Consider the following 43,230-nt stretch of genomic DNA (forward strand, 5'->3'; position numbering starts at 1 on the left):
CGCGGGCCAGCAACAGCCGCGCGGTGCCCGCGAGGGAACCGCCCGCACGGTACTGGGCGCGGGACGGGCGGGGGCGGGGGCGTCCGGGGCGGTGGCGTCACGGGCGTGCGCCGGGGGCGGGGCGTGCGCCGGGTCCGGGGCCTGAGGCGGGGGCGGGGCCTGAGGCGGGGGCGGGGTCGCCGCCGCGGCGCAGGCGTCCAGTGCGACATGGGCGGTGATGTCGCACGTGCCGTCCGGGACGGGCAGCACCTCGCGGCCGTCGCGGAACCCGGTGAGGGTGCCGAACGGAGGGCGCGCCTCCGCCGTGTGCGCGTAGTCCACGGCGACCGCCAGGCCGCCCGCGAGGGTGCCGGTGGCCGCCGCCCAGGCCTCGTCGCGGGCGCGGCCGATCTCGGCGCGGCCGCCCGGTTCGCGCAGCGGCCACCAGCGGGCCAGCCACGCGGCGTCCGCCCCGGTCACGGGCGCGCCGAGCCGCTCGGTGCCGTCCCGCCGTACCTCCACGTACCGGGGGGTGCCTGCGTCGTCGGCCTCGGCGACGTCCACAGGGACGTTGTCCAGCCACTCGTTCGCGAACAGCAGGCCGCGTACGCCGGCCGGCGGCCGGGCGGTCCACTCGACGCGCGGGTCGAGGCCATCGGGGCGGGCGGCGCGCTCGACGGCGTACGCCCGGACCCGCAGCCCGGGCGGCGCGGCGGCGAGCACGGCCGTCACGAGCTCGCCGCGGCCGGCGCCCATGTCCACGAACGCGACCTCGTCCGTTCCCAGGTCCCGCGCCACCTGCTCCAGGAGGCGGGCGACGGCGGCGGCGAAGAGCGGCGAGGCGTGGACGGAGGTGCGGAAGTGGCCCGCGGGGCCCTCGGGGCGCAGGTAGAAGCCGCCGGGGCCGTACAGGGCATCCTCGGCGGCGTCCCGCCAGCGCCGCCATGGGGACGGGGCGGCGCCCGGTTCTTTCGCTGCGCTTGCTTCTTCTGGTGCGCTTGGTGTGCCTGCTGCACTTGTTTCGTGGGCCTCGTACGGGTTGTTCGCCTCGTCCGGCCCGTCGGTCTCATCCGTCACGGGCACAGTGTCCACCTTGGGGAGTAGGGCCCCTGCCGCCGTATCGCACTCCTGGTTGACCCGTGCACCTATTCCGCTTCCCTACGCTGGGTTACGTGCAGCGCCTCTACGACTTCCTCCGCAGACACCCGACGGGCGTCGACGCCTTCTGGGCTCTGACGCTCCTCGGGTTCTCCGCGCTGTGGGTGGCCGGCACCGCGACCCACCTTCTGGTCGCCGCGGTCGTCGTGCTGCTGCTGTGCCTGGTCGTGGCGCTGCGCCGGCGGGCACCGCGGGAGATGCTTGTCCTCGCGGTCGCCGTCGGGCTGGCCCAGCTGGTGCTGGACGTGGAGATCAATCCGGCCGACTTCGCGATGCTGGTCATCATCTACACGGTCGCCGCGCACGACGGACCCCGCTGGGCGTCGCGGCTGGCGCTGACCGCCGGGGTGGCGGCGGCCCCACTGGCACAGGTGCGCTGGCCGATGCGCGAGACGTCGACCGCGGCCGCCGTGTTCGGCACCGTCGTGATGACGGTGCCGTTCGTGCTGGCCTGGGTGCTCGGCGACTCCATGCGGACGCGGCGGGCCTACCTCGCCCAGTTGGAGGAGCGCGCGGCCCGGCTGGAGCGGGAGCGGGAGGCGCAGGCGAAGGTGGCCGTCGCGGCGGAGCGGGCCAGGATCGCCCGGGAGCTCCACGACGTCGTCGCGCACAACGTGTCGGTCATGGTCGTCCAGGCCGACGGCGCCGCGTACGTCCTCGACGCCGCGCCCGACCAGGCGCGGCAGGCGCTGGAGACCATCTCGTCCACCGGCCGTCAGGCGCTCGCCGAGATGCGCCGGCTGCTGGGCATCCTGCGGACGGGCGAGCACCAGGAGGCCGGCGAGTACGTGCCGCAGCCGGACGTGCAGCAGATCGAGGACCTCGTCGAGCAGGTCCGCACCGCGGGGCTGCCCGTGGACTTCAAGGTCGTCGGCACGCCACGCCGCCTGCCGCGCGGAGTCGAACTCACGGCGTACCGCATCGTGCAGGAGGCGCTCACGAACACCCGCAAGCACGGCGGCCCCGACGTCGGGGCGAGCGTCCGGCTGACGTACTTCGACGACGGGCTCGGCCTGCTGGTCGAGGACGACGGGCGCGGCGCCGCGCACGAGATGTACGAGGACGGCGGCGCCGACGGCAGGGGCCACGGCCTGATCGGCATGCGCGAACGGGTGGGCATGGTCGGCGGCACCCTGGACGCGGGGCCGCGCCCGGGCGGAGGCTTCCGCATCAGCGCCCTGCTCCCCCTGAAACAGGCCTGAGCCCCCTCGGGCCCCGCACAAGGCCCGTAGGCCCCGCTAGTCCCGTGCAACTGCCGTAGTCGTATGAGACCTGTATGAGACCCGTATGAGACCCGCTCACCAGTCCAGAAGAGGACACTGACACATGACCATCCGTCTGATGCTCGTCGACGACCAGGTGCTGCTGCGCACCGGGTTCCGCATGGTGCTCGCCGCCCAGCCGGACATGGAGGTCGTCGCGGAGGCGGGCGACGGGGCCGAGGCCCTCCAGGTGCTGCGGTCGACGGCCGTGGACGTCGTCCTCATGGACGTCCGCATGCCGAAGCTCGACGGGGTGGAGGCGACCCGCCGTATCTGCTCCGAGCCCGGCGCCCCTCGGGTCCTCATCCTCACGACCTTCGACCTGGACGAGTACGCCTTCTCCGGGCTGAAGGCCGGCGCCAGCGGCTTCATGCTCAAGGACGTGCCGCCCGGCGAACTCCTCGCCGCCATCCGCGCCGTGCACAGCGGCGACGCGGTCGTCGCCCCGTCCACGACCCGGCGGCTCCTGGACCGCTTCTCGCCCATGCTGCCGTCCAGCGGCGGTACACAGCCGCAGCACAAGGCCCTGGAACGGCTCACGGACCGCGAACGCGAGGTCATGCTCCTGGTCGCCCAGGGCCTGTCGAACGGCGAGATCGCCGCCCGCCTCGTCCTGTCCGAAGCCACCGTCAAGACCCACGTCGGCCGCATCCTCACCAAGCTGGAACTCCGCGACCGCGTCCAGGTCGTCGTCCTGGCCTACGAGTCCGGCCTGGTCAGAGCGGGTGGCGGCGCCCCCTCCTGACCCGCCCGGCACATCAGCGCAGCACGGTCTCCAGGAAGTCGCTGCCGATCCGGGCGACCGCCGCCACGTCCAGCTGGTGCAGGACATAGCGGCCGCGCCGCCGGACCGTCACCAGCTCGGCCTTCTTCAGCACCGACAGATGGCGGGACACCTCGGGCGGCGTGATCCCGTACGTGTCCGCCAGCTCCGTCGTCGTGTACGGGCCGCGCGCCAGCTGCCGGCACATCCGCATCCGCATGGGGTGGGCGAGCGCGTCCATACGCCGTTGCAGCAGCTCCACCGACGCGGGATCCGGCACGACCGCCGGACCCACCGGGTAGTTCACGACCGGCCGCCAGCCCGGCGCGTACAGCACCATCAGGTGCGGCCAGCCGAAACTGGACGGCACGAACGTCACCCCGGCGCCGACCTCCGGGTCCACCGCGCTCGTCCGGCCGTGGGCCATCTTGTCCACGTGGATCCGGCGCCGGCCGTCCTCCTCGTCGAGCGTCACCGCGGGCGACACCGCACGCAGCGCCTCCGCCAGCCCCTTGCGGCGCAGCAGCGCGCCCTTCTCCCGGGCGTCGGCCGCCAGACCCGTCCGGACCCGCCGCCAGGTGTCCGCGAAGAACGCCTCGTCACAGTCCTCGAACAGCCGCCGCAGCCACGCCCGCACCCCACCGGGGTCGGCCAGCAGCCGCCGCGTGAAGTCCAGTTGCCGCGGCCCCCGGTTCGCCGCCAGCTCCAGGGCCCGCGCCGGCCGTACCGGCTCCCCGGACGTGTGCGACGCCGAGCAGCTGAACTCCAGCGCCGCCTGCATGAACCGCTCCTCGTCCAGCCGGTCAAGCATGTCCAGCTCGTCCGCGAGGGTCGCCCCGGGGCGCCCGCTCCCGCCCGGCAGCCCCGCGTACGGCTGGAACACGTCCGACATGGTGGCCGTCCACAGGAAGTTCGCCTCGTGGAGCCGCTCGGCCAGGTCGGGCTTCAGTCCCGCGGCGGTCGCCGTCGCCCATCCGTGCAGCCCCGGATGGTGCGCCGGCTCCGCCAGGGCGTGGAGGGCGGCGCCCAGCTCGGCGAGGGGCGACAGGTCGAAGACGACCCGCTCTGACGGCAGGCCCGTGATGTCAATGGTCACGCTCACGCCCCCATGGTGCGCCGTGCACCACCGGCATGGGCGATCACTTGACGACCCTCGTCAATCCACCCGCCTCACCCCCGCCCCCCTCGCAGCACGAATTCCATGAACGTCACCACCGCCCCCTTCACATCGTCAGCCGTCCACTCCAGCCCCGGCGCCGTCACCCCCACCTCGGTGAAGGCGACACCGGGTGCTCCTCCCGGACTCCCGGCGCTCCACCGCCGGAACAGCACCACCCCCGTCTCCTCCGCCTGCCGGACCGCGGCCTCCGTCAGCACCTCCGGCGCGTACGGCAGCCACACCTGGAACTCGTGCGTGTGCGGCACCTCCGGATGGACGCGGAACCACGGCACCGCAGCCGCCTCGAACCCCTCCCGCAGCGCCTCCGCCACGACCGCCGCGTGCGCCACGTACGCCGGCAGCCTCGGCAGCTCCCGCTCCAGGCCCAGCAGGGCGGACAGGGCCGCCGGGTACTGCTGGAACACGTTGCCCCCGTAGCGGTGGCGCCACGCCCGCGCCTCCTCCACGAACGACTCCGGTCCCACCAGCGCCGCCCCCGACAGTCCGCCCAGCGACTTGTAGAACGACACGTACACACTGTCCGCGAGGCCCGCGATCTCCTTCAGGTCCCGCCCGAAGTGCGACGTGCACTCCCACAGCCGCGCCCCGTCGAAATGCACCAGCGCGTCCCGCTCCCGCGCTGCCTCCACCACCTCCTCCAGCTCGTCCCACGTCGGCAGCAGACAACCGGCGTCCCGCAGCGGCAACTCCAGCATCAGCGTGCCGAAGGGCTCCTCCAGGCCCCGCACCTCGTCGGCCGTCGGCAGCCGCGCCGCGTCCGTCGGATGGACCGTCCGCAGCCCGCTCACCGTCCCGAGCGCGCCCCGCTCGTGCACCTCGGGGTGGGCGAGCGGGTGCAGCGCCACCACCGGGTTGCCGGTCCGCCCCGCCCAGCACCGCAGCGCCACCTGCTGCGCCATGGTCCCGGTCGGGAAGAACACCGCCGCGGGGAAGCCGAGCAGCGTGGCCACGCGCCGCTCCAGCTCTCCTACGACACCGTCCTCGTTCCCGTAGATGTCCACGGTCTCGTCCAGGTCGTGGACCGTGCCGGCGTCGGCCGCCAGCTCCGCCAGCCGCTGCCCGAGGGTCGCCTCGGCCGACGTCCACGACAGCCTCCGGTCGGCCCCGCGCCACGCGGCGAGCCGACGCCGCCACTGCCTGGCCTCCTCCGTCTCCTCCCTCTCCTCTGTCTCCTGCCGCTCCTCCTCCTGCCGCTCCTCCTCCTGCCGCTCCTCCGTCCTCTTCATCTCTTCTGGCTCGTCTGTCCTTCGCTTTGCGCGCTCCTCGGCCACCTCCCCTTTCCGCTCGTCCGCCTGCCGGCCTCGCCCGTGCTCCGCGTCCTCGTTCATCACAGCACTCATGCGCCGATCATCCACGCGCCCTGTCCACAGGGCGCCCCATTAATCCGACCGGGCACTGCGGCCTGTGGACAGCGGAGAAGCCGCGCGAAACGCTGGCGTAGCATGACGAGAAATCGTCCGGTACCCCCTGAGGACTGGAACGGAAGGCCCGCGCCACGTGAACCCATCGCCAGAACCCCGCCCCGCCCGGCTCACCGTCGGCGTCGTAGGCGCCGGTCGGGTCGGCCCGGCACTGGCCGCGTCCCTGCAGCTCGCCGGGCACCGCCCGGTCGCCGTCTCGGGCGTGTCCGACGCGTCCCTGCGCCGCGCCGCCGAGCTGCTGCCCGGCGTCCCCGTCGTGCCGCCCGCCCAGGTACTGGAACGGGCCGAGCTGGTGCTGCTCACCGTCCCCGACGACGCCCTGCCCGGCCTGGTCGAGGGGCTGGCCGAGACCGGAGCCGTACGGCCCGGCCAGATCCTCGTCCACACGTCCGGCCGGTACGGCGTCGGCGTCCTCGACCCGGCGAGGCGCGTCGGCGCGCTGCCGCTCGCCCTGCATCCCGCCATGACGTTCACCGGCACGAGCGTCGACGTGCAGCGGCTGGCCGGCTGCTCGTTCGGCGTCACCGCGCCCGAGGAACTGCGCCTGGCCGCCGAGGCGCTGGTCATCGAGATGGGCGGCGAGCCCGAGTGGATCGCCGAGGACGCCCGCCCGCTGTACCACGCGGCTCTCGCACTCGGTGCGAACCACCTGGTCACCCTGGTGGCCCAGTCGATGGAGCTGCTGCGCGAGGCCGGGGTGGCCGCGCCCGACCGGATGCTCGGCCCGCTGCTGGGCGCCGCGCTCGACAACGCGCTGCGGTCCGGTGACGCGGCCCTGACCGGGCCCGTCGCCCGGGGCGACGCCGGGACGGTCGCCGCGCACGTGGCCGAGCTGCGCAAGCACGCCCCGGGCACGGTCGCCGGGTATCTGGCGATGGCCCGCTCGACAGCGGACCGGGCCCTCGCACACGGTCTGCTCAAGCCGGAGCTCGCGGAGGACCTGCTCGGTGTCCTCGCCGCGGGCCCGGCCGGTGAAGGACGCGACGCAGAAGGCCCGGAAGGAGACGGCAGCCGATGAGCCCCACGTCCAACCAGAGGACGGCGGCCACGGCGTCCCACGGGACCCGGACGCCCAACCCGTCGGCGAACTCCGCGACTGCGGCGACCTCCGCGACCTCCGCGCCGACGGCATCGGCACCCCCCGACCCCATCCGGACCCCGGCAGCCTCGGCGTCCCCCAGCACACCCGGCGACGCTCAGTCCGGCTCGCCCGGAGCCGCACCCGCCTCACCCGGCGTCGCGCCGACCAAGGGCACCCGCCGCGACCCCTCGGCACCCGCACCCGCCTCCGCACCTCCACCCGCGCCCGCCTCCGCACCTCCACCCGCGCCCGCCTCCACGCCCGCGCCCGCCTCCCCACCCGCACCCGCCTCCGCGCCCGCCTCGGCACCCGCACCCGCCTCAGCGCCCGCGCCCGGGGCCCCCTCCGCGCCCGTCCTCGTGCACACCCGGGACGCGCTGGACCGGCTCCTGGACCAGGCCGCGAGCCGGCGGCGGCGGATCGGGGTCGTCATGACCATGGGCGCCCTGCACGACGGGCACGCCACGCTCGTCCGTACCGCGCGGGGTCACGTCGGGCCGGACGGGTTCGTGGTCGTCACCGTCTTCGTCAACCCGCTCCAGTTCGGCGCGGGCGAGGACCTGGACCGGTACCCGCGCACGCTCGACGCGGACGTGGAGGTCGCCGGGGCCGCGGGCGCCGACGCCGTGTTCGCCCCGTCCGTCGACGAGGTGTACCCGGGCGGCGAACCGCAGGTCCGGATCACCGCGGGCCCCATGGGGGAGCGCCTGGAGGGCGCGTCCCGGCCCGGACACTTCGACGGCATGCTCACCGTCGTCGCCAAGCTCCTCCACCTCACCCGCCCCGACGTGGCGTTCTTCGGCCAGAAGGACGCCCAGCAGCTCGCCCTGATCCACCGCATGGTGCGCGACCTCGATTTCCGCGCCGAGATCGTCGGCGTACCCACGGTCCGCGAGCCCGACGGCCTCGCGCTGTCCAGCCGCAACAGGTACCTGTCGACCAGGGAGCGCCGTACCGCACTCGCCCTGTCCGCCGCGCTGTTCGCGGCGAGCGACCGGCTGGCCGCCCAGCAGGCCCTGCGCGCCAGGGCAGCGACCGCGCCCGCCTCGCAGAGCAGGGCAGAGGCCCTGTCCCGGCTCGGCGAGTCCCGCGCGGCCGCCGACGCGCACGCGGTTGCCCAGGCCGGCCACGCGCGCAGCGGCGGCGCCGACGCGGTGCGCGCGGCCGCCCGTGCGGTGCTGGACGAGGCGGCGAAGGCGGACCCGCCGCTGGTCCTGGACTACGTCGCCCTGGTCGATCCGGCCGACTTCACCGATGTGCGCGACGAGCACACCGGCGAGGCGATCCTCGCGGTCGCCGCGAAGGTCGGTACGACGCGGCTCATCGACAACCTGCCGCTCACCTTCGGCCCGCCCGGCCCCTTCCCGCCCGGCCCCTTCCCGCCCGGCCCCTTCCCGTCCGGACCCTTCCCGCCCGGTTCCTTCCCGTCCGCCGCCCACCCGGAGGCCGCGACACCGGACGCCCCGTCAGCCGACGGCCCCACAGACCAAACCCACGACTCCGGAGCCCCAACCCCCACGACCCCGGCCTCGGCCCCCACAACCCCGGCCCCCACAACCCCGGCCCCCACAACCCCCGCCCCGACGACCCCCGGAGCTTCCGCATGACCGGCATACGACTGCAGGCCCCGCCCCCGGGGTGGGCCATCGACGCCGACGTGGTCGTCGTCGGCTCCGGTGTCGCCGGCCTGACCGCCGCCCTGCGCTGCACGGCCGCCGGTCTCCGTACGGTCGTGGTCACCAAGGCCCGGCTCGATGACGGCTCGACGCGCTGGGCCCAGGGCGGCATCGCCGCCGCGCTCGGCGAGGGCGACACGCCCGGTCAGCACATGGACGACACCCTCGTCGCGGGCGCCGGCCTCTGCGACGAGGAGGCGGTACGGACCCTGGTCACCGAAGGTCCCGACGCCGTACGCCGCCTCATCGCCACCGGCGCCCGCTTCGACAAGGACGCGGCCGGCACCATCGAGCTCACGCGCGAGGGCGGTCACCACCGCCGCCGCATCGCCCACGCGGGCGGTGACGCGACCGGCGCCGAGATCTCCCGCGCCCTCGTCGACGCGGTCCGCGACCGCGCCGTCCGCACCATCGAGAACGCCCTCGTCCTCGATCTCCTCACCGACGCCGATGGCCGCACCGCCGGCGTCACCCTCCACGTCATGGGCGAGGGCCAGCACGACGGCGTCGGCGCCGTCCACGCCCCGGCGGTCGTCCTCGCCACCGGCGGAATGGGCCAGGTCTTCTCGGCCACCACCAACCCGGCCGTCTCCACCGGCGACGGCGTGGCGCTCGCGCTGCGCGCCGGGGCCGAGGTCAGCGACCTGGAGTTCGTCCAGTTCCACCCGACGGTCCTGTTCCTGGGCGCCGAGGCGGAGGGCCAGCAGCCGCTGGTCTCCGAGGCGGTACGGGGCGAGGGCGCCCACCTGGTCGACGCGGACGGCGTCCGCTTCATGGTCGGGCAGCACGAACTGGCCGAGCTGGCCCCGCGCGACATCGTCGCGAAGGGCATCATGCGCCGGATGCGCGAGCAGGGCACCCGGCACATGTACCTCGACGCCCGCCACTTCGGCGCGCGGATGTGGGAGACCCGCTTCCCCACGATCCTCGCCGCCTGCCGCTCCCACGGTTTCGACCCGGTGACGGAGCCGATACCGGTCGCCCCGGCCGCCCACTACGCGTCGGGCGGCGTCCGTACCGACCTCCACGGCCGTACGACGGTTCCGGGCCTCTACGCGTGCGGAGAGGTGGCCTGTACGGGCGTCCACGGCGCGAACCGCCTCGCCTCCAACAGCCTCCTGGAGGGCCTGGTCTTCGCCGAGCGCATCGCGGACGACATCGCGGGCGGCCGCATCCGGGCCGGCGCCCCCGTGCCGCACCCGGCGCCCCGGGTCCTCCCGCTCCTCGACCCGGCGGCCCGCCCCCGCCTCCAGCATGTGATGACCAACGGCGCCGGAGTGCTGCGCTCCGCCGCCAGCCTCGCCGAAGCGGCCGAGCGACTGGACGCCATCCACAACGAGGCAGCCACCGGAACCGCCACCGGAGCCGCCACCGGAGCCGGCGAGTACAAGCCCGCCGAGCCCGGCGTCGAGTCCTGGGAGACCACCAACCTCCTCTGCGTGGCCAGGGTCCTGGTCGCCGCCGCCCGCCGCCGCGAGGAGACCCGCGGCTGCCACTGGCGCGAGGACCACCCCGACCGCGACGACACCGCCTGGCGCCGCCACCTCGTCGTACGCCTCAACCCGGACCGGACCCTGGACGTCCGCGCCACCGACAGCCAGAACTTCCCCCCGACAGCAGCCGAAGCACCGACCGTCGTCGTTGACGCCCCCAGGGAGCCGTGACCATGAGTACGCCCGAAGAACGCCCCGAACCCGTGGACGTGCCCCTCATCAGCATCACCCAGGACACGGGCGGTGGCGGCTGCGGCGACGGCTGCGGCTGCGCGTCCGGCGCCGCGGGCGGGGAGGACGACGACCTGTACGAGTGCGGGCTCGACCCCGCGCTCGCCGCGCTGCTCGCGAACGCCGGCCTCGACCCCGTACTCGTCGAGGACATCGCGTACCGCGCCGTCGAGGAGGACCTGGACGGCGGCGTGGACGTGACGACGGTCGCGACCGTCCCGGAGGACGCCGTCGCCACCGCCGACTTCACCGCGCGCGAAGCGGGCACGGTCGCCGGCATCCACATCGCGGAAGCCGTCCTGTCCATCGTCTGCACCCACGAGTTCGCGGTCGAGCGGCACGTCTCCGACGGCGACCGGGTCGAGGCGGGCCAGAAGCTGCTCTCCGTCACCGCACGCACCCGCGACCTGCTCACCGGCGAGCGCAGCGCGCTCAACATCATGTGCCGCCTCTCCGGCATCGCCACCGCCACGCGCGCGTGGGCGGACGCGCTGGAGGGCTACAAGGCGAAGGTCCGCGACACCCGCAAGACCACGCCGGGCCTGCGCGCCCTGGAGAAGTACGCGGTACGCTGCGGCGGCGGCGTCAACCACCGTATGTCCCTCTCCGACGCCGCACTGGTCAAGGACAACCACGTGATCGCGGCGGGCGGCGTCGCCCAGGCGTTCAAGGCCGTACGGGAGCAGTTCCCCGACGTGCCGATCGAGGTCGAGGTGGACACGCTCCACCAGGTCCGCGAGGTCCTGGAGGCGGGCGCCGACCTGATCCTCCTGGACAACTTCACGCCCCTGGAGACCGAGGAGGCCGTGACGCTCGTCGCGGGCCGCGCCGTCCTGGAGTCCTCCGGCCGCCTCACCCTGGCGAACGCCGCCGCGTACGCCGCGACCGGCGTCGACTACCTCGCCGTCGGGGCCCTGACCCACTCCTCCCCGATCCTCGACATCGGTCTCGACCTGCGAGAGGCGGATCAGGACTGATGCTGCTCACCATCGACGTCGGCAACACCCACACCGTCCTCGGCCTGTTCGACGGCGAGGAGATCGTCGAACACTGGCGCATCTCCACGGACGCGCGCCGCACCGCGGACGAACTCGCCGTGCTGCTCCAGGGTCTGATGGGCATGCACCCGCTGCTCGGCGACGAGCTCGGCGACGGCATCGAGGGCATCGCCATCTGCTCCACGGTCCCGTCCGTCCTGCACGAGCTGCGCGAGGTGACCCGCCGTTACTACGGGGACGTACCGGCCGTCCTGGTGGAGCCCGGCGTCAAGACGGGCGTGCCGGTCCTGACGGACAATCCGAAGGAGGTCGGCGCCGACCGCATCATCAACTCGGCGGCGGCCGTGGACCTGTACGGAGGCCCCGCCATCGTCGTGGACTTCGGTACGGCGACGACGTTCGACGCGGTCAGCGCGCGCGGCGAGTACGTGGGCGGGGTCATCGCCCCGGGCATCGAGATCTCCGTCGAGGCGCTGGGGGTGCGGGGCGCCCAGCTCCGCAAGATCGAGGTCACCCGGCCCCGCAGCGTGATCGGCAAGAACACCGTCGAGTGCATGCAGTCGGGCATCATCTACGGCTTCGCGGGCCAGGTCGACGGGGTCGTGCGCCGTATGCGGCAGGAACTGGCCGGCCCGGACGGCGACCCGTCCGACGTCACCGTCATCGCCACCGGAGGCCTGGCGCCGATGGTGCTGGGCGAGGCCGAGTTCATCGACGAGCACGAGCCCTGGCTGACCCTCATCGGCCTGCGCCTGGTGTACGAACGGAACATGTCCCGCATGTAACCCCCGGCGAAGCGCCCCGCAACGCGCCCGCGAAGCGCCCCGCAACGCGCCCCGCGAAGCGTGCCGCAACGCGCCCGGGCGGCTCGCCCTACGCGAAGTTTGTCCGATAAGCACGTATTGTCGGGCCATGCCCACGCCATACGGATCACGAGGCGGCCTGGCGTTCAGCGCAGACGAGCTGCGTGTGCTGCGACGCGCCCTCGGCCACGCCCTGCACCCGACCCCGCTCGCCGACGAGGACGTCCGGGACTGCCTGCGCCTCGCCGACGCCGTGGACGAGGCGGCCCACGAGGGCGGGAGGTTCAGGGCCTTCGTCCTGGCCGACCTGGCCCGCTACCGCGCGTCCCTGCCCGGCGCCGCCACCGGCTACCTGGATCTGCTCCAGGACGCCCTGGCCGCCGGGTACGAGCCGGGGCCCGACGACCTCGCGGCGCTGCGCACCCTGCGCGGCACGCCCGCCGGCGCCGCCCTGCTGGCCCGCTGCCAGGTGCTGGCCGAGCGGTCCCTCCGCGCCCGCCTGGCCGGCCACCGCCGCACCGCCGTGCCCGCGCCTGCCGTGCCCGCGCCCGCCATCCCCGCTCCCACAGGCCCCCGCGCCCGCCTGCTCGTCCTGCAGGGCGGCCGCGGCGGCCGCGGCGACGGCGGCGGCAAGGAGGAGCCCAAGAAGCCGCAGCCGCCCAAGCCCGCCACCCCGGCCACGCCGAGCCCGTCGGAACGCCCCGTACCGAAGCCGTCCGAGGTCTTCCCGCCGCGCCGGCGCCCGGCTCCGCCCCCGGCGGAGAAGCGTGCGGCCGGGTAGCTAGTCTGGATGCCATGGACTACGTATCCGCGCTCCTGCCGCCCGTGGTGATGGCCGCCTTCTTCACCGCCGTCATCGTGACGATCGTCAAGAGCCAGGGCGGCCCGAACAAGGCCAAGGAGGACGCCGCCGTCGACGCCGCGTTCGCCCGCGCCGAGGCCGTGCGGCAGTCGGACAGCGGCTCCGCCGCGTGACCTGCGTGACCTGACGGAACCGAAGGCTCTTTGAGGGCGTACAGCGTCATTTGCGCTGTACGCCCTTTTTGTTACGTCAATAGCTGTTCATTCGGAGATCTCCCACTATGGTGGCTGTGTGCCCCGTCAATTGGGAGAGCTCGAAGACGCCGTCATGACGCGCGTCTGGCAATGGAACCGTCCTGTCACCGTCCGGGAAGTCCTGGAGGATCTCCAGAAGGAACGGTCCATCGCCTACACCACGGTCATGACCGTGCTCGACAATCTCCATCAGAAGGGCTGGGTGCGCAGGGAAGTCGTCGGCCGCGCCTATCGATATACGGCGGTCTCCACGCGGGCCGCCTACTCGGCCGCACTGATGAACGAGGCGTGGGCCCTGAGCGACAACCCCGCCGCCGCGCTCATCGCCTTCTTCGACATGATGTCGCCGGAGCAGCGGGAAGCGCTGGGCGACGCCATCCGCATCGCCCAGCGGGACACCCAGGAAGGCGTTCCCGCAGAACCGGAACAAGAGGAACCGGAACAGCGGGAAGAACCGCCCGCCCAAAAGCCGCCGCACGCTGACCGCGGACAGGGCCGCGACCAGGGCGCCGACGGCGGGCCGGCCGCCGGGCGATAGCGTTCCGAGCCATGTCGTCCACGCCTTCCGAGCCGCCTTCCGGGCCGTCTTTCGCGTCGCCTCCCGAGTCGTCCTCCGAGCTGTCTTCCGCGTCGTCCTCAGAGCCGTCTTCCGCGTCGCCTTCAACGTCGTCTTCCCGGCCGCCTTCCGTGTCACCGTCGTCGGCGTCCTCCACGTCCTCCACGCCGTCCGGATCCGCCGCGCCCCCGTCGAAAGCGGTCACCGTCCGCCGTGCCCGGACCAGCGACGTCCCGGCCGTACGGCGCCTGGTCGATCCCTACGTGACCCGCGGGATCCTGCTCGACAAAGCGACCGTGACGCTTTACGAGGACATCCAGGAGTTCTGGGTCGCGGAACGCGACGAGGACGCGACGGTCGTCGGTTGCGGCGCCCTCCATGTGATGTGGGAAGATCTCGCCGAAGTCCGCACCCTCGCGGTCGACCCCGACTTCAAGGGCGCCGGTGTGGGGCATCAGGTGCTGGACAAGTTGCTGCACACGGCCCGCTGGCTCGGGGTGCGCCGGGTTTTCTGCCTGACCTTCGAAGTGGACTTCTTCGCCAAGCACGGCTTCGTCGAGATCGGTGAGACGCCGGTCGACGGAGATGTCTACGCCGAGCTCCTCCGTTCCTATGACGAGGGTGTCGCCGAGTTCCTCGGTCTCGAACGGGTGAAGCCGAACACCTTGGGCAACAGCCGGATGCTTCTGCACCTGTGATCGGTGCGCAGCGGCCCGAACCCTATGTCCGAATCGCGTATGTTTCCCGTGTTCTCGCGGTTCTGAACCTGTCCCAAGGGTTTGTGTTTTCCAGAGAAAAGCGGTTTCCTTTCCGCGTACTGCATTTTCGATGAAAGGAAATCCGGTGGCACAGAAGGTTCAGGTCCTTCTTGTCGACGACCTCGACGGCGGCGAGGCGGACGAGACCGTGACGTTCGCTCTGGACGGCAAGACCTACGAGATCGACCTCACCACCGCCAACGCGGACAAGCTCCGCGGCCTGCTCGAGCCGTACACCAAGAGCGGCCGGCGCACCGGTGGCCGTGCCGCCGGCGGCCGTGGCAAGGGCCGCGCCGCCGCGGGTGGCAGCCCGGACACCGCGAAGATCCGCGCGTGGGCCAAGGAGCACGGCTACAGCGTGAACGACCGCGGTCGCGTCCCGGCCGAGATCAAGCAGGCCTACGAGGACGCCAACCGCTGATCAGCGCCCTCCTGACGCCGGACGCGGGCGGCCAGGAGCCGGACCCGGTGGCATTCCGCCGCCGCCACGGCGACGAGCCGCACGAGACCGGGCCCCTCGGGGCCGCCTCCCGGCGATCCCGGGACGTCCTGCGGCCCGGGGAGCGCCGACAGGCCCGGGAGTGCCGACATCCCCGGGAGCGTCGGCTCCACCTCGCGTCCCGGCACGGGCGGCCGCAGCCACACGGCGGCGCCGGGCGTGCCGGATCCGCCCCACCCGGGGGGAGTGGGGGCGGTGATCCGGCCGCCCGTTCCGCAGGCGGCCAGATCCAGCCCGACACCGCTCCATTCGAGCCAGTCGAGGAGCCCGGGAAGCTCCTCGGCGCTGCCCGCGGCCACGAGCATCCGCATCCGGTGCCCGGCGAGCGCGACCGGCCACTCGCCTCCCACCCGCCGCAGCACGGCGAACCCGGCGGCCGCGGGGAGCTCCAGGACGTCGAACCGCAGTCCGGTCAGCAGCCGCACCGGCGCCCCCGCAGGGCGCTCGGCCGGCGACCGGGCCGGTGACCCGGCCGGTGACGCCGAGGCCGTCGCCCACCCGAGCTCGTCCTCGTACCAGCGCGCGACGCGATCGCTCGCCGGCCCGTCGAGCGGCGGGCGCGGCGCGGGGACGGCGACCGGGGGAAGCACCGGCGAGTGGACCGCGGGGGACGGAACGGTGCGGGGGGACATGAACGGGGAACTCCCGGCCCGCCCCGTAAGTTACGGAGAGTGCGAGGCTGATTGCGCTACGTTCCCGGCGCGGGGGCGTACGGGCGCCGTCGGCAGCGCAAGGATGTTCGCCCGTAGCTGAGGCGACCGGGGTGTACCGCATGGACCGTCACCAGTTACGGGTAAGACATTCCCTAGTGGGGAGGGGCGACACGCAGTCCCGGGCGTCTCACGTTCGCCATCGGCGTACTGCCGGGGCGGGTATCTGCCTGGCCTGCGGGAACATCGTCTCGCACCATCGGGTTGGAGCAGTTGTCGGCGTTCGGGGTCAGGAGGCCATCGACGGGTGTCGGCAGTTGGAATGAGCGGTCCCCGCTTGCGGGACTAAGCTGCGGAAGGACAGGGAGGGGACCGACCCCTTACTGCCTGACCGCTCTGAGGAGCGATTAACGATGTTCGAGAGGTTCACCGACCGCGCGCGGCGGGTTGTCGTCCTGGCTCAGGAAGAAGCCCGGATGCTCAACCACAACTACATCGGCACCGAGCACATCCTCCTGGGCCTGATCCACGAGGGTGAGGGTGTCGCCGCTAAGGCCCTGGAGAGCCTCGGGATTTCGCTCGAGGCGGTCCGCCAGCAGGTGGAGGAGATCATCGGCCAGGGCCAGCAGGCCCCGTCCGGGCACATCCCCTTCACGCCCCGTGCCAAGAAGGTCCTGGAGCTGTCGCTCCGCGAGGCCCTTCAGCTCGGCCACAACTACATCGGCACCGAGCACATCCTGCTCGGCCTGATCCGCGAGGGCGAGGGCGTCGCCGCCCAGGTCCTCGTGAAGCTGGGCGCCGATCTCAACCGGGTGCGGCAGCAGGTCATCCAGCTGCTCTCCGGTTACTCCGGGGGCAAGGAGGCCGCCACCGCCGGCGGTCCCGCCGAGGGCACGCCCTCGACGTCCCTGGTGCTCGACCAGTTCGGCCGGAACCTCACCCAGGCCGCTCGCGAATCCAAGCTCGACCCGGTCATCGGGCGCGAGAAGGAGATCGAGCGGGTCATGCAGGTGCTGTCCCGCCGTACGAAGAACAACCCGGTCCTCATCGGCGAGCCCGGCGTCGGCAAGACGGCGGTCGTCGAGGGCCTGGCGCAGGCCATCGTCAAGGGCGAGGTGCCCGAGACCCTCAAGGACAAGCACCTCTACACCCTGGACCTGGGCGCGCTGGTCGCCGGCTCCCGGTACCGCGGTGACTTCGAGGAGCGCCTGAAGAAGGTGCTCAAGGAGATCCGCACCCGCGGCGACATCATCCTGTTCATCGACGAGCTCCACACCCTCGTGGGTGCGGGTGCCGCCGAGGGCGCCATCGACGCGGCGTCCATCCTGAAGCCGATGCTGGCCCGCGGTGAGCTCCAGACCATCGGCGCCACGACGCTCGACGAGTACCGCAAGTACCTGGAGAAGGACGCCGCGCTGGAGCGCCGCTTCCAGCCCATCCAGGTCGCGGAGCCGTCGCTGCCGCACACGATCGAGATCCTCAAGGGTCTGCGCGACCGGTACGAGGCCCACCACCGTGTCTCCATCACGGACGAGGCCCTCGTTCAGGCCGCCACCCTGGCCGACCGGTACATCTCGGACCGCTTCCTGCCGGACAAGGCGATCGACCTGATCGACGAGGCCGGTTCCCGGATGCGCATCCGCCGGATGACCGCGCCGCCGGACCTCCGCGAGTTCGACGAGAAGATCGCGGGTGTCCGCCGGGACAAGGAGTCCGCGATCGACGCCCAGGACTTCGAGAAGGCGGCCTCCCTCCGCGACAAGGAGAAGCAGCTCCTCGCGGCGAAGGCCAAGCGGGAGAAGGAGTGGAAGGCCGGCGACATGGACGTCGTCGCGGAGGTCGACGGCGAGCTGATCGCCGAGGTCCTCGCGACCGCCACCGGCATCCCGGTCTTCAAGCTGACGGAGGAGGAGTCCTCCCGTCTGCTCCGCATGGAGGACGAGCTCCACAAGCGCGTCATCGGCCAGAAGGACGCCATCAAGGCCCTGTCGCAGGCCATCCGCCGTACGCGGGCCGGCCTCAAGGACCCGAAGCGTCCCGGTGGCTCGTTCATCTTCGCCGGCCCGTCCGGTGTCGGTAAGACCGAGCTGTCCAAGACGCTCGCCGAATTCCTCTTCGGCGACGAGGACGCGATGATCTCGCTCGACATGTCGGAGTTCAGCGAGAAGCACACGGTTTCCCGCCTCTTCGGCTCCCCGCCCGGATACGTGGGTTACGAGGAGGGCGGTCAGCTCACCGAGAAGGTGCGCCGCAAGCCGTTCTCCGTCGTCCTCTTCGACGAGGTCGAGAAGGCCCACCCCGATATCTTCAATTCCCTTCTCCAGATCCTGGAGGACGGTCGCCTGACCGACTCCCAGGGCCGGGTCGTGGACTTCAAGAACACGGTCATCATCATGACGACCAACCTCGGGACCCGGGACATCTCGAAGGGCTTCAACCTGGGCTTCGCCGCCCAGGGCGACGTCAAGACCGGATACGACCGGATGAAGGCGAAGGTCAACGAGGAGCTGAAGCAGCACTTCCGCCCCGAGTTCCTGAACCGTGTCGACGACACCGTCGTCTTCCACCAGCTCAGCCAGGACGACATCATCCAGATCGTCGACCTGATGATCGCCAAGGTGGACGAGCGTCTGAAGGACCGCGACATGGGCATCGAGCTCAGCGGTTCCGCGAAGGAGCTCCTGGCGAAGCACGGCTACGACCCGGTGATGGGTGCGCGGCCGCTGCGCCGGACCATCCAGCGCGAGATCGAGGACGTGCTGTCGGAGAAGATCCTCTTCGGCGAGCTGCGGCCCGGTCACATCGTGGTCGTGGACACCGAGGGCGAGGGTGAGGAGAAGAAGTTCACCTTCCGCGGCGAGGAGAAGTCCGCGCTGCCCGACGTCCCGCCGATCGAGGCGGCCGGCGGGGCGGGGCCGAACCTGTCCAAGGACGCGTAACACGCAGGCGGCGTGAGCCGCCGCTCATGGGGCCGCCCCCGGACCGTCTCGTACGGTGCCGGGGGCGGCCCTTTCGCGTGGCCGGCCGACGCGCGTGGCCGGCCGACCCGCGTGGTCAGTCGATGATCAGGCGGTCGCTGAGCAGCCGGTGGCCGCTGATCCGGTTCTGCGGCAGACCCGTGATGTGGACGGCGAGGTCCGGGAGCCTGCACAGCGGTGCCAGGCCGAGCCGGTCGCCCTCGAGGACCGGCTGCTCGACGTACAGCGACTGCAGCCTGGGGAGCCGGGCCAGCGCCTCCAGGCCGGCCGTCGACACCCGCACCGACGCCAGCGTCAGGCTCGTGAGGCCGCCCAGGCCCGGCGGGACCGCCACCGACGGCAGCGCCGTGCAGCGGTGGAGCTCCAGCACCTCAAGGCACGGGCAGGCCTCCAGGAAGCCGAGGCCCTCCAGGAACCGGTTGTTCTCGATGCGCACGCGGCGGGCCGCGTGCCCGTCCAGGGCGACGGCCAGCTCGTCGGCCGTGAAGTCGCCCGCCACGACGAGGTTGCCCGCGCCGGGCAGCCCGGGCAGCTCCGCCAGCTGGGCGCGGGTGGTCAGCCGCAGCGGCGTGTGCCGCAGGTCCAGGCGGTCGAGCACCTCGCGGGCGTACTCACGTGTCGGGTAACGGTCCCAGTCGGAGCTGAACAGCCAGGTCGGCGTCCCGCCGGTGGCGAAGCGGCGGGCGTACGGCACGGCCTCGCGGCCGCCGACCTCGTGGATCAGCGCCAGGGTCCGCTGCTGCCGGTCGAGCCGGTCGAGCCGGTCGTCCGGCTCCGGCAGCAGCGGCAGGACGTACGGGCCGAGCCGGGCCAGCTCCGACCGCCGGCCGGCGTTGCCGGGCGGCAGGAGGCCCCGTACGGCGCCGCGCACTCTCGCGTCGGTCCGTTCGTCCAGCCAGGCCGCGTGCTGGGCGCACAGGGCCGCCAGGACGTACAGGGTCGTACGGCGGTCCGCGCGGGACGCGTCGCCCGCGTGCAGGAGCCCGTTCACCAGGACCGGGAGCTGGCGGCGCGCGCAGTGGCCGGCCGCCAGCAGCAGCACGTCGTGCCACTGCTGGTCGTGGGCGTGGCCGAGCATCTCCTTCACGTTGTCGTCCTCGACGAACTCCTTCGCGGCCAGGAAGTCCTGGAAGGTGCGGTGCGTGAACTGGAAGACGTCGTCCGAGCGCTCCTGGAGGAGGCCCGTGCGGTTGAGGAGGTGGGTGAGGATCAGCTCCGGGCCGCCCTGGTCGCGGACGCCGGGCATGCCGGGCAGGGCGCGGGTCAGCTGGTGGAGGGCCTGGTCGCGGGTGAATTCGGTCTGGCCGCCCCGTACCAGCCAGGCGGCGACGCGCTGGAGGAGCTGGTGGTGCTCCTCCACGGACAGGGTCACGCCCTCCGGGGCGGACACGCTGCGCCGCTTGTCGCGGGTGCCCAGGAGCATCCGCAGGGCGGAGTCGTACAGGGCCCAGCGGCTCTCGGGCAGGAAGCCCTGGCGGAGGCGGTGCAGGGCGCATATGACGGCCGCCAGCAGGGGGGTGCGGGCCAGGTCCGCGAGCGTGGGGTTCCGTTCGAACTGCTGGACAAGGTCGCGCTCCAGGGCGTCCAGGTCCTCGCGAGGGTCCGCGTCCAGGCGGGCCGCGCGGTGCCAGGCGGCGACGAAGGCCCTGATGTCCGCGTCCCGCAGGGGCAGCAGGGTCAGCTCCTCGAAGCCGGCCGGCTCCAGCCACCCCGGTTCCACCGCCAGGGGCCGTACGGTCGCGAGGCAGCGGGTGTCCGGGAAGCGGTCCAGGAGGGCGCACAGCCACGTGTGGGCGGCCTCCCGGTCGTCCTGCGGCACCTCGTCCAGGCCGTCCACCAGAAGCAGCCCACGGCCCGCCTTGAGGACGCGGCCCGCCCAGCCGTCCGGGGGCGCGTCCACCGGCAGGCGGGCCACGCCCGGCAGGTCCGCCGGCGCGGGTAACGCCCCGCTACGCGCGCGGAGGGACCGCAGCGGCACCACGAACGGCACCAGGCCGTTCAGCTCGCCCAGCTCCGGGCCCAGCGTGCCCGCCGCCGCGTGCGCGGCCAGCCACCACACCAGGGTCGTCTTCCCGGCCCCCGCGTCGCCGCGCAGCAGCACCCGCGGCCGGGAGCCCAGCAGGTCGTCGACCCGCTGCGGCGCCGGGTCCCCGGACGCCGCCTCCAGGGACAGGTACGCCGTGTCGAGGTCCCACTCCGCGTCGCGCCGGCCCAGGTCGTCCAGGCCGAAGATCCTCGTACGGCGGTACGCGGCGCCGAGCGCCTCCGCGTACTCCTCGGCGTACACCCGGTCCTCGGGGTGCGCGCCGGTGGTGCCGGTCAGGCGGTCGGGCAGCGGCAGCCGCGTGACCACCATGTACGTCTGCCGGAACTTCGGGTTCTTGGCGAGGACGCCGAGCGGGACGCAGTGCACCCTGCGGTGGCCGCGCCCCGCCGGGACCTCCTTCACGATGCCGATCAGCCCGTCCCCCGCGAAGACGGGCGCGCCGGACAGCCCGGCGAGCGGTGAGCGGCCGTCGGGGCGCTCGACGGCCGGAGGGCGGTCGAACTCGAAGACCATGGTCCGCTGGATCAGCCCCGCCATGGGCAGCACGGTCCCGGTGTACTGGTCCAGATCGAGCTTGCCGCCGTGGTCGTACCGCTGGATCTGGGGGAAGCCGAGGATCTCGCAGTGCGGTACGGGGCGGTCGGTCGCCACGGTCCGCAGCAGCGATCCGAACCAGTCCTCCGGGCCGCGGGACACATGGAGGAGGGCGGCGTCCAGCCCGGGGTCGGACCAGACGGCGGTGCCCGCGAACAACCTGGTGTGGCCCGGGAACGCCACGTCGCAGACGCCTCTGCCGCCGAGGACGTGCTCCGCGGTCAGGACCAGGTCCGGTGTCAGAAGTACCCCGCTGCCCTGCCGCCGGTCACCGAGAACGGCGACGGCGCCCCGTGCGTTCACCGCGGCTCCAGCGAGCCGAAGTCACCCACGTCCACCCCGGTGTCCTCGTTCGCCACCTTCCACGGCTCACCCGTCCGCGCGTCCTGCGGCTTCAGCGTGAACGCCACGCGGTGGGTGCGCCCGGAGGTGCGGGTGCCGTCGGCGCCGGCCTCGACGACCCACGCCTTGACCTTCGTACCGCCCTTGAGCTCCTTCCGGAGTTCGATCGTGAACTCCATCTGGATCTCGCCCATCTCGAAGGCGACCGGGTGTCCGGTGGCCCGTCGCGCGGCGTCGATGAGCTGGTCGCGTACGGAGGCGATGGCGTCGGCGAGTTCGATGTCCGTCATGGCCCGGACCCGTACCCCGTACGGTCCGGGCCATGACGCGGCTTCAGCAGATCAACTCGGGCTTCCGCCAAGCGCATTCGGCGGCGGCCGCCGGCTCTTCCGCGGTCCGCCGGGAGCGCGGCTCGGGTGCCTGCTCGGGTGCCTGCTCGGGCGTCTCGCCCTTCGCCGTGTCCGAGGACGCGAGGGTCACCACGACCGCGTCCTCGACGCTCTTCACCGACGGCGCCAGGTAGTTGTTCAGGACGACGCTGAAGGCCAGCTCCCGCCCCGCCCTGTCCGTGACGTACCCGGACAGCGCCGACGCCGCCGTCAACGACCCCGTCTTGGCACGGGCGTTGAGCGCCGCCGGCGTGTCGCACATGCGGCTGCGCAGCGTGCCGCCGACCGGCCGGTCCGGGGCACAGGCGACGGGCAGGGAGGCGTACCAGTCGGCGTACCAGGGCGCGTCCCGCACGGCGACGAGGAGCCGTGTGAGCTGGGCGGCCGGGAACAGGTTCATCCGGGACAGGCCCGAGCCGTCGGCCTGGCGGAGCTGCCCGGTGTCGACGCCCTGCTCCTTCAGGTACGCCTCGATGGCGGCGAGCCCCGCGTCCCAGGTGCCGCTGCCGGAGACCTTGTGGCCGATGGCCTTGGTGAGCGTCTCGGCGTGCATGTTGTTGGACAGCTTCATGAACGGCAGCATCAGCTCCTTCAACGGCATGGAGCTGTGCCTGGCGAGGAGCCGGGCGCCGGCCGGGGTCTTCACGCCGAGGCGCGCCGGCCGCTCGACGCGTACGCCGTGGGCGGCGAGGGCGTCCGCGAAGACGGCTGCGGCGTAGCCGGTCGGCTCGTCGACGGTGATCCACTCCTTCGTGGGCGACGCCTGGAGGGGGATCTCGCCGGTGATCACGATGGTGTTCGTGCCGTGGGCGCGCTCGATCGCGAGCGTGTCGGGCCGGCCGGCGGGGACGGTGGTGGCGCGGTTCTCGATCCGTACGTAGTCGGTCTTCGGCGTCAGCGCGACGCGCGGCCGGGCGCCCGCGGACGGGCCCGTCGACGCCTGGACGACGACCGTGCCGGAGTCGTAGTCGGTGTCCGGGGCGACGGTGAGCGGCGAGATCTGCGCCGAGTAGTACGAGGACTCGTCGTCGGCGGCCCAGGAGCGGCCGAGCCGCCGCGTGTCGAACAGGGTGTCGTCCGCGAGTACGCGGCCGGTGACCCGCCGGATGCCGGACGCGGCGACCCGTGCGGCGAGCCGGTCGTAGTCGGCGGCGAGCGTGGTCGGGTCGCCGCCGCCCCGCAGGTGCAGGTCGCCGCGGAGGGTGCCGCCGCGCTGCCGGCCGGTGGCCAGTACGTCCGTACGGAAGCGGTGGTCCGGGCCCAGCAGGGCCATGGCGGCGGCGGATGTCGCGAGCTTGGTGTTGGAGGCGGGGAGGAGGCGGTCGGTGCCGTCCCGCTGGTACAGCGTCTCGCCGGTCGCCGCGTCCGCGACGACCACGCTGACGGCGCCGCCGTCGAGGCGCGGGTCGGTGAGGATCCGGTCGATGGCGCCCTTGAGGCCGGTGTCGGAGGGGCCCGCGTCGGCGGGCGGCGCGCCGGTGGTCAGGGCGAGGGTGGCCCAGGCCAGCGCGGCGGCGAGGCCGAGGGCCGCGGGACGGCGAAGGGGGCGGCGGGCTGCCGTTAACGGCCGCGGCCGGATCTTCGCGGTGCTCTTCCGTGTCAGGAGGCTCATGGGACAGGAGCATCCCGGAGCGGACGGAGATCAGGAAGGAGGCGTTGCGTGACAAGCCGCACAGGGCATTTCGGACGTACTAGGGGGAATAGTGAAGCCGCACCGGGGCCGGGCCGCCCCGGTCGGCCGCCCGCGCGCCCTGCAGGGGCGCCGGGCCCGGGGTGCCGCACTCCGGTGGCCGGCGAGGTCCGTACGCCTTCGGCGCGGGGCCCGGGTGCCCGTTTTGTCAGCATATCCATGGTGTCGCACGGGTCCGGGCGGCTGCGTCAAGCGTGTGCGTCACAGGGGCGGGGCTACGACCGAACGTCGTAGACGGGGTGTTTGGGGCATCGCGGGATGACCCGGTACCAAGGATGACCAGATGCCCGGCGCGCCGCTCGCGTCGGGTCCCTTGTTGTCCGGAGCCCGGAGGTTTCCCCCGTATGTCGCAGCGCGCCAAGCATTCCCCCCGTACCGCCGTCGTCGCCCTCGCCGTCGTCGGCATGGGAGCCGCGTCGGTGCTCGGGGCCGGTGCGTCGGCCGTCGCCGCCGGGTCCGAGGCCAAGGCGGCCCAGGCGGCGCAGGCCGCCCCGCTCGCCGTGAACACCGCCACCGCCGTCGCCGCGCAGGCCGAGGCGCAGGCCAAGGTCGCCGAGGTGCAGGCCGCGCAGGCCAAGGCCGCTGCCGCCAAGGCGAAGGCCGCCGCAGCGGCGAAGACGAAGGCCGCCGCGGTCAAGGCCGCCGCCGCGAAGGCGAAGGCCGCGAAGGCAGCCGCCGCCGCCAAGGCCGTCGACTGGGTCAAGCCCGTCGCCGGCTACACGCTGACCGCCGGCTACAACCAGGGCGGCGCCATGTGGACGAACAAGCACTCCGGCCAGGACTTCGCCGTGCCGATCGGCACCCCGGTCAAGGCCGTGCACTCCGGCACCGTCGTCAAGGCCGGCCCGAACGGCGGCGGCGACGGCCCCGCCTACGGCAACGCCATCGTGATCAAGCACGCCAACGGCACGTACTCGCAGTACGCCCATCTGTCGAAGATCAACGTCAAGATCGGCTCGAAGGTGAAGACCGGCCAGGTCATCGCCCGCTCCGGCAACACCGGCAACTCGTCCGGGCCGCACCTGCACTTCGAGATCCGTACGACCCCGAACTACGGCTCCTCGCTGAACCCGGCGAAGTTCCTGCTGAACGAGGGCGTCCGCATCTGAGCCCGCTGAGCCCGCTGGGCCCGCTGAGCCCGCTGGGCCCGCGGAGCCCGCTGAGCCTGACGGCCGGCCGGCGGGCCGGCGCGCCGCCGGTCAGTCCTGGCCGTTCCCGTCCGGGAACGTGAGGATCGGGAAGCTCCCCGTGTTCGTCGGGGCGTGCTCCGGCAGCCACAGCACCGCGATGGCGCCGGACGCGCCCCCCGCGCCCCCGGCCTCCGGGGCGGTGCCCTCCGGGGCGGCGTTGCGGAACGTGAGGCGGGCGCCCAGCACCCGCGCCTGGCCCGCCGCGATGGTGAGGCCCAGGCCGTGGCCCGCGCCCGCGCGGTCACTCGCACCCGTACGGAACCGGCTCGGCCCCTCGCGCAGCAGCGCCTCCGGGAACCCGGGCCCGTGGTCCCGCACCCGCAGCACGCGGCCCTCGACGGTGACCTCCACCGGCGCCTTGCCGTACCGGGCGGCGTTCGTGAGCAGGTTGCCCAGGATGCGCTCAAGGCGCCGCGGGTCGGTGTTCACCCACGACTCGTGCACCACCCGCACCACCGCGTCCGGGTTCAGCACCGCGACCCGGCGGCTGACGAACTCGCCGAGCGCGATCTCCTGGAGCTCGGCCCGCTCCGACGCGCTGTCGAGCCGCGCCACCTCCAGCACGTCCTCGACCAGCGTCCGCATGGCCCGCGCCCTGTCCCGTACCAGCTCGGTCGGGCGGCCGGGCGGCAGCAGCTCGGCGGCCGTGAGCAGCCCCGTGACCGGGGTGCGCAGCTCGTGCGCGATGTCGGCGGTGACCCGGCGCTCCGCCTCGATCCGCTCGTTCAGCGCGTCGGTCAGCGCGTCCACGGCCCGCGCCAGCTCGTCCGTCTCGTCCCGTACGACCCCGCCGATGGCCTCCCGGACCCGTACGTCCGTGTTGCCCTGCGCGACCTTGCCGGCCGCGGTGGCCGCCTTGCGCAGCCGGCGCGAGAGCTGGCCGCCGATCAGCACGCCCAGGGCGCTGCCGCCGAAGACGACCGAGACCGAGCCGACGATCAGCGCCTCGTCCAGCTTCTTCATGATCGTCGCGCTGCGGTCGGGGTACCGGCTGTGCAGCGACAGCACGTCCCCGTTGCCGAGCGGCACGGCCGCCCACACGTCCGGCACGCCGTCGCCGTGCTCCTGCACGTAGGTGCCGCGGTGCTTGTCCCGCACCAGGCGGTCGAGCTCCTTGGGGAGGGCGGGGTCGTTCAGCTTCGTACCGAACTTCGGTTCCTTGGGCTTCGACGACTCGTACATGCGCTGCGCGAACTTCAGCCGCTCCAGCTGGACGTCGCGCGCGTTGTCCAGCATCGAGTTGCGGGCGGCGTTGTGGACGACCAGGCTGAGCGTCACCGCGACCAGGGCGCCCACGGCGGCGATGGCGATGGCGATCTTCCATCGCACACCGGTGCGCAAGGTGGGCGGCTTCATCGGGGCGCTGTCCTGTTCTGTTCCGTGGGTGTGCTGCGGGCTGGGCGTGCGGGCCGGGGTTCTACAGGGCGGCTCCGGAGTGCTGCCGGGGGTGCGGGGGTTGTCCCCCGGGAGATGCAGTCATCGCACGCCGGTGCGCAGGGTGGGCGGCTTCATGGGGGCGCTGTCCTGTTCTCCGTGTCGGTCTGTACGCGTGCCTGTGGGCGGCCGGCGCCGCTACGCCTTGAGTTTGTAGCCGAAGCCGCGCACCGTCTCGATCCGGTCCTGGCCGATCTTCGTGCGCAGCCGCTGCACATGGACGTCCACCACCCGGGTGTCGCCGCCCCAGCCGTAGTCCCAGACCCGCTCCAGGAGCTTGTCGCGCGACAGGACCGTGCCGGGCGCCGACGAGAACTCCGGCAGCAGCCGCATCTCCGTCGGCGTCAGCGCCACCGGCGCCCCGCCGCGGCGGACCTCCATGCCCTCGGTGTCCACCTCCAGGTCCCCGAAGACCAGCAGCCCGCGCTCGCCCTGCCCGCCGGACCCGTCCGCCCCGTCACCGCCGTGCGCACCGCCCGATGCGTGGCCGAAGCGCCGCAGCACCGCCCGGATCCGCGCGACGAGCACCGCACCGTCGAACGGCTTGGTGACGTAGTCGTCGGCGCCGGCCTCCAGGCCCAGCACCACGTCGATCGAGTCGGCACGCGCCGACAGCATGATCACCGGCACGGTCGACTCGTCCCGGATGCGGCGGCACAGGCTCACGCCGTCCATGCCCGGCAGCATCACGTCCAGCAGCGCGATGTCCGGCTGCCGCGCCCGGAACGACTCCAGGCCGGACAGCCCGTCCGGCATGGCCGTCACCGCGAAGCCGTCCCGCTCCAGCGCGAGCTGCGTGGCCTCCCGGATGACGTCGTCGTCCTCGACGAACAGCACATGAGTCTCTGCCATCCCGCGTTCCTCGTTCCTCCCGCGCTCCCGCGCCGCCCTCAGCTGTCAGTTTGTGACGTGTCAGTTGTCGCCCGGCGCGGTGGTCGGCGCGGGACCGGTGAAGTCGCCGCCGTCGACCGCCTTGCTGTACTCGTTGCGCACGATGTCGTGCTGCGTGAACCTGTTCCCCGCCCACCGGAAGGTGACCACGTCCTCGCCGGACGGGTACGCGACCGGGTCGTCCTTCTCGTACCGCTGCTTGGTGACGATCAGGTCGCCGCGGTCGATCGCCGAGTACACCGCGGGCTCCTCCAGTGCGAACACGTTCTCGTACGTACGGTCGTCGTCCCGCAACCGGTACACATACGTTCCTATGCCGACGGCGTCGCCGCACGTCAGCACGTTCACGACGACGTCCGGCGCCCCGGTGCCGGTGAGGTTCCCGTACGAGGTGTCGACCGGGTACGCGTCCGCGACGCACGGCTTCAGGTCGTTCTTGACGCGCTCGCTGACCTTCGGATCGTCCTTGATCAGCCGTACGACGTCCACGCGCCGGAACGCCGGCGACGAGGAGGCCGACGGCGTCGGCGTGGCCAGCGCGGGACCGCCCTGGTCCTGCGGCGCCGCGCCCTCGTCGCGCGCGCCCGTGCCGCCGGTGGAGCACCCGGTCGCGAACAGGCCGACGGCGGCGAGCACGGTCACGGCCACCGCCGTCGTACTCGCCGCCCTGGGACCGGTCATGCCGCCGTTCCGGCCGTTCCGGCCGGTCACGCCGGTCACGCCGGTCACGCCGTTCTCGCGTCTGCCGTTCAGGCCGCGCACCGCTCCTGCTCCCGTCCGTGACGACGTCCGTCCGCGCGCCGCCCGGCGCGCCCCGCCCGTCCCTGCCCCCCGGCCTCGCCGCCGCCCAGTGCGCGGGCGGCGTCGATGTCCCGGCTCTCCAGCTCCTGCCGGAGGCGGGCCAGCGCCCGGTGAAGTGTGCTCTTCACCGTACCGGTCGACATCCCGAGCGCGGCGGCGGTCTCCTCGGTGCTCATCTGCTCCCAGTGCCGCAGGACGACCACGCTGCGCTGCTTCGGCGCCAGCACCTTCAGGACGTCCATGAGCAGGGCCCGGTCGGCGTGCTGCTCGGTCGCGTCGTCGACGGACGCGTCCGGGAGCTGCTCGGTCGGGACCTCCTCCAGCTTGCGGGCCCGCCACCACTCGGTACGGGTGTTGATCATGACGCGGCGGAGGTAGGCGTCGGCCAGCGTCTTGTCGGCTATGCCGTCCCAGCGGCCGTACGTACGGGCCAGGGCCGTCTGCAGCAGGTCCTGCGCGTCCACGGGGTCCGGGACGAGACGTCGGGCGCTCCGCAGCAGGGCGTCCTGCCGGGTGCGTACGTACTCCTCGAATTCGAGCACCTCGCCGTGCGACATCCCGAATCGCCTCCGTTTCCCCGTGACATGCGGAGGCCTGTGGCGGTCCGCATCGTTCGCTTCCGTGGCGTCAGCTTCCTGAGCCGGTCGCGCTCGCTGACATCACGAGAAACTACGGAGCTGTTGTCACGGGCCTGTCCGAAGCACCCTTCGACGGACGCACGGCTGTCCATCGGTTGTGTAACGGCCCTGTACGACCCCGCACACGCCCTGTGCGGAGCCGGTACGGGAGGCGGTGCGGCGGTGCGGGAAACGGGAAGGAGGGCGGGAGCCGGTACGGGAGGCGGTGCGGGAGCCGTACGGGTCAGCCCGCCGGGAGGCGGTAGCGGCCGTCCGCCAGGGGCTCGACCAGGCCGTCCGCGACCAGCCCGTCCAGGGCGCGGGCCCGCTGGACCGGGTCGTGCCACACCGCGTCCAGCGCGGCCTGCGGGACCGGGTGCCGCGCGTCGCGCAGCACGGCCAGCAGCTTGCCGCGCACCTGCCGGTCGGTGCCCGCGTACGTCTGGCCGCGCCGCGGCGGGCCGTCGTGGGCGGGCTTGCCCGCGAGGCGCCAGGCGCAGGCGCGGGCGATCGGGCAGCGCCCGCACTCCTCGTTCCTGGCCGTGCAGACCAGCGCGCCCAGCTCCATGGACGCCGCGGCCCAGCGCGCCGCCCTGCCGTCGTCGTCCGGCAGCAGGGCCCGGGCGAGCCGCCGCTCGGCGGCCGTGGTCGCGTTCGGCGGGTACTGCACGCCGGTCACCGCGCGGGCGAACACCCGCCGCACGTTGGTGTCCAGGACCGCGTGCCGCTGCCCGTACGCGAACGACGCCACCGCCGCGGCCGTGTACTCGCCGATCCCGGGCAGCGCGAGGAGCTGGGCATGGTCGCGTGGTACGTCACCGCCGTGCCGCTCCGTTATCGCGACGGCCGCCCCGTGCAGCCGCAGCGCGCGCCGCGGGTAGCCGAGCCGCCCCCAGGCGCGTACCGCCTCGCCGGGCGCCTCGGCCGCCAGCGCGGCGGGGCGCGGCCAGCGGGCCAGCCACTGCTCGTACACCGGCAGGACGCGGTTGACCGGGGTCTGCTGGAGCATGAACTCGCTGACCATCACGCCCCACGCGCCCGCTTCGGGGCGGCGCCAGGGCAGGTCGCGCGCGTGCTGCTCGAACCACGCGATGACGGGGCCGTGCAACTGCGCGGAGGAGGCGGCGGATGAGGCGGATGAGGAGGCGGCGGGGGGAGGAGTCTCGGTCGTAGTCATGGCACTGCTGATCCTGGCACGTCCCGTGTCCCGGGCCCCTCACCGCCGCCGTACGTCAGGACACGCGCCGGTGCCCCGCCGCCTCCTGGCGCTCGGTGCCCACGGCCGGCTCCCGGCGCTGCCGGTGCGCGCCGCGCTGCCGGTGCACGGTCGCCGCGCCGCCCGCACGCTCGGCCTCCGCACGCCCGGCCTCCGTGCGCCCGGCCTCTCCGCGCCCGTGCTCCGTCGCGTCACCGGGCCCGGCGAGCCACCGCGCCGCGCCGGACCGGCTGCCGCGCATCGTCTCGACCAGCTTCCGCGTCGGGCCGGTCAGCAGCCGGACGAACGCCCACACCGCGAGCGCGCCCACGACCAGGCCCGCCGCCACGTCGTGCGGGTAGTGCACGCCCACGAACACGCGCGAGAACGCCATCAGCACGGCCAGCGGCATCGTGAACCAGGCGATCCGCCGCCACGCCAGCGCCAGCGCCATGGCCGACGCGCCCGCGATGGCCGCGTGGTTGCTCGGGAACGACCAGTCCCCGTACGGCGGGCACTCCGCGATCGACGCGACCGCCCCGGCCACGGCCCGGCACGGCCGCTCCTCCTGGATGAACGACTTCAGGGTCTCGCTCACGACGTAGCCGAAGGCCGTGGCGACTGCGGTGAGCGCGGCGAGCGCCATGGCCCGCGAACCGGCGGGGCGCGCCCGCCACCAGGCGACGACGAACAGCACGCCGAACACCAGCAGTCCGGCGTCGGTGCCGATCTCGGCGAACACGTGTACCCAGTGCGGCGTTGTCTGGGCGAAGTCGGTGATGGCGCGGTAGAGGTCCTGACTCATGGTTACGGACGGTACCTGGCCCGCGGAGGCACCCGTTCACCGCCATCCGCGAGGAACGCCCGGAACGATGTGATGATCGGCAAAAACCGGCGCAGGAGCGGCGGGTGGGGCGGGAGTTGGCGACGATCTCTCGTACAGTTTGGGCCGTGGGATCTCTGCGCAATCCGGTCGGGCCGCTTCCCTCCTCCATCTACTGGCGGCGGAGGGCAGTCGCCGCGAGCGTGGTCGCGCTGCTCGCCGTGCTGATCGTATGGTTCGTCAGTTCCGGTGACGACAGTGGACAGAAGGGCAGCGGCGGCGCGAGTGCGACGTCGGCCGCGCCGTCCACCATCACGCCCGGGCCCACGCCGTCCGGCCCCGCCATCAGCTCCCAGCCGGGCGGCCGCGACGAGGCGGGCGCCACCGAGGGCGACACGGGCGGTACGGGCGGCGGAGCGGCCGGCGGCGGCGACCAGAGCGGCGGCGCGGGCGGCACCGGAGGCGGTACGGGCGCGGACGGCGGTGGCGCGAACGGCGGTACGGGCGGTACGGGCGGCTCCGCTTCCGGCGGCTCCGGCGGCAGCGGATCCGGGCCCGGCAGCGCATCCGGGTCAGCCGAGCAGGTCCCGGCGAACTCCGCCCTCCCGAACTGCGCCCCGGGCGCACTCCAGTTCACGCTCAGCAGCTCCAAGGTGTCCTACGCGCCCGGCGAGAAGCCCCGGTTCCGGCTGACCGCCCGCAACACCTCGGCCACCACATGCAAGACCGACCTCGGCCCGGCCACGGCCGTGCTGACCATCAGCGACGACTCGGACGAGGAGATCTGGTCGTCCGAGGACTGCCCCAAGAGCTCCGGCAGCGTGTACGTCGCCGTCCCGGCGGGCGGCACCGCCACGTACACCGCCGAGTGGGACCGCCGCCACAGCACGACGCGGTGCGGCACCCCGTCGACGCGGGTCGCCGGCCCCGGTACCTACCTGGCGGAGGCGACGGTGCCGGGTGCGAAGGGCGTCCTGCGCGCGGCGATCACCCTCGCCAAGGACTGATCCTCGGACGACGAACTCAGACGTACCGTTCGAGGATCGACGACTCCGCGAGCCGCGACAGGCCCTCGCGGACGCTGCGGGCCCGCAGCTCACCGACGCCGTCCACGGCCTGGAGGTCGTCGACGCTCGCCGCGAGCAGCTTCTGCAGGCCGCCGAAGTGCTCGACGAGCCGCTCGATGATCGCGCCGGGCAGCCGGGGCACCTTCGCCAGCAGCCGGTAGCCGCGCGGCGAGACCGCCGAGTCGAGGGTCTCGGGCGAACCGCTGTAGCCGAGGGCGCGGGCCACGGTCGGCAGCTCCAGGAGCTCGGAGTGCGACAGCTCGTCCAGCTCGGTGAGCGCTTCCGCGACCGTACGGGACCGCTTGACCGTCGGCTCGGGCACGTAGTCCCGTACGACGAGCTCGCGCTCGGGCTCGACGCCCGCGATCAGCTCGTCGAGCTGGAGGGCCAGGAGGCGTCCGTCGGTGCCGAGCTCGACGACGTACTCGGCGATCTCGGTGGCGATCCGCCGCACCATCTCCAGGCGCTGCGCGACGGCGGTGACGTCCCGGACGGTCACCAGGTCCTCGATCTCCAGCGCGGAGAGCGTCCCCGCGACCTCGTCGAGGCGCAGCTTGTACCGCTCCAGCGTGGCGAGGGCCTGGTTGGCGCGGGAGAGGATCGCGGCGGACTCCTCCAGCACCCGCCGCTCACCGTCCACGTACAGGGCGATCAGCCGCATCGACTGCGACACGGAGATCACGGGGAACCCGCACTGCTTGGAGACGCGGTCGGCGGTGCGGTGCCGCGTGCCGGTCTCCTCGGTGGGGATGGAGGCGTCGGGCACGAGCTGCACGCCGGCGCGGAGGATCTTGGTGATGTCCTTGTCGAGGATCAGCGCACCGTCGAGCTTGCACAGCTCGCGCAGGCGGGTCGCGGTGAACTCGACGTCCAGCACGAAGCCGCCGGTGCACATGGACTCGACCGTCTTGTCCATGCCGAGGACGATCAGACCGCCCGTGTTGCCGCGGAGGATGCGCTCCAGGCCGTCCCGCAGCGCCGTGCCCGGCGCGACCGCGCTCAGGGACGCGCGCATGAGCGCTTCGTTGCCGGAGCCTCCGCCGGACTTTCCGGGTGTAGATGCCCGGTCGTTGGCTGCCACTGCACTCCTCCGGCTCGTACGGATGGGCGAGACCAGGGCAAAGTCTAGCGACCCGCCTTCCCGGGGGCTGCGGCTCCGACAACCTCGACGGCCGTCGCCCCGCCCCGCCGCGCCGACGCCGCCCCGCCGCCGCCTCGCTGCGGGCGGGCGGGCACAGCGGAGCCCCGCGCCGGGCCGCCCTGCCCGCGGCGCCTCCTACCGCGCGCCCGCCCCCGGCTGCCGCTCCGTCTCCGCATCGTCCCGTGCCGCGCGCCGCGTCCGCGGCAGCACCCGCAGGGCCTCGCCCACGTCCGCGACCTCCTGGACCCGCATCCCCGCCGGCACCTTCCCCGGGTCCGACGGCACCAGCGCGTGCGTGAACCCCAGCCGGTGCGCCTCCGCCAGCCGCCGCTGCACCCCCGTCACCCGGCGCACCTCACCCGCGAGCCCCACCTCCCCGATCGCGACCAGGTTCTTCGGCAGGGGCGTGTCGCTCGCCGCCGACGCCAGCGCCAGCGCCACCGCCAGGTCGGCGGCCGGCTCCGACAGCTTCACGCCGCCGACCGTCGCGCTGTAGATGTCCCGCTTGCCCAGCGCGCTGATCCGCCCCCGCTGCTCCAGCACCGCCAGCATCATCGAGACGCGGGACGTCTCAAGCCCCGACGTGGTCCGCCGCGGCGACGGGATCTGCGAGTCCACCGTGAGCGCCTGCACCTCGGCCACCAGCGGCCGCCGCCCCTCCAGCGTCACCGTCAGGCACGTGCCCGGCACGGGCTCGGCGCGCCGCGTCAGGAAGAGCCCGCTCGGGTCGGCCAGGCCCGTGATCCCCTCGTCGTGCAGCTCGAAGCAGCCGACCTCGTCCGTCGCCCCGTACCGGTTCTTGACGCCCCGCACCAGCCGCAGCCGCGCGTGCCGGTCGCCCTCGAAGTGCAGCACCACGTCCACCAGGTGCTCCAGGAGCCGCGGCCCCGCGATCGCCCCGTCCTTCGTGACGTGGCCCACCAGCAGCGTGGCCATGCCCCGCTCCTTGGACGCCCGGATCAGCGCGCCCGCCACCTCCCGTACCTGCGCCATGCCGCCCGGCGCCCCGTCGATCTCGGGCGACGCCACGGTCTGGACCGAGTCCATGATCAGGAGCGACGGCTTCACCGCGTCCAGGTGCCCGAGCACCGCCGACAGGTCCGTCTCGGCCGCCAGGTACAGATGGTCGTGCAGCGCCCCGATCCGGTCGGCCCGCATCCGCACCTGGCTCGCGGACTCCTCACCCGTCACGTACAGCGTCGGGTGCTCCGGGCTCGCCGCCTTCGCCGCCACGTCCAGCAGCAGCGTCGACTTGCCCACGCCCGGCTCGCCCGCCAGCAGCACCACGGCGCCCGGCACGAGCCCGCCGCCCAGGACCCGGTCCAGCTCGTCCACGCCCGTCGAGCGCGCCGTGGCCTGCCGCCCGTCGACCTGGCCGATCGGCAGCGCGGCCGCCGACACCCGCCCGGCCGCCGTGGTCCGCACGGCGGGCGCCGCCCCGTACTCCTCGACCGTGCCCCACGCCTGGCATTCGGGGCAGCGGCCGAGCCACTTGGCCGTCGTCCAGCCGCACTCCGTGCAGCGGTACGACGGCCGGTCCTTCGACGATTTCGTACGGGCAGCCATGCGCCACACCGTAGCCGCGCCCAGTGACACCGCGCGCCGCCTGTGGACAACCCGCCGGACAGCCCGCCGGGCAACCCGTGTGGACGCGCCGCATATGCCCGCGCCCTATAGCGCCCACGCCTGCCACAAGGCAAAGTCCACTGTCCTCTTTTGAGGGATACGTTCACCCGTAAGGCTTAAAAGTGCCCAAGGGCTACGAAGAGTGTGCCTTCAGCCGCCTACGGTCGCCGGGTGACGAGCAGCAGGCTGGAACCCCCCACGTACACCACCGGCGCACACCGGGCGCAGGGCAGTGCGCCCCGGAGCGGGTCCCGGACGCTCGCGCAGAGCCCGCCCGCCCGGTACGAGCCGTACCTCGACGGCCTGTTCACATACTGCCTCTCGGTGCTCTGCGACCACGAAACGGCCACCGCCGTACTCGGTGACGTCCTGGCCATCGCCGAACGCCAGTACGGGCGCTCGCCCGCGGAAGAGCCCCGCCGCAAGGCGTGGCTGTACGCCCTCGCCCGTTGGGCCTGCCTCCGCGCGCTCACCGAGCAGCGCCGCCGCCGGCAGGGCGCCCACGCGGGCCGTCAGGCCGCCCACGCCTCCGGGCGTCCCCCGTCCGGGCGTCGGCCGTACGGCCGTACGCAGACCCGCCCCCCGGCCCGGCCGCCCGCCACCGAGGAGGCCCCGCGGGCCGGCGAGGAGACCACCGACGAGCGCCGCCGCGAGCTTGCCCTGCTGGCCTGGCCCGAGGCCGCCGGCACCACCCCGGAGCAGCGCGAGGCCCTGGAGCTGGCCGTACGCCACCAGCTCGGCGCGCCCGAGGTCGCCGCCGTGCTCGGCATGGCCCCGCAGACCGCCCGAGAGCTGCTGTCCACGGCCGCCTGCGAGGTCGAGCGCACCCGCGCCGCGCTCGCCGTCGTCGAGACCGGCACGTGCTCGGCCGTCGCCCGGCTCACCGGCGACCACCAGGTGCTGCTGTCGGCGGCGCTGCGCCGCGAGCTCGTCCGGCACGTCGACGACTGCCCGCTGTGCCGCCGCGTCGCCGAGCGCGCCGAGGCCGCGGGGCCCTGGCCCGGCTCGACGGTCACGCCCGCGACGCTGCCGCTGGTCGAGGCGCCGCGGTCCGCCGCGTACGTGGCGATGGTGCACGCGCCCCGCGCCCGCTCGGCCGGGCCCCGGTTCGGCCGCGACGGCTTCCCGCTGGACCCGAAGGACCACGCGGCCCGCCGCGACCGGATGCGCGCCCGCGCGGTGACCACCACGGTCGTCGCCACCGTCATCGCCGCGCCCGTCCTCGCCCTGTGGGCCGCCTACCGGGGCGACCAGGCGGCCGGCGACGGGCGCGGCGACCCCGCCGTCACGGCCGCCGACGAGACCGGCTCCGAAGCCGCGGGCCGCCAGGGCCGGCAGCACTACGAGAACACCGGCAACACCCGCACCGGCGGCCCCGACCCCCGCTTCCGTACGCCCAGCCAGGCCCCCGACGTCACGGTCGAGGTCATCACGCCCGGCACCCCGCTGCCCTCCACGAGCTCCGGACAGCCCGGCGGGCCCGGCAGGATCACGGTTGCCGCGCAGCCCCACGGCGACACCACGATGCTCAAGCTCACCGCGTCCGGCGGCGGCCCCGTCGCCTGGTCCCTGTGGACGGACGCGCCCTGGCTGTACGCGAGCCGCACGTCCGGCAGGCTGGAGCCCGGCCGGTCCGAGACCGTGTACATCACCGTCGACCACGACCGGCAGCCGCGGGGCGCCTGGAGCGCGCGCGTCGGCGTCAACCCGTCCGGCGCGGTCATCGGCATCGAGGGCAACGGGCCCAAGCGGCCGCCCGCCCAGCAGCCCCCCACGCACACTGGACGGCCCACGCCGGACCCGAGGCCGCAGCCATCGTCGCCCCCCGGTACGGCGAGCCCCGCGCCCCGCCCCACACCTCCGCCGTCCTCGACGTCGCCGGGCCCCGGCACCGGCACCGACCCGGGCACGCCCCCGCCCTCCTCCGAACCGCCGTCGTCGACACCCCCGCCCTCGTCGAGCGCACCGCCCCCGGCCGACGACCCGCCACCGGAGCCGGCCCCGCCCCCGCCGAACGAGCCCGCCGGCTCCCCGGCCCCGACGGGCTGACCACCGGCTGCCCCCCATGCTGACTCCCGGGCCGACTCCCCGGGCCGACCCCCTCCGGGCCGCCCCCCCGCAGCCGCCGTCCTACCGCGCCGGATCCGCCGGGTGCGGGGCCACCAGCGGGAGCTGCGACGCGAGCCGCGCCTCGCACAGCCCGACCAGCACGTCGTACGCCGCCTTGCCCATCAGCTCGGTCAGCTCAGGCCGGTACGTCACGTACACCGGCTCGCCCGCGCCGTGCGCCGACGTCGCCGACGTGCACCACCAGTGCAGGTCATGGCCGCCCGGACCCCAGCCCCTGCGGTCGTACTCACCGATCGACACCTGGAGGACCTTCGTGTCGTCCGGCCGCTCGATCCAGTCGTACGTACGCCGGACCGGGAGCTGCCAGCAGACGTCCGGCTTGGTCTCCAGCGGCTCCTTGCCCTCCCGCAGCGCCAGGATGTGCAGCGCGCACCCGGCACCGCCCGCGAAGCCCGGCCGGTTCTGGAAGACGCACGAGCCCTTCCAGCGCCGCGTCTGCCGCTCACCGTCCTCGTCGAGCTGCACCCAGCCGCTCTCGGCGCCCACGTCGTGGAACTGCCACAGCTCCGGCGTGAGACGGGCCACATGCGTCGCGACCCGCTGCTCGTCCTCCTCGTCCGAGAAGTGCGCGCCCAGCGTGCAGCAGCCGTCGTCCGCCCGGCCCGCCTGGATGCCCTGGCAGCCGCTGCCGAAGACGCACGTCCACCGCGACGTGAGCCACGTCAGGTCGCAGCGGAAGACCTGCTCCTCGTCCGCCGGGTCCGGGAACTCCACCCACGCGCGCGGGAAGTCGAGGCCCTTCTCGTCGCTCACGTCCTCGCCGCTCACGTCCTGGGTGCCCGGGACGTCCGAGGCATCCCGGGCATCCGGAACCATCGCCACCGCGCCCTCCCGGGCCTTGTCGCGCTTCTTGCCGGCCCCGGATTTGCCCGGCTTGGCCTTCTTCGTCTTTGGCACAGCTCCAGCGTATGCGGAGCCCGCCCACCGACGGGGTTAGCGTTCAGGCATGAGACTCGGAGTCCTCGACGTCGGTTCGAACACGGTGCACCTGCTGGTCATGGACGCGCACCCCGGCGCCCGGCCGCTGCCCGCCCACTCGCACAAGGCGGAGCTGCGCCTCGCCGAACTGCTCGACGCGGACGGTGCGGTCGGCGCGCCGGGCGTCGACCGGCTCGTCACGATCATCGGGGACGCCGTGCACACCGCCGAGGAGAAGGGCTGCGAGGCCGTCCTCCCCTTCGCGACCTCCGCGATCCGCGACGCCTCCAACGCCGACGCCGTCCTCGCGCGCGTGCAGGCCGAGACCGGCGTCGACCTCCAGGTGCTGACCGGTGAGGAAGAGGCCCGGCTCACCTTCCTGGCCGCCCGTCGCTGGTTCGGCTGGTCCGCCGGCAAACTGCTGCTCCTCGACATCGGCGGCGGCTCCCTGGAGATCGCGTACGGCATGGACGAGGAGCCCGACGCGGCCGTGTCCCTGCCGCTCGGCGCCGGACGGCTCACCGCCGGCTGGCTGCCCGGCAACCCGCCGGACCCCGCCGACGTGAAGGCGCTGCGCCGCCACGTACGGGCGCAGATAGCGCGGACGGTCGGTGAGTTCGCGCGGTTCGGCAGGCCCGACCACGTCGTCGCCACGTCCAAGACGTTCAAGCAGCTCGCCCGCATCGCCGGCGCGCCCGGCTCCGGCGAGGGCCTCTACGTGCAGCGCGTCCTGAGTCGTACGTCACTCGAGGGCTGGGTCCCGAAGCTCGCCGCCATGACCGTCGAACAGCGCCGCGACCTGCCCGGCGTGTCGGAGGGCCGGGCCGCACAGCTCCTGGCCGGGGCGCTGGTCGCGGAGGGCGCGATGGACCTGTTCGGGGTCGAGGAGCTGGAGATCTGCCCCTGGGCGCTGCGCGAGGGCGTCATCCTGCGCCGCCTCGACCACCTCCCCGAGTGACAGTTCGGGCCCGTACGCTGTCCCTCGTGGCAGAACGAGCGGCGGAGGAGTCGGCGGCGGGCCCGACCGCGGAACGGACCGCTGGACGGACCGCTGAACGGCGTGCGTCGAGGCGGCAGGAGCGGCGAGAGCGCCAGCAGCCCGCGGGGACGACAGTGCCGACACGGCCGGCGGGGCCGGCGGAGCACCGGGAGCCGGCGGCGCGGCCGCACGAACCGGCCGCGGAGTCCGTCCTGCGCGTCCCCGACGCGAAGATCGCCCTGTCCACGGCCTCGGTCTACCCCGAGTCGACCGCCACCGCCTTCGAGGTGGCCTCCCGCCTCGGCTACGACGGGGTCGAGGTCATGGTGTGGACCGACCCCGTCAGCCAGGACCTGGAGGCGCTGCGCCGCCTCTCCGACTACCACCAGGTGCCCGTCCTCGCCGTCCACGCCCCCTGCCTGCTGATCACCCAGCGCGTCTGGTCCACCGACCCGTGGGTCAAGCTCCAGCGCGCCCGCGCCGCCGCCGAGAAGCTCGGCGCGTCGACCGTCGTCGTGCACCCGCCGTTCCGCTGGCAGCGCCAGTACGCGCGCGACTTCGTCACCGGCATCTGGCGGATGGCCCACGAGACGGACGTACGGTTCGCCGTCGAGAACATGTACCCGTGGCGCTACCGCGACCGCGAGATGCTCGCGTACGCACCCGAGTGGGACGTCACCAAGGACGACTACCGCCACTTCACGATCGACCTGTCCCACACCGCCACCGCCCGCACCGACGCCCTCGCCATGGCGTCCCGCATGGGCGACCGCCTCGGCCACGTCCACCTCGCGGACGGGCGCGGCTCCGCGAAGGACGAGCACCTGGTGCCCGGCCGCGGCACGCAGCCGTGCGCCGAGCTCCTGGAGCACCTGGCCCGTACCGGCTTCGACGGGCACGTCGTCATCGAGGTCAACACCCGGCGCGCCATGTCCGCCGCCGAACGCGAGGCCGACCTCGCCGAGGCCCTGGCCTTCACGCGGCTGCACCTGGCGTCGGCCGCCCGCGTCCCGTGACCGGCGCCCCACGCGCGCGTAGGGGCCGCGGCCGCCCGCCCGCCGCGGAGCGCACCGAGGGCCCCGGCGCCCGCGAGCGGATCCTGGAGGCCGCCCGCACCGAGTTCGCGGAGCGCGGCTACGACAAGACGTCCGTCCGCGGCATCGCCAAGGCGGCCGGGGTCGACGCCGCCCTCGTCCACCACTACTTCGGTACGAAGGACGAGGTCTTCGCGGCCGCCATCGAGGTGTCCTTCGAGCCCGCCCTGGTCGTCCCGGCCGTCCTCGGGGCGGGCCCCGAAGGCATCGGCGAGCGGCTGGCCCGCTACTTCATCGGCGTCTGGGAGAACCCCGCGACCAGGACCCCGCTCCTGGCGATCATCCGCTCCGCCCTCACCCACGAGGCCGCCGCCAAGGTGCTGCGCGGCTTCGTGCTGCGCCGCATCCTGGAGCGGGTCGCCGCCGAGCTGCGCGTACCCGACCCGAAGTTCCGGGCGGAGCTGGCGGCGTCCCACATGATCGGCATCGCGATCCTGCGATATGTGATCAAGGTGGAGCCGCTCGCGTCGGCCGACCCGGACGCCATCGTGGCGATGGTGGCCCCGACCCTCCAGCGGTACCTCACCGAAGCGTGAGCATCGCGTCCCGCTATCCGGACGAACTGTCCAGATCTTGGAGCAGCGGCGTACGCTCGTAGACGTCAGATCTCTCTGACCAGATCTCTTTTCAGATCTCTTTGTTTGAGGAGCGAGCGACGATGCCCGAGCTGAGGTCCCGCACTGTCACCCACGGCCGCAACATGGCGGGCGCACGCGCCCTTATGCGCGCCTCCGGTGTAGCGGGCGAGGACATCGGCCGCAAGCCCATCATCGCCGTCGCCAACTCCTTCACGGAGTTCGTCCCCGGCCACACGCACCTCCAGCCGGTCGGCCGGATCGTCAGCGAGGCCATCAAGGCCGCGGGCGCCATCCCGCGCGAGTTCAACACGATCGCCGTCGACGACGGCATCGCCATGGGCCACGGCGGCATGCTCTACTCGCTGCCCTCCCGCGACCTGATCGCGGACAGCGTGGAGTACATGGTCGAGGCGCACTGCGCCGACGCGCTCATCTGCATCTCCAACTGCGACAAGATCACCCCCGGCATGCTGATGGCCGCGCTGCGCCTCGACATCCCGACGGTCTTCGTCTCCGGCGGCCCCATGGAGTCCGGCCGCGCCACCCTCGTCGACGGCACGGTCCGCACACTCGACCTCGTCGACGCCATCTCGGACGCCGTCAACGACAAGATCTCGGACGAGGACATCCTCCGTATCGAGGAGAACGCCTGCCCGACCTGCGGATCCTGTTCCGGCATGTTCACCGCCAACTCGATGAACTGCCTGACCGAGGCCATCGGCCTCTCCCTCCCCGGCAACGGCTCGGTCCTCGCCACGCACACCGCCCGCAAGGCGCTGTACGAGAACGCCGGGCGCACGGTCGTCGAGCTCACGAAGCGCTACTACGAGGAGGGCGACGCGTCGGTCCTGCCGCGCTCCATCGCGTCGTTCGCGGCGTTCGAGAACGCCATGGCCCTCGACATCGCCATGGGCGGCTCCACCAACACGATCCTGCACCTGCTGGCCGCCGCCCAGGAGGCGGGCGTCCCGTTCGGCCTGGAGGAGATCGACGCCGTCTCGCGCCGCGTCCCCTGCCTGGCGAAGGTCGCGCCGAACGTCGCCAAGGACCGCACGTACTACATGGAGGACGTGCACCGCGCCGGCGGCATCCCCGCCCTCCTGGGCGAGCTGCACCGCGCCGGCCTCCTCAACGAGGACGTGACCTCCGTGCACAGCCCGTCCCTCGCGGACTGGCTGAAGACCTGGGACGTGCGCGGCGGCTCCCCGTCCGCCGAGGCCGTCGAACTGTGGCACGCGGCACCGGGCTGCCGGCGCTCCGCCGAGGCCTTCTCGCAGTCCGAGCGCTGGGAGGAGCTGGACGAGGACGCCGAGGGCGGCTGCATCCGCTCCGCCGAGCACGCGTACTCCAAGGACGGCGGCCTCGCGGTGCTGAGGGGCAACCTCGCCGTGGACGGCTGCGTTGTGAAGACGGCCGGCGTCGACGAGTCGATCTGGACGTTCGAAGGCCCCGCCGTCGTCTGCGAGTCGCAGGACGAGGCCGTCGAGAAGATCCTCAACAAGCAGGTCAAGGACGGCGACGTCGTCGTCATCCGCTACGAGGGCCCCAAGGGCGGCCCCGGCATGCAGGAGATGCTGTACCCGACGTCGTTCCTCAAGGGCCGGGGCCTGGGCAAGACCTGCGCCCTGATCACCGACGGCCGCTTCTCGGGCGGCACGTCCGGCCTGTCCATCGGCCACGCGTCACCGGAGGCGGCGAGCGGCGGCACGATCGCCCTGGTCGAGGACGGCGACCGCATCCGCATCGACATCCCGAACCGCGCGATCGAGCTGCTCGTCGACGACGCCACGCTCGACGCCCGGCGCGCGGCGCTGAACGGCGTGTACGCGCCGAAGAACCGCGACCGCAAGGTGTCGGCGGCCCTGCGCGCGTACGCGGCGATGGCGACGAGCGCCGACAAGGGCGCGGTCCGGGACGTCACGAAGCTCGCCTGAGGCTCTGCCCTGCCAGGCGCCCGGCACCCGGCGCCCGGACGACCCGGTCCCGCGCCGGCCCCGGCGCCCTGCCCCAGGGAGCAGTACGAGCAGTACGAGCAGTACGAGCGACCCGGTGCGGTTCACCACCGCGCCGGGTCGTCCGCCTCCACGGCGAAGACCGACCCGTCGGGCGCCGACGCGAACACCTTGCCGTCCGTGACGACCGGCGCCGGCAGCAGCGGCGCGAGGCCCCCGCGCCCGCCCGCCGCCATACGCGGCGGGGTCTGCCCGGCCAGCACGCCCCGCGTGGCGTCCACCGCGAGCAGCCGCCCGTCGCCCGCCGACAGCACGACGTGCCCGTTCGGCGCGACGACCGGCCGTGACACGCGCGCGGCGCCCGTCTCCAGGCGCCACCGTTCCGTACGCCCGTCCAGGTCGACCGCCGTGAGCGCCCCGCCGGACCCGACGACGTACACCGTGTCGCCGTCCACCGCCGCCTGCGCCTGGTCCACGGCCGCGGTGAGCGCCACCCGCCGCCGGCTCCGGTCGCGGGTGTCGAGCCGTACGACCGCGTCCGTGTACTGCTCCTTGTCGGCGGACAGCAGCACGAGCGCGTCCGCCGTCGCCTGTACGGGGGTGAGGGAGCCCTTCAGCCGCTCGCTCCAGCGGACCGTGCCGTTCGCCGGGTCGACGGCGGTGACCAGGGTGGACGCCCCGTCGGCGGCGACGGCGGCCGCGAAGACGGTACGGGCCGGGGCGCCGCCGCCGGCAGGGCCCGCCACCCACTGGGCGCCGCCGGCGGCCAGGCGCTTCGTCCAGCGCTCGACGCCGGTCGCGGCGTCCAGGGCCCGCACGCGGCCGTCGGCGAGGACGGTCAGCACTGTGCCGTCGCTGTGCACGACCTGCGCGTACGCCCCGAGGCCGACGCCCCACCGCACGGCACCGCTACCGGGGTCGAGCGCCTCAAGGCGGGCGCCGCCCCCGCTCGCCGCCCCGGGGCTGACCGTGTGCAGCAGCCCGCCGTTCGGGACCAGGGCAGCGGCCTCGTCCGGGGCGGCGTCGGGCGCGCCGGAGGGCACGGACCAGGCCCGCGCCCCGTCGACGAGCCGCAGACGGGCCGCCTTCACACCGGGCGCGGCGCAGTAGAGCGCGGCGTCGGCCACGGCGCATACGGGCGGCCGGGTGCCGATGGCGCCCTGGGCCGCGCCGCCGGAGCCGGCCGCGTC

General features: G+C 73.7%; 36 protein-coding genes and 1 pseudogene. 20 read left to right on the forward strand and 17 right to left on the reverse strand.

Going from position 1 to position 43,230, the window contains the following annotated elements; all coding sequences use genetic code 11:
- The coding region (locus tag HTZ82_RS10000; RefSeq protein ID WP_217623870.1) for an SAM-dependent methyltransferase at positions 1–891 on the reverse strand (891 nt) is incomplete at its 3' end.
- A gap of 260 nt (positions 892–1,151) precedes the next feature.
- Between HTZ82_RS10000 and HTZ82_RS10005 the strand changes: the two genes are divergently transcribed.
- Both HTZ82_RS10005 and HTZ82_RS10010 read left to right on the forward strand, forming a co-directional pair.
- Complete coding sequence (locus HTZ82_RS10005; protein WP_175408965.1) at positions 1,152–2,339, forward strand: sensor histidine kinase; 1,188 nt, start codon at positions 1,152–1,154, stop codon at positions 2,337–2,339.
- A 124-nt stretch (positions 2,340–2,463) separates the two neighbouring features.
- Positions 2,464–3,144: a response regulator transcription factor gene (locus HTZ82_RS10010; protein ID WP_175408966.1), complete on the forward strand. Its 681-nt coding sequence runs from the start codon at positions 2,464–2,466 to the stop codon at positions 3,142–3,144.
- A 13-nt stretch (positions 3,145–3,157) separates the two neighbouring features.
- Here the strand turns inward: HTZ82_RS10010 and HTZ82_RS10015 are convergent, their stop codons facing one another.
- Positions 3,158–4,264 (reverse strand): DUF5937 family protein, encoded by a 1,107-nt coding sequence (locus HTZ82_RS10015; RefSeq protein ID WP_375540796.1) that lies wholly within the window; start codon positions 4,262–4,264, stop codon positions 3,158–3,160.
- A 68-nt stretch (positions 4,265–4,332) separates the two neighbouring features.
- Positions 4,333–5,568 (reverse strand): beta-eliminating lyase-related protein, encoded by a 1,236-nt coding sequence (locus HTZ82_RS10020; RefSeq protein WP_175408994.1) that lies wholly within the window; start codon positions 5,566–5,568, stop codon positions 4,333–4,335.
- Positions 5,569–5,839: 271 nt separating this feature from the next.
- On the opposite strand from HTZ82_RS10020, the gene HTZ82_RS10025 reads away from it, so the two are divergent.
- The 10 genes and pseudogenes from HTZ82_RS10025 to HTZ82_RS10070 all read left to right on the forward strand — a co-directional run bounded on the left by HTZ82_RS10025 (position 5,840) and on the right by HTZ82_RS10070 (position 14,836).
- Positions 5,840–6,781 (forward strand): Rossmann-like and DUF2520 domain-containing protein, encoded by a 942-nt coding sequence (locus HTZ82_RS10025; RefSeq protein ID WP_175408967.1) that lies wholly within the window; start codon positions 5,840–5,842, stop codon positions 6,779–6,781.
- Between the two features lie 422 nt (positions 6,782–7,203).
- Positions 7,204–8,202: pseudogene (panC, locus tag HTZ82_RS10030) on the forward strand (pantoate--beta-alanine ligase); the annotation flags it as partial.
- A 245-nt stretch (positions 8,203–8,447) separates the two neighbouring features.
- Positions 8,448–10,184, forward strand: coding sequence for an L-aspartate oxidase (locus tag HTZ82_RS10035; protein WP_175408968.1), 1,737 nt, complete (start codon positions 8,448–8,450; stop codon positions 10,182–10,184).
- A 2-nt stretch (positions 10,185–10,186) separates the two neighbouring features.
- On the forward strand, positions 10,187–11,221 hold the full coding sequence (nadC, locus tag HTZ82_RS10040) for a carboxylating nicotinate-nucleotide diphosphorylase (RefSeq protein WP_175408969.1): 1,035 nt from the start codon (positions 10,187–10,189) through the stop codon (positions 11,219–11,221).
- Entirely contained in the window at positions 11,221–12,027 is an 807-nt protein-coding gene (locus HTZ82_RS10045; protein WP_175408970.1) for a type III pantothenate kinase, read from the forward strand. The genes nadC and HTZ82_RS10045 overlap by 1 nt, the downstream gene beginning before the upstream one ends.
- 157 nt (positions 12,028–12,184) lie before the next feature.
- Entirely contained in the window at positions 12,185–12,826 is a 642-nt protein-coding gene (locus HTZ82_RS10050; protein ID WP_175408995.1) for a hypothetical protein, read from the forward strand.
- 14 nt (positions 12,827–12,840) lie between these two features.
- On the forward strand, positions 12,841–13,020 hold the full coding sequence (locus HTZ82_RS10055) for a hypothetical protein (protein WP_175408971.1): 180 nt from the start codon (positions 12,841–12,843) through the stop codon (positions 13,018–13,020).
- A gap of 118 nt (positions 13,021–13,138) precedes the next feature.
- Entirely contained in the window at positions 13,139–13,639 is a 501-nt protein-coding gene (locus tag HTZ82_RS10060; protein ID WP_309235396.1) for a BlaI/MecI/CopY family transcriptional regulator, read from the forward strand.
- Between the two features lie 149 nt (positions 13,640–13,788).
- A complete protein-coding gene (locus tag HTZ82_RS10065) occupies positions 13,789–14,355 on the forward strand; it encodes an amino-acid N-acetyltransferase (RefSeq protein ID WP_175408972.1) in 567 nt (188 codons plus the stop codon).
- A gap of 145 nt (positions 14,356–14,500) precedes the next feature.
- Entirely contained in the window at positions 14,501–14,836 is a 336-nt protein-coding gene (locus HTZ82_RS10070) for an Lsr2 family protein (RefSeq protein WP_175408973.1), read from the forward strand.
- Here HTZ82_RS10070 and HTZ82_RS10075 read toward each other — a convergent pair.
- Complete coding sequence (locus HTZ82_RS10075; RefSeq protein ID WP_175408974.1) at positions 14,815–15,546, reverse strand: SCO3374 family protein; 732 nt, start codon at positions 15,544–15,546, stop codon at positions 14,815–14,817. The genes HTZ82_RS10070 and HTZ82_RS10075 overlap by 22 nt on opposite strands.
- A gap of 431 nt (positions 15,547–15,977) precedes the next feature.
- On the opposite strand from HTZ82_RS10075, the gene HTZ82_RS10080 reads away from it, so the two are divergent.
- Positions 15,978–18,503: an ATP-dependent Clp protease ATP-binding subunit gene (locus HTZ82_RS10080; protein ID WP_175408975.1), complete on the forward strand. Its 2,526-nt coding sequence runs from the start codon at positions 15,978–15,980 to the stop codon at positions 18,501–18,503.
- Between the two features lie 115 nt (positions 18,504–18,618).
- Here HTZ82_RS10080 and HTZ82_RS10085 read toward each other — a convergent pair whose 3' ends face one another.
- Genes HTZ82_RS10085 through dacB form a run of 3 tightly spaced genes read right to left on the reverse strand, consistent with a single transcriptional unit; the run spans position 18,619 to position 23,526 of the window.
- The gene (locus HTZ82_RS10085) at positions 18,619–21,486 is read right to left on the reverse strand and encodes an NACHT domain-containing protein (protein WP_309235397.1); all 2,868 of its coding nucleotides are present in this window, start codon (positions 21,484–21,486) and stop codon (positions 18,619–18,621) included.
- Positions 21,483–21,815 carry a trypco2 family protein gene (locus tag HTZ82_RS10090; RefSeq protein ID WP_175408976.1) on the reverse strand — a complete coding sequence of 111 codons (333 nt, stop codon included), beginning with the start codon at positions 21,813–21,815 and terminating at the stop codon, positions 21,483–21,485. Before HTZ82_RS10090 ends, HTZ82_RS10085 begins: the two co-directional genes overlap by 4 nt.
- A 43-nt stretch (positions 21,816–21,858) precedes the next feature.
- Entirely contained in the window at positions 21,859–23,526 is a 1,668-nt protein-coding gene (gene dacB, locus HTZ82_RS10095) for a D-alanyl-D-alanine carboxypeptidase/D-alanyl-D-alanine-endopeptidase (RefSeq protein ID WP_175408977.1), read from the reverse strand.
- Positions 23,527–23,948: 422 nt separating this feature from the next.
- On the opposite strand from dacB, the gene HTZ82_RS10100 reads away from it, so the two are divergent.
- A complete protein-coding gene (locus HTZ82_RS10100; RefSeq protein WP_175408978.1) occupies positions 23,949–24,713 on the forward strand; it encodes a M23 family metallopeptidase in 765 nt (254 codons plus the stop codon).
- A 90-nt stretch (positions 24,714–24,803) separates the two neighbouring features.
- Here HTZ82_RS10100 and cseC read toward each other — a convergent pair whose 3' ends face one another.
- The 6 genes from cseC to HTZ82_RS10130 form a co-directional block, all read right to left on the reverse strand.
- Positions 24,804–26,150, reverse strand: coding sequence for a two-component system sensor histidine kinase CseC (cseC, locus tag HTZ82_RS10105; protein WP_175408979.1), 1,347 nt, complete (start codon positions 26,148–26,150; stop codon positions 24,804–24,806).
- 216 nt (positions 26,151–26,366) lie between these two features.
- A complete protein-coding gene (cseB, locus tag HTZ82_RS10110) occupies positions 26,367–27,080 on the reverse strand; it encodes a two-component system response regulator CseB (RefSeq protein ID WP_175408980.1) in 714 nt (237 codons plus the stop codon).
- Between the two features lie 60 nt (positions 27,081–27,140).
- Positions 27,141–27,881, reverse strand: coding sequence for a hypothetical protein (locus tag HTZ82_RS10115; RefSeq protein WP_175408981.1), 741 nt, complete (start codon positions 27,879–27,881; stop codon positions 27,141–27,143).
- Positions 27,869–28,477: a SigE family RNA polymerase sigma factor gene (locus HTZ82_RS10120; RefSeq protein ID WP_175408982.1), complete on the reverse strand. Its 609-nt coding sequence runs from the start codon at positions 28,475–28,477 to the stop codon at positions 27,869–27,871. Before HTZ82_RS10120 ends, HTZ82_RS10115 begins: the two co-directional genes overlap by 13 nt.
- A gap of 304 nt (positions 28,478–28,781) precedes the next feature.
- Positions 28,782–29,714 (reverse strand): A/G-specific adenine glycosylase, encoded by a 933-nt coding sequence (locus tag HTZ82_RS10125; RefSeq protein ID WP_254711754.1) that lies wholly within the window; start codon positions 29,712–29,714, stop codon positions 28,782–28,784.
- 55 nt (positions 29,715–29,769) lie between these two features.
- Positions 29,770–30,537: a phosphatase PAP2 family protein gene (locus HTZ82_RS10130; protein WP_175408983.1), complete on the reverse strand. Its 768-nt coding sequence runs from the start codon at positions 30,535–30,537 to the stop codon at positions 29,770–29,772.
- 146 nt (positions 30,538–30,683) lie between these two features.
- Between HTZ82_RS10130 and HTZ82_RS10135 the strand changes: the two genes are divergently transcribed.
- On the forward strand, positions 30,684–31,562 hold the full coding sequence (locus HTZ82_RS10135; RefSeq protein ID WP_175408984.1) for a hypothetical protein: 879 nt from the start codon (positions 30,684–30,686) through the stop codon (positions 31,560–31,562).
- Positions 31,563–31,578: 16 nt separating this feature from the next.
- Here the strand turns inward: HTZ82_RS10135 and disA are convergent, their stop codons facing one another.
- Together disA and radA are read right to left on the reverse strand one after the other, a co-directional pair.
- Entirely contained in the window at positions 31,579–32,703 is a 1,125-nt protein-coding gene (gene disA / locus HTZ82_RS10140; RefSeq protein ID WP_175408985.1) for a DNA integrity scanning diadenylate cyclase DisA, read from the reverse strand.
- Between the two features lie 195 nt (positions 32,704–32,898).
- The gene (gene radA / locus HTZ82_RS10145; protein ID WP_175408986.1) at positions 32,899–34,329 is read right to left on the reverse strand and encodes a DNA repair protein RadA; all 1,431 of its coding nucleotides are present in this window, start codon (positions 34,327–34,329) and stop codon (positions 32,899–32,901) included.
- A gap of 231 nt (positions 34,330–34,560) precedes the next feature.
- On the opposite strand from radA, the gene HTZ82_RS10150 reads away from it, so the two are divergent.
- A complete protein-coding gene (locus tag HTZ82_RS10150) occupies positions 34,561–36,438 on the forward strand; it encodes a sigma-70 family RNA polymerase sigma factor (protein ID WP_175408987.1) in 1,878 nt (625 codons plus the stop codon).
- A gap of 81 nt (positions 36,439–36,519) precedes the next feature.
- On the opposite strand, the gene HTZ82_RS10155 is transcribed toward HTZ82_RS10150, so the two are convergent.
- Complete coding sequence (locus HTZ82_RS10155) at positions 36,520–37,416, reverse strand: hypothetical protein (RefSeq protein WP_175408988.1); 897 nt, start codon at positions 37,414–37,416, stop codon at positions 36,520–36,522.
- A gap of 49 nt (positions 37,417–37,465) precedes the next feature.
- Between HTZ82_RS10155 and HTZ82_RS10160 the strand changes: the two genes are divergently transcribed.
- From HTZ82_RS10160 to ilvD, 4 genes are all read left to right on the forward strand, one after another.
- A complete protein-coding gene (locus HTZ82_RS10160; protein ID WP_175408989.1) occupies positions 37,466–38,395 on the forward strand; it encodes a Ppx/GppA phosphatase family protein in 930 nt (309 codons plus the stop codon).
- A gap of 233 nt (positions 38,396–38,628) precedes the next feature.
- The gene (locus tag HTZ82_RS10165; RefSeq protein WP_175408999.1) at positions 38,629–39,432 is read left to right on the forward strand and encodes a sugar phosphate isomerase/epimerase; all 804 of its coding nucleotides are present in this window, start codon (positions 38,629–38,631) and stop codon (positions 39,430–39,432) included.
- On the forward strand, positions 39,429–40,046 hold the full coding sequence (locus HTZ82_RS10170) for a TetR family transcriptional regulator (protein WP_175408990.1): 618 nt from the start codon (positions 39,429–39,431) through the stop codon (positions 40,044–40,046). The genes HTZ82_RS10165 and HTZ82_RS10170 overlap by 4 nt, the downstream gene beginning before the upstream one ends.
- 122 nt (positions 40,047–40,168) lie before the next feature.
- Positions 40,169–42,022 carry a dihydroxy-acid dehydratase gene (gene ilvD, locus HTZ82_RS10175; protein ID WP_175408991.1) on the forward strand — a complete coding sequence of 618 codons (1,854 nt, stop codon included), beginning with the start codon at positions 40,169–40,171 and terminating at the stop codon, positions 42,020–42,022.
- Between the two features lie 122 nt (positions 42,023–42,144).
- On the opposite strand, the gene HTZ82_RS10180 is transcribed toward ilvD, so the two are convergent.
- Positions 42,145–43,230: PQQ-binding-like beta-propeller repeat protein (locus HTZ82_RS10180; RefSeq protein WP_175408992.1), on the reverse strand; the 1,086-nt coding region annotated here is incomplete at its 5' end.

Source organism: Streptomyces sp. TRM64462 (assembly GCF_013362995.1).
Taxonomy (GTDB): domain Bacteria; phylum Actinomycetota; class Actinomycetes; order Streptomycetales; family Streptomycetaceae; genus Streptomyces.

Excerpts from the sequence above, each read along its gene's own strand:
- HTZ82_RS10010 (WP_175408966.1), top strand. The coding sequence starts at position 2,464 with ATGACCATCCGTCTGATGCTCGTCGACGACCAGGTGCTGCTGCGCACC.
- HTZ82_RS10020 (WP_175408994.1), bottom strand. The coding sequence starts at position 5,568 with ATGAAGAGGACGGAGGAGCGGCAGGAGGAGGAGCGGCAGGAGGAGGAG.
- HTZ82_RS10035 (WP_175408968.1), top strand. The coding sequence starts at position 8,448 with ATGACCGGCATACGACTGCAGGCCCCGCCCCCGGGGTGGGCCATCGAC.
- nadC (WP_175408969.1), top strand. The coding sequence starts at position 10,187 with ATGAGTACGCCCGAAGAACGCCCCGAACCCGTGGACGTGCCCCTCATC.
- HTZ82_RS10045 (WP_175408970.1), top strand. The coding sequence starts at position 11,221 with ATGCTGCTCACCATCGACGTCGGCAACACCCACACCGTCCTCGGCCTG.
- HTZ82_RS10055 (WP_175408971.1), top strand. The coding sequence starts at position 12,841 with ATGGACTACGTATCCGCGCTCCTGCCGCCCGTGGTGATGGCCGCCTTC.
- HTZ82_RS10075 (WP_175408974.1), bottom strand. The coding sequence starts at position 15,546 with ATGTCCCCCCGCACCGTTCCGTCCCCCGCGGTCCACTCGCCGGTGCTT.
- HTZ82_RS10080 (WP_175408975.1), top strand. The coding sequence starts at position 15,978 with ATGTTCGAGAGGTTCACCGACCGCGCGCGGCGGGTTGTCGTCCTGGCT.
- HTZ82_RS10090 (WP_175408976.1), bottom strand. The coding sequence starts at position 21,815 with ATGACGGACATCGAACTCGCCGACGCCATCGCCTCCGTACGCGACCAG.
- dacB (WP_175408977.1), bottom strand. The coding sequence starts at position 23,526 with ATGAGCCTCCTGACACGGAAGAGCACCGCGAAGATCCGGCCGCGGCCG.
- HTZ82_RS10100 (WP_175408978.1), top strand. The coding sequence starts at position 23,949 with ATGTCGCAGCGCGCCAAGCATTCCCCCCGTACCGCCGTCGTCGCCCTC.
- cseC (WP_175408979.1), bottom strand. The coding sequence starts at position 26,150 with ATGAAGCCGCCCACCTTGCGCACCGGTGTGCGATGGAAGATCGCCATC.
- cseB (WP_175408980.1), bottom strand. The coding sequence starts at position 27,080 with ATGGCAGAGACTCATGTGCTGTTCGTCGAGGACGACGACGTCATCCGG.
- HTZ82_RS10120 (WP_175408982.1), bottom strand. The coding sequence starts at position 28,477 with ATGTCGCACGGCGAGGTGCTCGAATTCGAGGAGTACGTACGCACCCGG.
- HTZ82_RS10125 (WP_254711754.1), bottom strand. The coding sequence starts at position 29,714 with ATGACTACGACCGAGACTCCTCCCCCCGCCGCCTCCTCATCCGCCTCA.
- HTZ82_RS10130 (WP_175408983.1), bottom strand. The coding sequence starts at position 30,537 with ATGAGTCAGGACCTCTACCGCGCCATCACCGACTTCGCCCAGACAACG.
- radA (WP_175408986.1), bottom strand. The coding sequence starts at position 34,329 with ATGGCTGCCCGTACGAAATCGTCGAAGGACCGGCCGTCGTACCGCTGC.
- HTZ82_RS10160 (WP_175408989.1), top strand. The coding sequence starts at position 37,466 with ATGAGACTCGGAGTCCTCGACGTCGGTTCGAACACGGTGCACCTGCTG.
- ilvD (WP_175408991.1), top strand. The coding sequence starts at position 40,169 with ATGCCCGAGCTGAGGTCCCGCACTGTCACCCACGGCCGCAACATGGCG.